Source organism: Methylobacterium sp. WL12 (assembly GCF_008039475.1).
Lineage (GTDB): Bacteria > Pseudomonadota > Alphaproteobacteria > Rhizobiales > Beijerinckiaceae > Methylobacterium > Methylobacterium cerastii.
Window position 1 is genome coordinate 1 of record NZ_VRUW01000024.1, and the last position, 54,817, is coordinate 54,817.

Consider the following 54,817-nt stretch of genomic DNA (forward strand, 5'->3'; position numbering starts at 1 on the left):
CTTCTTCATCGTGGCGATCCTCAGTGTCCGGGGCGGCCGAGGGGCGGGAGATTGCCCATCAGGGCCAGCATGGCATCGACGTCGGGCTCCTCCTCCGCCTCCTCCGGGATCGGCTTGTCGTAGACGTAGGCCAGCTGGGGGGCGGCCTTCGATTGGGCAGCCGCCGCAACCCAGGTCGACCGCATGGCCGTTCTGAAGAACGGCGCCCCGTCGCGCAGGACGTACCAGCCCGACGCGATCATCAACAGCTGCGCGTTGGTCTCGGTCCTTCTGCGGGCTTGCTCGTCTTCCGTGACGAGATCGATCGACTCCTCCCTCAGGCCGATCAGCATCGCCTTGATGATCTTTCGGCGCGTCCTCTCGCTCATGTCCTGCCCGGCGGTGGTCGTCAGCAGGGCCTTCTTCATCACGTCAGCGGGACGCTTGGCGACGTACGGCTTCTCGGGCGTGCCCTTGATCCGCACGTCAGGGTCGAGGTGACGGAAGTCGGGGTGCCCCGCGACCGAGATCCGGGCGTCCTCGACGAGTTCGTCGATGTCCTCGTCGAGGCCGAGCAGCTCCTCGGTCTCCCAGTCTGTGACGTCCAGGATCGGGTCGGGGGCGCGCTTGGGCATCGGGGTGTCCTTCAGGTTCAGGTGTTGGCGGGAATGAACGAGGCGGCGCTCGCGGGGGCGGCCGCCCGTTCGGTTTCGTCGGCGGCGATCTCGGCCGTCACCCAGCGCAGGTCGGCTGCCCAATCGCGCAAGTAGTCGGCTTCCGTGGCGAGGTCCTGGAACTGCGTCACCGTCCAGGCGGTGAGGCGATCCTTCTTGATCGTGGCGGCGCAGACGTCGCGGCCTTCGGTGACGTAGGCCTGGTACGCCGGGAGCGAGCCGTACTCCTCGATGACGCGCTGGCGGCGGGACTCTGACATCCGAGCGATCCTCGTGCTGCGGGTGGGAGGGGATCGCCGGGGCGCATCGGCCCCGGCGGATGCCTCAGGCCTTCCGGGCGGCCTCGGCGGCCATCCAGGCGAAGAGCGCGTCGAGGTCGGGCTCCTCCTCCGCTTCCACCGCCGCCTTCCGCGCGGCCTGCTCGGCCATCATGGCCAGCAGCGCGTCGATGTCGGGCTCCTCCTCGTGGATCTGGGTGGCGGTGATCGGGGCGTTGCGCATCGTCGGCTCCTTGTCTTGGTTGGTGTTCAACCGTGACACAAGCTCAAACGTTCCGTAAATGGAAATCGGCAAAAATTGCGAAAGAAAATCGCACCGATTTTCGCTGCGTGAAGCGACGCCCCTTTGGGTATCATTTCGATGCAGGGTGTCTCGACCGGCAAAACCATGCTCGGTTAACGGCGGCGCGGGCGGGATCGGCTCGCCTAGGGGACGGGTCGCCGGCCTACGTAGTCCGCCCCTGTATGGGCGAGGCTGCCCTGCGGGCCCGCTGGGCCTCGCGGTCGGGACGGGTCGGCGCCTCAGTCGTCGGCGGCGTCGGTCTCGGCCAGCAGCTCCGGGAACAGCGCCCCGATGGCCAGCATCGTGAACACCGACATGAAGTAGCCGGACCCCGTCGAGGGCGACGCCATGACGGACCGCGCCTCCCTCAGGGCGTCGGCGGCAAACAGCTTCGCGTCGCGCTCGTCGCGCTCCTGGACGGTCATGCGCCGAGCTCCGGACCCCAGCCACGCAGCGCGCGGTACCGGCGAACCAGGCCGACGAGGTCGGCGGCGGCCGCGCCGATGAGGGTCACCACGGGCCGGTCCCCGCAGGATTGTCCCCGCACGAGGACGAGGGCGATGCCCCGATCGCCGACGACCTGAACGATCGCGTCCGCGTCATGCGGAAGGTCGGCGGCTTCGAGCCACGCCAGCACCGTCGGCACGGAGCCGGACGGGACCAGGCCAACGAAACCCGTCTCGGGCAGCGTCGGCGGGATCGCGGCGACTAGCTCCGGGGCGGACAGGCAGCCGCCTAGGCTGGGATCGGCAGCAGGGCGGCGGCGAGGGCGAGGGCGGCGAAGCGGGTCTTGCGGCGAGCTCCCGATCCGGCCAGCGCAGGTGGCGCGTCGCGCGCGCGTCACCGGACAGGTGGGTCCGGCGGACGATCTCCTTCACGGAGCCGGGCGAACGCCGGGTCAGCAGGGCGATGTCGCGGGCTTGGACGCCATCGCACCAGCCATCGAGGATATCGTCCCGGTCGAGAGCCGGCGGCTGACCGCTACGCTTGAACGGCTTGGCCGGGCTCGGCTTGCGCCACCCGATCGGGCGCCCGGTCTTACGTGCCGGAAGCTCGATTCCTTCGAGGCGGGCCTGGCGAACGATCGCCCCGACGGCGCACGTCCGGATCCCACAAGTCTCGGCGATCCGGCTGCTTGTCCGGCCGCCGAGTCCCGATCGACCGGATCAAGGGCGATGCGCCGGATACCCGGAGCAGGCTCGACTGGCCTACGGGCCTCTCGGATTCTGGAGATCACGTAGGTGCCGACCGCGAGAACGGCGCCGCCGACGAAGGTCCCGGCGGTCTTCACGTACTCGGCCGGCAGCGCGGACAGGGTGTAGAGCTTGTCGGTCACGCCGCGGCTCTCCGAAGGCAAAGGTCACACGTTCGAATCGTGTCGGGTGCGCCAGTCTTCTCAATGACTTAGCGGTATCTAACCGCGCCGGCTCACACAGGCAGCCCATATAGCGGCCGCTGTAGAGCGTGCCTCAGATTAGCTCGTCGGATTCGCGCGACCCTGCTACCGTCGGACAACTTGTCTCGGAGCACCCGACCGATGCGCTTGTTCGCCCGTGTCCGGCCGATCGTCCTGCGCCCTGGTATCACGCGGGAGGGCGCAGCCTAGGTGTGGCGCGAATTGAGGAGAGATACCTATGCAGAGCAAGCTCGCAAAGACGATCATCGGGGCGGTCCTAGCCGTCGCCCTGGCCGTGGCTGTGTCTTACGGTCTCATCAGCCAGCAGACCGCCGATAAGGTCCAGACGCAGGCCGACCAGACACTGCAGACCGGCGCTGGCGTTCCGCCGGCGACGCCTGGACAACCGGCGCCAGCCCCGGCGCCGCAGCCTTCTGGGCAGCAGCCTTCGCAACTCGGCTCGCCGCTTCAGAACCCTACCCCGACGCAACGGCAGTGATCGCAGACCAGCCCGGGCCAAAACCCTCCCGTCCGAAGCCATCCATCGGCTTGATGGCGAAGGGCTGAAAGCGAAGAAGTCGTAGAAAGGGAAGCATGCCCAGGGGACCATCAAAGCGCAGGCTGCCAGATAGCCTGACGCAGCATCTCTCTGATCCGAAGATCGTCGCCCTAAGGCCCCGAACCACAAACCGGCGCGGCACCCACCGTGGATCAGGGTTGGCGCAGAAGATTGCCGTATCGGCCGTGACCCTCACCGTCCTCGTACTGGCGGGCGGGCACCTGTTGCGCGTGTGGTAGGGTTCCAACATGGCGTTGCGAATTGGCTCGCCGGTCAGGGCTACGCGTGCCATCGTGAAGATTCAGAGGGCACGACCTGATGGACCAACCAGCAGCCATCGACCCTGAGCAAAAGATGGAGATCTCTCCGCTCAGCGGGGACGTCGAATGTGCCATCCAGACCGTGCAGGTTCATATCTACCGCCTCGCTGGGACACGAGACGGGTGGACCCTGAAGGTCATCGATCACGAGGGTTCGCCTATCGTGTGGCCCGAGGCCTTCGCAAGCGATGAGGCTGCCTACGAGGCCTTCGAGAATGCCGTGATCAAGGACGGCCTCGGCTCATCGGTTGAGACGTCGGCACCAACCCGACGAACTGCATTTGATGTCAACCCTGCTGAGGAACACACGCTGTCCGAACATCAGAGCAAAGAGTGGAAGCAAGCGGAAGCGGCTTTTGCGAAGGAGCAGAGCCTGCCCATCTCCATGCCTGCCGAGGAACCACAGGCGAACGTGGCTGAGACCAACCTGGCCCGGCAGAAGGCAGCGCGCTTAGCGAGAGATGCCGAGCAACCGAAGGCGAAGGGCGGCCTGAAATGAAGCACAACGCCCGCAATGATATCCCAGCGACGATCATCGCTATTAGGCTTGGCGATGTGATGGCCCAGGTCGATGTCGAATTGGTTGGTACTTCCTACCGGATGTCCTCGGTTATGACGGTCGACTCGCTTGACGATTTGGGTCTGGCTGTAGGCGACACCGTCCGCGTACTCTCGAAGGCCGTGAATGTGCTCTTGGTAAAACCGTAGAAGGGGGTTCAGCGGTCATGCTGCTTTTCGGCAAGCGGTCGATGGAGCCGGGCGACGACCCTGGTTGTTCTAGGATTGCTGCGGCGCTGATGGAGCGTCGATGCCCACGGGTCACTCCATGAAACGCGTCCTCGTCGCTCTTACCATGTTGATCGGCGCCCAGACCTGTCTCGCAGCGCAGACAAAGGATGAGGAACAGGCCGAGATGGTCCAGGGGCTGGTGCGTATCGTCGGCGCGCAGGCTGGCATCACGCTCTACTGCCGGAAGGCTTACGCGATCGACGACAAGGTGTCGGAGGGCCTGCTACGAACCGTCCGCCCCACGCTCGACAAGGCAATCGGCCATCGACAAGCGCTGGCGGCGATCGACGAAGAGGGCCAGCGCCTGTCCAAGGAAATCGCCGAGATCGGCGCCGAGCGCTGGTGCGCCGATCAGCGCGAGCTCCTCAACACCGATGGCATCCGCGTCTTTTTGGACTGAACGCCTGCCGCGGATCAGCCTCTTTGATCATTCAACGACACGCTTCGATCAACCGTAAGGGTGCATGCGTGCCGAAGATCCCGACTATCGCTGTTGCCGGTCTATGGTCTGCGATTACCGTGGCCGCGCTGACCGTCGTGGCGCTGGGGCAATCGCAGCCTGCAAGGAGCACCGACCAGACTGCAGCCCCGGCCGGCATTGCAGCCGATCCCACGAGGACGGCCTCGATCATCCTCACCGACGCCACCGGAAAGCGATACCGGACGCGTCGGGATTGAGGGCTGCCTAGCTCGGCTGCTCCTCTGCTTCTTGGATCGCCGCGACACGCGAGACCGCGCCCATGTTCCGGGTACTTCTTCTGGTCGCCATCAGTCTTGCCTCGGGCGGAGCCGCCGCTGGAGCTGCGGAGGTGATCGTCGGCCGGGCTAGTGTCACCGACGGCGACACGGTCGTCATTCACGGCACGCGCATCCGTCTCCACGGCATTGACGCCCCTGAGAGCGCGCAGCTATGCCAAGACGTCGCCGGCAAGTCTTACCGGTGCGGTCAGACCGCCGCCCTGGCCCTTTCCGACCGGATCGGCGAGGCGCCAATCTCTTGCGAGCCCCGGGACACTGATCGCTATGGCCGCACCGTCGCCATCTGCCGGAAAGGCGCCGAGGATCTGAACGCCTGGATGGTCGCCCAGGGCCACGCCGTCGCCTACCGCCGCTACGCCACCGACTACGTCGAGGCCGAGGCAACCGCGAAAGCGGCCAAGCACGGCATCTGGGCCGGCTCCTTCACGACCCCGTCCGAGTGGCGCAGGGGCGAGCGCGGCATGTACATGGGCTTCGCAGCACCCGGCGGCCCGGACGGGCCGATCCCCGCGCCGGTCTCGCGCGCGGAGCCGCCGGCTGCTGGCGGCTGCACGATCAAGGGCAATATCAGCCGGAAGGGCGAGCAGGTCTACCATCTGCCGGGCTCCCGCGATTACGACCGGACCCGGATCGACGCAAAGACCGGCGAGCGGATGTTCTGCACCGAGGATGAGGCGAAGGCTGCGGGCTGGCGGGCGACGCGCAGATGAGGCGGGCGCTTCTGTTCTGTGCCGTGCTTTTAGGGGGTTGCGGTTCGTCCGAGAACGTCGAAACGCTGTACCGCAACTCGCCTCTCGACGAGAACGCTCGGATTCACGTGGCGACCTTCGACGCTACCGAGAGCCGCGCCTACAACCAGCAAAACTGTCGGCAGGCTCAAGAGCTGTTCCAGGCGCAGCCTGGCGCGCGAACCCGCTTCTGGTGCGAGGCCGGTCGGTACAAACAATAAGCAGGTTAAGGCTGCGCTGGTACGGCCATGATCCAGCTTTGAGCCATCGCGATCGGCAGTTCCAACACCTGCGTCGTATAGCGCGGCGTTCGCATCTCGAACTTCGTGCTCCACGTCCGCTTCCCCACGAGACCAGCCCGGGCGGTGGACGACGCTGCCGCGGCCGAAGCGGGCGTTGCAGGCGTCGATCGCCGCCTGAAATGAGCGAAACGCTGGGCACCGACGGCCCTGCTCGGCATGCTTGCATTCCGAGCTTTAGTAATATCTTAAATCAGCGGTTTAGCTATTTTCGACCGAAGGATGGTTTAGCACCGCGCGCATACCGTTGAGGGCTCTTTGTCGGTCCGGTACTGATTTGATCATGTACCAAAGGCGCAGACATTCTCCCGTATCCGCGATACTTTCTGGCTCAAGAGCATCAGATAACAGTCCGTTCAGAGGCACATCTAGCAAATCCGCAATTAGTCGGAGCCGCTTTTCTGCCGAGCTGACAACCTCATGCACAATCTACACCTGCTATTACCCTAATATGCGCAATGCATCAATTTGATAATTCGCAGATCAAGGACTGTGCAGACAGTCGCATAGGCGCTCAAGGATTACAAATTTATTTTCGTTTTTCCTGTATATGTCATATGTAAACCTGCAATGAGATCAATGTGTAAGATTGGTTGCAGGCACCTGAGAGGTTGGCAACCCCCTCCAATCGGACACAAATCGTTGCCCGGCTATTCGGTCGCTACATCCAGCTCCCGTCGTTGATCCGCGAACGGATTGGCGGGCGTTCGGCCAGTGAGTGCGCGTGCGAAATTCCTGCCGCGAGCGCTTGGGCTGCTGATGAGTAGGACTGTGTGGATCGGCAAGGGTGAAAGCCGGTCGTCGTCACCGACCACCGAAAGCGCTCCCTATCGCTCCGGCATGCAGAAACGGCGACGCTATGGTTGGGTAGCGTTGGGATTTGCATGTTCCACCATGCCACGGTCCCGAGCCTGATCTAAGGCCAGGAGATCGTCGAGGCGCGCTTATCTCGACCACCGCAGTGCGACAGCTATCCTCGCGGGATGCGCACAACCCTCGCCGCCCTCGCTCTTGTCGTCATGGCCGGAGGCGCCAGCGCGCAGCAGCAGATGCCGACCGTGCCAGAGCTGCTGACGGCTGAAAGGAAGGCCTCGCAGGGGTGTGAGGGCTCGGGAGATGCCGACGTCGTCCGAGAGCAATGCCGGCTCCGCGATCGTCTGAGCGGCCGCCTGGCACAAGCCGGCTACTGCTGGGGCCGCAAAGGCCAGAGCGACGAGAAGAAGCAGTGGCACGCCTGCCAGCCGGACTCGATCTACGAGGACGATATCGAGGCGGTGCAGCGCTGACGGCCGGGCTGCAGACCGATGCACAAGCTCCCACCGGGCAGCCTCTACCGCCTTCAGACCCTGGCTCAGACCGGGGCGCGCTTCTACAAGGTGAGCGCCTACATGCGGCGTCTGGAAGTGCTGGGCCTGATCGTCGCCACCGGGCGCACGGAGCCGGAAACAGACTGCGGCGAGTACAGGATCACCGATGGCGGTCGTGCCGAGCTCAGGGAGCGCTACGACCCACCACCGACCGATCCTCCCGAAGTCTGAACTCTTCCGACGCCGGCGACGCAGATGCTATGTTCAGCTGATTGCGTCTTCTGAGCGGTGGCAATGAGCACCACGATCACCAGCGACCTGCTCAAGGCCAAGAACGTCACCGACGACGAGGTGAACGCCGCGGTCGACGTGTTCATGCGCGACCCGACGGAGAGCCTGTTCCGGTTCGCTAGCGGGCGTACGTTGGATCTGGCTACCGCCGTGCGGGCGCACGATCCGGCGCGTCTGGCCGTCGCCGATCCGGATAGGACAGTGAGGCACCGGCGCCTGATGGTGCGGAACGCGATCCTGCTAGCTGGCTCGGCCAGCGGCGTGGTCAGCGGTGGCATCTCGCCCGTCCGCGGTAGAGCCTTAGAAGCTCTCCGTGCCGTCGCTCTCCACCCGCTTGGTCTCCGCACCTCCGCACATCCGAAAGCCGCGCGAGCCTTGGTGGCGCTCGGCTACGTGGCCGTCCGGCCTGCGCAGTATGTAGGACGGAAGTGGGACGAGCAGGCGTGGTTCCTGACAGATGCCGGGCACGAGCTGATAAGGGTGCTCGGGACGGGGGATCACGGGTAGGCCGGCACCCGCGGCGGCCGATCACCGCGTTGCGCCATCACGCCCACGCCCCTATCCCCGCCGGCCCACTTCCGGCGAGACCCATGGCATCACCAGCACCGATCCGCCTCGTGCTTTATCAAGGGACAGAAAGCAAATATTACTGCTTGTTTATGAGAATATCCTCAATAGGCTGGATAATTTTTTTAGCTTCGTCTTGATCCAAACAATCTGCAGCCCATACCGAACACATAGATTGCCATAGGTGAGATCCAGGCACTAATAAAGAACTGCCAGCAGAGTTTACCCATTGGTGATGATCACTTAGCGTCATCGCTGTTTGGCACGCGTCAGCTACTCGTGAATAATCCCTACCTATTCTTTGATGAAGTACGCCCCATTCCTTCGATTTAAGATCGTTGAATACAACTCGTTCTGGCGCATCATCCCCTGGCAACAGCGTGCATCCTCTCGCGGGGGCATTGTCGCCGTCAATGAAAACCCAGGTCGGCCGCGAGAACCGCTTTGCGGCAACCATTTCGCCTAAAGCCCGTCCCAAATTAGCCGCGCCGGACGGCACGATTTTTGATCGGCGCGCATACTCAGGGCCGTGAGTAGCAATGATCTCTGAAAGCATTGTGAGAGCACGTTCATCTTCGACATACAGCTCACAATCAGGATACGTTTCATCATCCATATCCGTCATAGCGAAATTAGCACTGACACCAGATACAATTTCTCTATTTTCGCCCTTGCCCAAGATGTACATCCGTGCCTCCAAGGGCAATTCATCAAGTATGTAGGGCGAATGAGTCGTCATGATGATCTGAGCTTGTCTTTCCCGGCATATTTCAGCGAGAGCGCGAATTAGCCTTCGTTGCGAACGTGGATGCAGGGAGGTCTCAATTTCATCAATAATCAATAGTCCATATTCATTGATATCTGTTTGAAGAAATTCAATCATGGTGGTTTCACCGGTGCCCTGGTGAAATCCGGAGTACGACCTGCTTTCGTCAACAAGTACTGGAACCTTACGCTTTGGGTCAGTGCTACTTACGGCCATCCTCGCCGACTGGTACTTACGACCCATGATGCTCGAAAGACGCTCAACTCTTTTTTTCTCAAATTCAGTCGCAGAAACTTCAATGTGCGTCGATTTTGCAATTTTAGCGTAGCCAATCCTGGCTGAAACTGGCTGAATACGACTAAGATCGACCCATTCAACATCTCGTATCGGCCGCTCATCGTTTCCAAGCCACCTAGTTGTTGGCTTTCTCACAAGGCCATTTTTCGTTACGTCACCCTCTCTATACGTGTAGGCGATACGGGCGTTTCTATAGTCGTCCCAAGCGGTCGTAGGCAGAAAATCAGAGGCAAATTTCGTCTTTTTTCTCACTCTTCCATTGTAAACACTTGCTGCAGCTTGAATAATTGTGCTCTTGCCCGATCCGTTTTCGCCCACGATGGCGGCAATCGGGAAGCGGAAGTCCACTCTCTGATTACGCCATCCACGTACATTGTTGATCTCTAACGACTCAAGGCGTTTCGGCCAGCCGCCGCCGCTGGCCCATTTGGCCTGGAGCCTTCGCATTTCGTCGCTGATCGCCATTGCCACTTCTCCGCTGGCATAACAATTTTACAGCTGGAAAATTAATCAAGCCATGGTGGCGTCGGCAACCGGCGCCGCAACGATAGTTTGGTCGTAGAGAAGGCTTTCAACAGCGTTCCACCCCTGAACATCCGCGGCCAGAGCACGAAAAAGCCCGCCGCGGCCGGAGCCGGGCGAGCTGAAGGTTGCCTTGGGAATATAGGTTAGACGCTTCCGCGTCGGGTTTATTCCTCGGAAGGAGGTTCGAGCAGGAGGCTGCCTGCGAGAAGCGATAGCTCAGCACGAGGCCGGGTCCTGACCGGCACGTGCTACGGGTAGGTTCAGGCCGCGTCGCGGCCGTTGTCGCCTGCGGAGCATAACGACCATGTTTGGTTCGCTCATGGCCTGGCTACGTCGACTTGGGAAATCCCGAGGATCGGGACACAGCATGCGGAAGGGCGCCGCTGAACGGGAAGCCGGCACGTTCGAAGGGCCGACCCCTGGAAAAGCGCGCTCGTTCGAGACCGACTACCACGTGGCTACGCAGATCCTGAAAACTAGGATGAACAAGCGATACCCGGATAATTACCACGCGCGGCTGAGCGCCGGCAGCAACCAGTCCTATGATTATGGCGAGGAACGCGCGGGCGCGGTCGATGCCGCCTCGACGGCCATAGCGATGTCACTTCGGAAAGGGGCGACGGTCGAGCAAGCTGCAGAGGCGGGCGCAAAGAGCGTCGGCATCTGAGACGAGAGGGGCGCAACGCTACGAGCGCTTGGCTCGGCACCGCCGCCATCTAACGAACCTACGCATCCTCCAAGGCGTCCAGGATCTGCGCGCCGCCGAGCCACTCCGCCGCCGCTTCCAGCGTCGGGAAACGATGCTCGACGCAGTCGAAGGGGCGAGGGCGCGTCCCCTCTGGCAAATCGTCGAACAGCTCGGCGCACCAGCCTCGGACGGAGCCACTCGCCGTCACTTCGCGAACCACGCCGCCGACGATGGCACCGTTGAGCACCAGATCGTAGCTACCGGGCGCGAGGTGATGAAGCGAGTAAGTCATGCGATCCCCCTGCCGCAGCGCTACCTGGCGCGCCCCGCGGCAGGAGCTTGTAACGCCATCCGCATGAACGCATCGGCGAATGGCGTCTCGGCGCCCCGTGCCGCGATGGCGCGGATCTGCTGAACGCTATCAGGCGCCGACAGGATGTCCGCCAAGGCCGCGTTGTTGCGCCCGAGGTAGGCGCGCTTCGAGGCGTCGCCGACGCTCGCCAGCAGAGACCGACCCTGCGTCTTCGGCGCCGTCAGCCCCTGCTGCGCCAGCGTCTCACCACCGATCTCCGCCCGGTACTGCGCATTGAAGTCGGTCGGCGATCCCTGCGGCTTCCGGGTGCCCGTAGCGCGTAGGATCTGCATGAGGTCGTCGACGGCCGTCGGCGCCGCCGGGCTGTCCGGCAGGGCACGCAGCACCGCGTCGAGGTTCGTCGCCTGCTGACGCGTTCCGGCGATGTCCTTGGCGAACTTCGCCCCGCCGCCCTGTGCCTCGCCACCGACAGGCCGGCCCATGCTGGTGTCGGCCTGATCGGCGAGGCGCTGGCGCACGAGCTGCGCCGTCCCCTGCAGCTCCTCACGCGCCGTCCGCATGATGAGGTCGACGAGCTCGCGTTCACCACCGACCCGGGGCTTGGACGGCAACACCATGCCGCCGGCGGCCTCGGTCGTCGCGGCGCGCGACAGCTCACCGATCGCGCCCTGGCGCTGTGGCGCGAGCGCCTCGTCGGCCGCGCGTACACCCTGCAGGCGTCGCTGCAGGCCCGGCACCGTATCGAGAACGTCGGACCGGTCGCGGATGCCGAGAGCTAACGCATCGCCCGAGACCGTGCCGCGGGCGTCCGTCGCCGCGTCCAGCAGCTTCGTGCCGAGGTAGTTCTCGAACCCGGCGCGCGCCTCCGGCGGCGCCACGGTGTTGAAGGTCCGCACCGCCGTCGGCCCGCCGGCCTCGATCGTCGGCGCCGAGCGCTCCGGTGGAAGGGTGAACGAGCGACCGAACTCGTCGCGCTCGATGACCTTGGCAAGCGCAGGGGTCTCAAAGGGGCGCAGCGGTACGCTCGCCGTCGCGAAGTTGCGCGTGGCCTCGGCGTGCTCCGGCACTGCGGCGAGCGCCTGGTCGAGGCGGTCGCGCACGCCGATCAGCACGCGCTGCGTCGTGGGCTCCGCCTGGGAGATTAGGTCGCCCATCGCAGCGCGGGCGCCCTGCAGGCCTTCCACGGACAGGTCGAGTTCCCGCGGCTGGCCCGGCCCCGAGCGGGTCCACAGCGTGTTGCGCGCCGCATTCAGCGCCTTCGCCACCGGCCCCTTCGCCGTGCGCAGGGCGTAGTCGATGTGCTCCACGACTGCGGAGGGATTCGCTTGGCCGAACCGGACGTCCGGGATCTCCTCCCGCACCGTCGTCGACTTCACGTAGGGCTGCAGCGGCCCCTGCATCGCACCGACTGTGCGCTCGTAGGCATCGAGCGGATCGGCGTGCTCGCCGCGGACGAGGGCGCCGAGGACGCGCGAGCTGATATCCGGGTGGACCGTGTCGTAGTCGATGCCGGCCCGGCCGAGATCCTCCCGGAAGCGGCTGTCGGCGAGCGAGACGGCGGTCGCATGCTCGTCGGCCATTCGCCCGTGCACTGAGCGCCCCACCGCCACCGGCTCGGCGCCGATCGGATAGGTCTGCACCACGATGTCGTTCCCCTCGCGGTCGGGGGGCGATTCGCGGCCGGAGGCATCCCCAAGCCCCTTCATGCGGCCTGCCCGAGGATCAGCGTGACGGACCGTGGGAAATCCCGAAAAAAAGTCGGACCTCGCCGAAACGCCGCTGAGCCGTTCCGATGGGTGCTTGGTGTGATTTCACATTCCGGCGGAGACGGGCCACCGCATGGACACGGCAGGGGGCTTCTAGTGCCACGAGTATAGCCTTACCTATGGGCAAGCTTTCATGGTAGTTTACTCTACGGAATGGAGTAAACCGGCCGGATCAGAGGCCTGGACATAAGCAAGGCTCTGGCGAACGCTGGCTGTCGGACGTCGTCGAAGTGGTGCTCGACGATGAACCGTCACCGGATGACGCTTCATGCTCGACACAGGACCGGCGCGAGACCGCGCCCTCGATTTCCACTGGCGCGTCCCCGAGAATATCCTCTCGGCCGCCGGCATCCCCGACATCGCCGACCGCAAGCAGGACCTCGCCCGTCGCAGCGTCCTCGCGGCCGCATGCATCGCCGCAGACATCGAGCCCGGCGCGGGCAGGTGGGTGAGCTACAGCCGTCGGAAGGCGTTCTACGCCGGTCAGTCGCGGTACCAGGGCCTGCCCTACACCTACGACCGCGTCCTTGCCGCCGTCGCCGAACTCGTCGAGCTCGGCCTCATCGAGGAGGTCAGGGCGAGCGCCGGGGACCACCTCACCACCGGGATGCAGAGCCGCCTGCGCGCGACGCCCGACCTCGTCCACGCCTACCGCGACTCGCCCTTCGAGTACGAGACGCGCCGCTGCCGCCTCATCCTCAAGGACGACGCCGGCGACGTCATCGGCTACGACCCCACCCGGCAGACGCGACGCCTGGAGGCCGAGCTCGACCGCATCAACGCCTACCTCGGGCAGGTCAGCGTCACGATGCCGACGGGCGACGGATGGGAGCACGCCACGCGCGTCGTCCGGGCCCGCAACGACAAGCGCGGCACTTGGGCCTGCGTGGTGCCAACCCCGAGCCCCGAGGTGTACCGCGTGTTCGGCCGGGGCCGGTGGGACCGGCACGGGCGCCTGTACGGGTGGTGGCAGTCCCTACCCAAGGGCGCCCGCAAGGACCTCTTCATCAACGGCGAGGTCTGCGTCGAACCGGATTTCGCAACGCTCCACCCCAGGATTCTGTACGCGGCCCGGGGACATGCCCTGCGCCACGATCCCTACGAGACCGGCGTGTTCCCGAGGTCCGAGGGGAAGCTGGCCTTGAACGTGGCCCTCAACGCCCGGACGATGAACTCGGCGGCCGCGGCCCTCATGGACAAGGACGGGTGGGGGCACGGATGGGACTATACCCGCGGCCTGCTGAAGGCGGTGGTGAAGAGGAACGCGCCCATCGCGAAAGACATCGGCGCCGACCGTGGGATCCGCTGCATGGCCGTGGACGCCGCCATGGCGGTGGACGTCCTGAAGGCGTGCGAGAAGGCGTCCGTCCCCTGCCTGCCCGTCCACGACAGCTTCATCGTACCGGCTTCCAAGGGTGCGTGGATGGAGGCCAAGATGGACGAAATCCTGGTTGGCGTTCTCGGCGCTGTAACCCGTTCTCCTGCAACGATAATCGGGTGATTGGTTCCACATATGGGCCCCCGGGCCCGGCGCGCCCCTCTTGGGGCTCGCCTCGTCGCCTCCTTCTCTTCCCCTTCCCGACCCGCCGCCCGTCGTGGTCTATACCTCGTTTCTGGACCGTTCCGGGACTGGTTTACCTTGTGGCGTTCGACCCCCTCCGGTATATTCGAGGGGCTCATCCGGGCGCGATGCACCACATCGATGCAGACCGCTCGCCACCGTGGCGGGGGGTTCTGTGTTTCTAGGCCATCCCCCGTGACCTCGAACGCGTGACGTACCGTCGGGTACCGTCCTGGCATGGCCCTCTCCCTCGACGTCCTCTCAGATATTTGCGATGCCGTCGGGGCCTGGCAGGACGCCTACATCTCCGAAGTCGGGCTCGACAAATACCGACGCGCGTGCGCGTGGGCCATGTCCGAGACGGCCAAGGCGGCGAGCATCGGCGTCGGCGAGGCCATCGAGGACACGTTCGACAACGCCACGCCATGGATGCGAAAGGCGATGGGCTACACCCGGGCCCTCACGAGGACCGGCGACCTCGTCCAGGCCGAGCTTTTCGTCAAGCCGTCCCAGAGCATCGTCCTGAAGTATTCGATTGGCTCGGGCCCGCAGGTGCGCCGCCCCGGCGACGTTGGCCTGGCCAAGGGCCGTATCCTGATCCCATACTGTCAGAATCTGTACAGGACTTCTGTCTCGATGTATTAGCCCTCGAGCGCCGGAGAATGCGATAGGCTTCGTTCGATTTGTTTCGCTTGTCTGCTCAGGCAGCAATGTCTATACGCTGAAAATTACAACGATTTGTATTAACGACACGAAGGTCGCCGGCGTGTCTAAGCCAACGCTTTGATCCGGGCTCCCAACCGAATTGAATCTCGTCTGGACGCGCATACCAACGCAGATCAGCTTTCAATCCTCTTCTATAGCGCCCCACTAACTCAATACTCACGACGGTCCCGTCCCACATCAGTCCTTCTACTAAAAACGAATTTTCTCTACGCTCGATATTATTAATAATTGAAACAATTGCCGGAGCTTTTTCCGGCAAAACAGTTTGAAGTATTGAACGAAATTCCCGCTCATCGTCAGACGGTGCAGGACGGGGAAAAAGCTCTGCTTGCGTGATGTAGTTGATCATAGGCAAGCGTACGGTAGGTGCGCCTTCGGCTCTTACTTCGGCACGCTCTTGTACATTGATTGTACATTCAAGTGATGCGTCTAAAAGATCGATGCTCTGGTTTCTTTGCACATCGAGGCCGACAGAGGCCCTTGAAGCACTCGTAGAGGTACACAAGCTGATCCCACCAGACATGCTAGACTCCAGAAATTATTGACTGTGCGTAAATACATATACCGATAATCTTAAAGATCAATCACTGAATATCGATGCTTAATCTGCTGCCTATACTAAGGATTATGGGCTGCGCATATTCCGTATCTGTGAACGCTCTGCATGGGGGCTACAGGCTTTCCTGAGATGCCTGCGGTAGGGCTATGCCACTCGCCCTATTTTTCTGCTCGTTGCCGCTTTAAGGCGTTCGCCGGAGGCAGTCGCGAGAGCGAATGTCTAAAATGTCGCACCTTAAAGAGCGGACATTCCGCGATGCCCCTTCTGGCAGGGCGTACGCTTGGCCGACGTTGCCCGGCTGATCGTCCTGTCACTGCGGGCGATGGCGAGCAGCCGGCCCAACGTCGTCCGTCAGACCGTCGAGCACCCGTTCGGCACGCTGAAGGCCTGGATGGGAGCGACCCACTTCCTGACCCGGACCTTGGCGAAGGTCAGAACCGAGATGAGCCTGCAGGTTCTGGCCTACAACATGAAGCGGATAATCCAGATCTTCGGGGTCGGTCCGTTCATGGCGGCCATCCGGGCTTGTTGGCCACCGCTTCGCTCTGCGACACTCTCATCAGGACATTCGCCTTGAACCTGAGGGATCTGCGTTCCCACACGGCCTCGGTCGGGACCCGTCCGTCCGCCCTACGGCAAGGCTTCGTGCGAAAGCGTCATTTCCGCCCGTGGGACGATGCCTGCTTCCGAGAGGAAAGGCCGGAGGGCGGGGTTGAGGTTCCCCGGCCTCCATACAACGACGTGCTCGATGGTCGGGGCCTCCTGCAGGTCGCGGAAGACCACGTCGGCAACCCCCATCTTACGCAGCGATTGCGGTACGAGCGCTATGCCGAGGCCTTCCGCCACGAGGCTCACGATGGTCTGTTGGAGTTGCGCCTCAAGGCAGACGGTCGGTTCGAAGCCGCCCGAGCGACAGAACCCGACGACCGCCTCGCGCAATGTCGGCGCAACATCGGCCGGCGCCGCGATCAGGCGTTCGTCGACGAGGTCGTGAGCCTGGATGCCTTCCCGTCCGGCGAGGGGATGGCGGGCATGCACCGCGAGGCACAGCGGCTCACGGAAGATCGCGTGTGCGTCCAGTCCTCGCACGGGTCCGGGATTGAACATGATGGCGGCGTCGAACCGCCCGGTCAGCACCGCATCGGCCAGTGCGTTGGGAACGACCTCCCGCAGCTCGACCTGGACCTGGGGGTGGCTGGCCATGAACCGCCGCGCGAGCCCTGGCAGGACCGTGTGGGCGGCGTGCATCATGAAGCCGACGGACAGCTCGCCGAGTTCGCCCCCGTCGGCGAGCCGTGCATTACGGCAGGCTTGGTCGAACGAGGCCAGGACGGCGCGCGAATCCTCTAGGAACCGCCGACCCGCGTAGGTCAATGCCGCCTGCCGCGTGTGACGCTCAAGCAGGCGCACACCGAGCTCCTTCTCCAGGTTGGCGATCTGCCGGCTCAGGGGAGGCTGGCTGATACGCAGTCGCTCGGCCGCCCGGCCGAAGTGAAGCGTCTCGGCCAGCGCCACGAAGTAGCGCATCTGTCGGATGTCGATCATGATACCGAAAGGGTATGAATGACGGCGTCAATCAGCATTGGATGATATGGGGCTTCGAGGATAGGCCTGCCCCATCACTTCGGGGGACCCCCTGTCATGCTGTCCACGCTCACCGTCGTCCTGCCGATCTTCGCGCTCATTTTCGCCGGATGGCTCGCCCGTCGGATCGGCGTGTTAGGCCCTCACGCGACGACGGAACTCAACCGGTTCGTGGTCTACCTCGCGCTTCCGGCGCTGCTGTTCGACATCGTCGCGCATGCGCGATGGATCGATGTGTGGCAGCCGGGCTTCGTCGCTGCCTTCGGCCTCGGCGCCGCCCTCGTGTTCTGCCTCACGCTCGTCGTCCGCTTGCAACGCCCGAGGCATCTGGCCGACGCCGCCATCGACGGCCTGAATGCGGGCTACGCCAACACGGGCTTCATCGGGTTCCCGCTGGCGTTAGTAGCACTCGGCCGGGAGGCTCTCGCCCCGACGCTCGTCGCTACGATCATAACGGTCTGCATCCTGTTCGCCATCGCCATCGTGCTGATCGAGATCGGGTTGCAGACCGAGAGTCGGCGCAGGGATCTCGTCATGAAGGTCGGCGGCTCGTTGATGCGCAATCCGTTGCTTGTCGCACCGGTCCTAGGCGCTTTCATTCCGCTCGCCGGATTGGACGTCCCTGCCCCTGCGGAGACCTTCCTGAAGCTGCTTGGTGGGGCAGCCTCGCCCTGCGCGCTGGTGGCGCTCGGTCTTTTCCTGGCAGCGGAACGGGCAGCGACGGATCGCGACCCAGGTTCGGCAGCGCTCTTGGTGGGGTTCAAGCTGATCCTTCAGCCAGCCGTGACCTGGATCCTGGCAACGGTCGTGTTCGGGCTCTCGCCGATTCTGACGCACGCCGCCGTCCTGCTCGCTGCGCTTCCGACCGGAACGGGCCCGTTCATGCTGGCCGAGTTCTACGGCAGGGAGGCAGCCATCACCTCGAACGTCGTCCTGACCTCAACCATCCTGTCCGTCATGACCATCAGCGGATACCTCGCATTCGTGGCGTGAACCCACCGACCTGCTGGGGGACTGCGGGCATCAGGTCTGACGACGCTGGCTGCGTTCAACTTGCCGATGTGGCCTGAGCGCCAGGCTGGCAAGCCGCTCAAATGTAGGACGACGCAAGCGCCGGCGAGCCTTCCAGCGCGTGGGCGAGCACTTCCAGGCCCTGGGTGATCTGCTGCCGGGTGGAGGGGCCGCCGAGGCAGAGGCGTACCGCCTCGGGCGGCGTCCCGGCGACGCAGAACGGGTCGCTGGCGACGACGCCGAGCCCGGCGGAACGTCCCTGACTGGCGAAGGCCGAGCGGGTCCAGCCTTCCGGCAGCGTGATCCAAACGTGGAAGCCGTGCGGGTCCGCGGTGTAGGTCCCACTGGGAAGCAGCGAGGTCGCGATGCGCTGGCGCGCCGCGGATTCCTCGCGCACGAACTGGACGACGGCATCCGCCGTCCCGTCCAGGATCCAGCGCGTCGCCAGCGCTGTCGAGATCGGCGAGGCCATGACGGTGGCGGCCCGCAGGGCGCCGGCGAGCGGAAGGGCGGATCGGGCACTCGGGGCCACCAGGAAAGCCAGGCGCAACCCGGCGCCGAGGCATTTGGCGAGGCCGGCCACGTAGTAGGTGATCTCGGGGGCGAGCTCGGCGAAGCTCGGGGGCGGCGCCGGGCAGATGCGCGCGTAGGCATCGTCCTCGATGATGGTGACGGCGTACCGGCGCGCGACCGCGATGATGGCCTCCCGCCGCGTCCGGGACAGGGTCGTGGTGGTCGGGTTTTGCAGGAGCGGGTTCAGGTAGATCGCCTTCGGCGCGACCTTTGTGCAGACGGCCGCGAACCCATCGGGGTCGACGCCGTGCCGGTCCATGGGCAGGTCGACGAGGCGCAGGCCCAGATGCGCCGCCAGCGACCGGATGCCCGGGTAGGTGATGCGTTCTGCGCAGATGGCGTCACCGGGGCGGGCTATCTGGCCTAGCACGCTGAATAGGGCGCTGTGGGCGCCGGGGCAGATGAGCAAGCGCTCCCGCGGCGTGTCGATGCTCCGGCCCTTCAGCCAGCGCAGGGCGGCTTCCTTGTCCTCGTCCGTTCCGCCGAAACCCTGGTAGCGCAGCAGGTTGGACAGGTCGCTGGACAACTCGGCGAACGAGGCCTGCATCCGCGCCTGCAAAGCCGGCGCGTCGGGCTCGGGAGGCAGGTTCATCGTGAAGTCGACCGGCCCGATCCGTGAGCCGTCCTTCGAAGGCGTGGCCCGGCCCGGGCGCACGGGATCGATCACGAAGGTGCCTTGGCCGACGCGTCCTTCGATCAGGCCGCGCTTGTGGGCCTCGACATAGCCGCGCGAGACGGTCGTGAAGTTCAGGTCGAGGGCCTCGGCCAGGGCACGCTGGGTCGGGAGCCGCGTGCCGACCGTCAGGCGTCCGGTCCGGATGTCGTCCGCCAAGGCCTCGGCGATGGCGAGGTAGTGGGGCTTCCCCCAACGCTTCAGATCGGGCGTCCACGTCCCGCTCACGACATCCGAAGGCGTCGGTCGCCCGTCTCGCGCTGCTAAGGTCATCCGTTCTCCAAGCACACCATCAAGATGCGATCAATACTTGATTGTATGGGTAGCAAGCTCCATACCGTATCGGACGCCCAAACGGCATACAGAACTTATACATACAATACCATCAATCCATGCAGTCAGAGTAGGCATAGCGTGATGCTCTGTTGTGCATATGCCGATCTGACTGCCAGTGGAGAACATGCATCCGGAACTAAGGCGTGATGATGATTGAATGCAATATTGTATGCATTCAACCTGGGGCTATTGATGGTCTTGTTGATCGGCCTTTGTTGGCACGTCGCTTGCCATGACGGGCTGTGACCACCCGAGGCTTCGGTCGACGCGGTCCAACCCATCACGGAGTGAGATCCATGCCCGCAGTGAATCGCGAACCCCATAAGAAGGGCGACTTCCTGGTCGACTACGAGGAGAAGGTCTTCGAGGACGTGAAGGCCGAGCCAGGCCAGAAGGCGCTGGTCACCTTCCACACCGTCGCCTTCGAGGGCTCCATCGGCCTCGTGAACCTGCTCCAGGCCACCCGCCTGCAGCGCAAGGGCTTCGAGACCTCGATCCTGCTCTACGGCCCCGGCATCACCCTCGGTGTCCAGCGCGGCTTTCCGCGGCTCGGCGACGAGGCCTTCCCGGGCCACCTGAACTTCAACAACCAGCTTGAGAAGTTCATGGCCGAGGGCGGCAAGGTCTACGCCTGCCGGTTCTCGACCCAGGCCCTCTACGGCCACGGCGAGGCCGCCTTCATCGAGGGCATCCGCATGATCAACCCCCTCGACGTCCTCGACTGCATGCTCCTGCACAAGCGCGACAACGCGGTGATCATCGACACCTGGACCGTCTGAACGGGCCCTCGGCCCATCGACCGGGACGTCGCATCCGGCGGCCGCGCGCGACGCGGCCGCCGTCACCGCCGGAGGATCATCCATGTCAGAGAACCGGATCGTGCGGGCCGCCGCCGTCCAGATCGCGCCCGATCTCGACCGGCCGGAGGGCACCCTGGAACGGGTGCTGAACGCCATCGACGAGGCCGCCGCCAAGGGTGCGCGCTTCATGGTCTTCCCCGAGACCTTCGTGCCGTACTACCCGTACTTCTCGTTCGTGCTGCCGCCGGCCCTGCAGGGCGCGGAGCACCTGCGCCTCTACGAGCGTGCCGTGGCGGTGCCGGGCCCCGTCACCCAGGCGGTCTCGGCCGCCGCGCGCCGGCACGGCGTCGTCATCGTGCTCGGCGTCAACGAGCGCGACCACGGCTCGCTCTACAACGCGCAGCTCGTCTTCGACGCCGATGGCACCCTGAAGCTCAAGCGCCGCAAGATCACCCCGACCTACCACGAGCGCATGATCTGGGGTCAAGGCGATGGCGCCGGCCTCACGGTGGTCGACACCGCGGTCGGGCGCGTCGGGGCGCTGGCCTGCTGGGAGCACTACAACCCGCTTGCCCGCTACGCCCTGATGGCCCGGCACGAAGAGATCCACGCCGCGCAGTTCCCGGGCTCGCTGGTCGGTCAGATCTTCGCCGACCAGATGGAGGTGACGATCCGCCATCACGCCCTGGAGGCGGCCTGCTTCGTCGTCAACGCCACGGGCTGGCTCACCGACGAGCAGGTGGCGCAGGTCTGCCCGGATGAGCGCCTCCGCGGGGCCTGCCGGGGTGGCAACTGCACCGCCATCGTCTCGCCCGAGGGCAAGCACCTCGCCGACCCGCTCGGCACCGGAGAGGGCATCCTCGTCGCCGACATGGACCTCGCGCTGGTGACCAAGCGCAAGCGGATGATGGACTCGGTCGGCCACTACGCCCGTCCGGAACTCCTCAGCCTTCTCCACGACGACCGCCCGGCCTCGTTCGTGCACCAGCCGATCCGTTCGCAACATCAATATCGGAGCCTCGACCATGAGCAGTTCCCCGCTTCCGACGAGCCTTCCCACGCTTCCGCCGGGCATGGCGGGCCTGGTCGGGATGCCGACGGAACGCCTGATCAACGCGTTGCAGTCCTACGGCGTTAGGCTCGCCGACAGCCGCGCCGGTGCCCCGAGCCGGCGCGGCGGCGCCGGTCCCTCCGACCATAAGGCGATGACCATCGCGGGCCGCACCGTGATGGTGCCGGTCCACACCGAGACCGCGTTCGACTCGCCCTTCCTGGTACGCCGACCGGACCTCGACGGGGTCTCGGTCATCGAGCACGAAGGCGCGGTGATCGGCCGGGCGACCTTCCCGGGCAAGCCGCGCTTCTACGCCCTCTCGACCTTCGACGGGGTGCCGTACTCGAAGATCGCGGTGATGCACGGACGCGACGTGCTCGCGACAACAGTGCTGCAGACCTGCATCCGCTACGCCAGCCGAACCAAGACCTGCCAGTTCTGCTCCATCGGCCAGTCCCTCGCCGCCGGCCGCACCGTAGCCCGCAAGACCCCTGAGCAGCTCGCCGAGGTCGCCCGCGCCGCCGTTCTGCTGGACGGCGTCAAGCACATGGTGATGACCACGGGCACCCCGAACGCCACCGACCGCGGCGCCGCCATCCTCTGCGAGAGTGCGTTTGCGGTGAAGGCCGCGGTGGACCTGCCGATCCAGGCGCAGTGCGAGCCGCCGGACGACGACCGCTGGTTCGAACGCATGAAGGCGTCGGGCGTCGACGCGCTCGGCATGCACCTGGAGGCCGTCACCCCCGAGGTCCGTGACCGGATCATGCCCGGCAAGGCGAGCGTGCCGCTGGAGCGCTACTACGACGCCTTCGCGGCGGCCGTGCCGGTCTTCGGGCGGGGCCAGGTCTCGACCTACATCCTCGCCGGTCTCGGCGATGCGCCGGAGGCGATCCTCGCCATGGCCGAGCGTCTAGTCGGGATGGGCGTCTACCCCTTCGTCGTGCCCTTCGTGCCGATCTCCGGCACGCCGCTGGAGAGCCACCCGGCCCCGTCGCCGGATTTCATGCACGCGATCCTGCAGCCCCTGTCCGAGATGCTGGGTCGGGCGAACCTGCGCTCCACCGACATCAAGGCCGGCTGCGGTCGCTGCGGCGCCTGTTCGGCCCTCTCCACTTACGAGCGTACGGGGGTGGCGGCATGATCCTCGAACCCGTCGCGCCGTACCGCCCAAGCCATTTCCGGGTGAAGTTCGCCACTTCCGCCTGGGAGCGGCGCGCCTGCGGCGCCCTGCGCCGACAGGTGTTCTGCACGGAGCAAGCCATCTTCGCGGATGACGACCGTGATGCCATCGACGGGCACGCGATCCCGATCTGCGCCCTCTCCACCCTCGGCGGGGATGCCGATGCCGTCGTCGGCACCGTGCGCATCCATGAGGTAGCGGAACGTCCTGGCGAGTGGTGGGGCTCGCGACTGGCCGTTGCCAAAGCCTTCCGCGGCACGGCGGCGCTCGGGGCCGGGCTGATCCAGGTCGCGGTCGCGTCGGCCCATGCACGGGGATGCACGCGCTTCCTGGCGCACGTGCAGGACCGGAACGTGCCGCTGTTCGAGGCCCTGCACTGGGCGAGCCTCGATGCGGTGGAACTCCATGGTCGCCTTCACCACCTGATGCAGGCCGATCTCGCCGCCTACCCGCCGATGCACGACCCTGAGCACGGGCTCGTCACGTTCCGCAGGGCGGCGTGATGACCGCGGCCGTCGACATCAAGACCCTGGCCGGCCAGATCCGGGATGCACGGGGCGTCGCCCACAAGCGCGACATCGATGCCGTCGTCACGCGCCTCGGACTGGGCTCACGGCATGATGCGGTGCCGGTCGGAGACGATTGCGCCGCCATCCCCGATGGGGATGGACACCTGCTCTTCGCCATCGAGGGCTTCATCGACAGCTTCGTCTCGGCCGATCCCTACTTCGCCGGTTATTGCGGGATCATGGTGAACCTCAGCGACGTGGCGGCCATGGGCGGGCGCCCGCTCGCGGTCGTCGACGCCCTGTGGAGCCGGGACGCGGCGGCGGCGGACCCGATCCTGGCCGGCCTGTCTGACGCCGCCGCGCTCTACGGCGTGCCGGTCGTCGGCGGCCACACGAACACGCGTTCGGAGACCGAGAACCTGGCGGTCGCCGTGCTCGGCCGCGCCGGTCCCCGCCTGCTGACGAGCTTCGATGCGGCACCGGGCGACGACCTCGTCGCCGCCATCGACCTGCGCGGTCGCTTCCGCGATCCGCATCCCTACTGGGACGCCTCGACCGGGTCGCCAGGCGAGCGCCTGCGCGGCGACCTCGCCCTGCTGCCAGGGCTCGCGGAGGACGGCCTTTGCCGCGCGGCCAAGGATATCAGCATGGCGGGCGTCGTCGGCACGGCACTGATGCTGCTCGAATGCTCGAAGGTCGGCGCCGTCATCGACCTCGACGCGATCCCACGGCCCGACGACGTTCCGATGGCGCGCTGGCTCACCGCCTTCCCAAGCTACGGCTACCTCCTCAGCATCCGCCCCGCCGACACCCCGGCCGTGCTCGACCGTTTCGCCGCGCGGGGCATCACGGCCGCGACCATCGGAACCGTCGATGCGAGCCGGGTCGCGCGCATCCGCGATGCCGGAGGCGAGGAGGCCGTGGTCTGGGATTTCGTCGCCAGCCCCCTCATCGGCTGCGGCCGGGATGAAGCGGAGGCCTCGGCATGACCGGTCTGCGCATCGCCCTGCTTACCCACTCCACCAACCCGCGGGGCGGCGTCGCCCATTGCCTCGCCCTGGCCGAAGCTCTGTGCGCCCTCGGGCACGAGGCGGTGGTCCACGCGCCTGACCCGTCCGGCCGTGGTTTCTTCCGGGCCGCCGCTTGCCCCACGGTTTCCGTCTCCGCCCGCACGGTTGCCGGTGACACGGTCGAGCTCGTGCGGACGCGCATCAACGACTACCTCGTTCATTTTGGGTCGCCGGCGGCCTGTGACTTCGATGTCTTCCACGCCCACGACGGCATCGGCGGCAACGCGCTCGCCACCCTGAAGCATCGGCGTCTGATTCCGGGTTTCGTTCGGACGGTCCACCACTTGGATACATTCGCCGACCCGCAGCTTGCCGATTGGCAGGATCGCTCGATCCAGGAGGCTCGGCGCATCCTCTGCGTCAGTCAGGGCTGGACCGACCAGGTCCGTTCGGACTTCGGTGGGATGCCTGAGGTCGTCGGCAACGGCGTCGACATGGCGGCCTACCAACCCACGCCTGACCTGCAGGATGCCGCCGTACGGCGGCGCTGGGGGTTGAGCGACGGTCCCATTGTCCTAGCCATCGGCGGCTTCGAGGCGCGCAAGAACACCCTCGGCATCATCGAGGCGTTCGCGCGCTTGCGTGAGCGCCATCCCGGGGCCCAGCTCGTCATCGCCGGGGGAGCCTCGCTTTTCGATCACGCCGCCTACCGCGCGCGATGCCATGCGGCCCTAACCGCCAATGGCCTGGCGGCTGGGGCAAGCGGTACCGTGATCGAGACCGGTCCGGTTCCGCAGGCCGATATACCGGCCCTCTACCGTATCGCCGACGTGCTGGCGTTTCCTTCGCTGAAGGAAGGGTTCGGCCTGTGCGTGCTGGAGGCGATGGCCTGCGGCACCCCGGTCGTCGTCTCGCACCGACCGCCCTTCACCGAATACCTCGCCGAGGGTGACGCACTGTTCGTCGATCCGGCCGCCCCCGACGACATCGCCCGAGCCATGGCAATCGCACTCGTGCCGGAGACGCACGACCGCCTGAGGCTCGCGGGCTTCGCACGGGCCGCCGCCCATTCCTGGCGGGCCTGCGCCGAGCGCCACCTCGATGCCTACGCGGGCTGCGCCCGCATGCGACAGGAGCCGACCCATGCCTGAGATGCACTTCCACGTCCGCTGGCCCGACGGTCGGCGCGAGGCCTGCTACTCGCCGTCCCTCGTCGTGAAGGACTTCCTCGTGCCGGGCGAGAGCTACGCCGTCGACGAGTTTGTCGAGAAGACCCGCACCGCCCTCAACATCGCGAGCGAGCGCGTACGCGAGAAGTACGGCTTCGCCTGCTCGTCCGCCCTGGACCAACTCGCCCGGATCGAGGCCGCCGCGAAGCTCCAACCTTCCGATGGTCGGGTCATGGTCGAGACCTTCGAGCCCTGAACCGCCCCCCTTTCTGCGAACTCACGGAGTGAGAGCCATGACGTCCACCCCCCGTCACGTTCCCGTTGCCGTCGTCGGCGGCGGCCAGGCCGGCCTCTCGGTCAGCTACCACCTCAAGCAGCGCGGAATCGAGCACCTTGTCTTCGAGAAGAACACGGCGGCCCACACCTGGTCGACGCAGCGCTGGGACACGTTCTGCCTCGTCACGCCGAACTGGCAGTGCGACCTGCCAGGCCATCCCTACGATGGGCCGGAGCCGGACGGGTTCATGCGAAAGGACGAGATCGTCGCGTATCTCAAGGCCTTTGTCGCCAAGGTGAACCCGCCGATACGCGAGGGCGTCTCGGTTACCCGTGTCGAGCGGCAGGAAGACGGCATCTTCTCGGTCCAGACCTCGGAGGGCGACTACACCGCCGACGAGATCGTCGTGGCCTCGGGCGGCTACCACACGCCGATCATCCCGCGCATGGCCGAGAAGCTGCCGGGCTCCGTCACGCAGATCCACTCGAACCAGTACCGCAACGCAGCCCAATTGCCCGAGGGCGAAGTCCTGGTCGTCGGCTCCGGACAGTCCGGCGCGCAGATCGCCGAGGATCTGCATCTGGCAGGTCGCAAGGTGCACCTCGCGGTCGGCGACGCACCCCGCTGCGCCCGGTTCTACCGCGGCCGCGACGTCGTCACCTGGCTTGCCGACATGGGCTACTACGAGATGACCGTCGACAACCATCCGCTGCGAGACGGCGTCCGCGACAACACCAACCACTACGTCACCGGCCGTGACGGCGGCCGCGACATCGACCTGCGCCGCTTCGCCACCGAGGGCATGAAGCTCTACGGCCTGATGGAGGACTACCGGGACGGCAGCCTGCGCTTCCGCGACGACCTCAAGCGTTCGCTCGACAGCGCCGACCGGACCTACAACGGCATCAACGCGGCTATCGACAAGTACATTGCCGAGAAGGGCATTGAGGCCCCGGAGCAGGAACACTACGCGCCGGTCTGGGAGCCGGGCGAGTCGATCACCAGCCTCGCCCTTGAAGGGTCCGGCATCACGTCGGTGGTCTGGTGCATCGGCTTTTCGCCGGACTTCCGCTGGCTCGACGCCTCCGTGTTCAACGGTTCGGGCAGCCCGAAGCACAGGCGCGGCGTCACGAACGAGGAGGGGATCTACTTCATCGGGCTGCCGTGGCTGAACACCTGGGGGTCCGGGCGTTTCGGCGCGGTCGGCCGCGATGCCGAACACGTCGTCCATGCGATCCAGCAGCGCCTCGGCACCGAGCGGTTCGCCCTGAAGTTCGCGGTCTGAGGCTGGCCTCGACGATAGCCCGGATGGCACCGGCCAGCATGTCGGGTGCAACGGCTCCGATCTCGCTCAACCTCGAAGCCCATGGGACTTCTCCGACGACGGTGTGCCTGTGCTATCCCTGCAACAAGGCGTCAATCCAAGCATCTGCCAAGCAAAATTGAGTAGACTACGAAGACTGAAGACTTAGAATATAATAATTGTTGGATATGCATACAAATTGAGTGCAGATCCGATCAATCAAAATAAACAACTACTAAAATTGCCGATACGCCGCCATCGCCGATGCTTCCGGCGGACGGGTGCGGCTGCCCGATGAAGTTCCGAGCAGGGGATTGATGATGTTGAAGAAGTTCGCAGCCGCGGCAGGAGCGTTCGCCGCAATCACCCTCAGCGCGACCGCCTCGTTCGCGCAATCCACCACCATTCCGGGTGAGCAGGTCGGCCTCGCCGTCGGTGCGCCGCTCCCCGAGGGCATCTACGCCATCGACACCTTCATCTACCGCCGGAACGACACCCGGTTCTCGACCGATACCGCGATCAACGTGCCTGTCCTGGTCTGGTCGACAGGCTTCAAGTTGTTCGGCGCCAACGTCGAGCCATTGCTCGCACAGCCCACGGTGTTCGGCTTCCTCAATAATCCGGCTGGCGTGCCGAACCGAGACTTCTCGGTCAATGTCGGAACCCTTGTCGGATCGATCTTCGCATGGGACCTGGGAAACAACTTCGGCGTCAGCTACTTGGCGGCGGTTCACCTGAACGATCTTGATGCCGGTCGTGGCCTGACGCAATTTTCGTCGAACACCTACCGCCAAGGCTTCGCGGCAAGCTACACGGGCGATGGCTGGAACCTCACGGCCAACCTGACCCATAACTTCTACGACTCGCCCGGTCGGTTCGAGGGGCCGGTCGGTCGTGCCATCGGTCCCCTATACCTTGCCGACGCCCTCCTGCTCGACCTCACGGCCACCAAGAAGTTCGGCAAGTTCGAAGTCGGCGCGGTCGCCTACGGGGTGACGGACCTGCCTCTCGGCGGTCGCGACTTCGCGCGGGCCACCGCGCAGGGCTACACCCGGGCAGGGCGCTTCGCGGTCGGCGGCCTGGTCGGCTATGATTTCGGGCCCTTCACGGCGCAATTGATGGTCGCCCGCGACGTCGCAGTCCGGACCCGCGGCACCGAATCCACCGACGGCTTCATCCGTCTCATCGCCCCGCTATACAGCGCGCCGAAGGCAGCCGAACCGATGCCCGTCAGTCTCGTCCGCAAGTATTGATTCCGGCATTCGCGCCCCCAATCACCCTCACCTGAGGTAGGGGGGACGTGACCGTAATCGAAGTGAAAATCCTTCCCAAGGACTCCGCTTCGATAGGGGCCGGGTGGTTCAGTCTCAACAGCTACCGCCACCCGGCCCCGCCTTCCGCAACGGAGAAGGTCGATGACTTTGCACATGCGGTTGGCCGGTGCCGGCTCGCCCCTCTCGGAAGCGTCCAGCTACGTCCTGGGCATGCCGCACCTAAGCCCGAACGGCCTCTCGGAAAATTGGCTCTGGAAGGAGCTCGGACATCGTCACTGGAACTTGATCGCCAAGGCCTACGGCAGGGCGGCGACCGGGTTCGGTTCCGTGGGCGACCAGCCCATCTACGCCGCGTTCCGAAACATCTCGCTGCATGGTGGCGACCTTGGCGGCGTTCGGGAGAACGACAGCTTGGATGTACGCTCGACGATCACGCACCTCTCGGAGACCCGGGTCGTCAGTCGCCACTTCGCCGCGTGTCGGGACCGGTTGATCGCGGATGTGGAGATGACGTCCGTGTTCGTCAGGCGTCAGGCCGAAGGCATGAACCGCTCCATCACCCGTGTCAGGATCGAGGGTACCGGAAGCGCGGAACCCTCCCTGGGGACCGTGTCATCGCAGCCAGCGTATCGTTGTCATGAGACGTTGGCCCACGATGTGTGGGTCGATGAGAATGAGTTGGGCACAACACCAATCACGATGTGCCCACATTTGGACTTCAACGGTGCCGGCCTTCTATATTTCAGCAGCTTCATCGCCGCGGTGGATAGGGCTGAGTGGCGTTTCATCGGCAAACGGTCGGGCCAGTTCTCGACCAAAAGGCGTCAAGCGCGGTTCAACGCGAACATCGAGGTAGGTGACGACATCACCGTGCGGTTGTTCGCAGCACAGGATGATGCGGGATGCCGGCATCGTGCGCTTCTGAGCGCCTCGGTGGATGGTAAGCTCTTGGCCGATGTGGTGACGCACCGCACGATGTCCTGATCTAGCTTCCTACCTACCAACGACAATTTATTATATGTCCACTTAATCCTACGGCGTGTTGCTGGCAGTTTTCATCCAATCAGCATTCCAAGAAACTTACGCCGTTCATTGGACATTGATTTCGCTCCCAATGTATTCTGCTTCCATGTTCATCGAGGACCAAGGGGCTGGACGTCCGCTATTGTGAACGATCTGGATTACCTGATTTGGAGAGGTTGGGTCGTAAGCAGCCTCCCGCTGCGGGTGCCCAGCGTCGGATTCCGAACTCTAGCCATAGGTGAAATCACGGGTTGTGATTATGCCGAGGGCATTCTCGTTCGCCGTCAGAGCTCGGTCGTACTCGATCAGTCGTGCTACGTCCTCGCAGGCATTCCGGCCGTAGATCTTCCCGATCAGGTACAGGGTGGTGTCGATGGCGAGCGAGACACCGCCACCAGTGACCACCACATCGTCGACGATTGCGGCGACTCGGGCGGTGACGCCCTCGGCTTTCGCGGACAGCAGGTCGAGGGGGGCGACGGTTTCGGCCCCGACGGCCGCGCGGCGGGTCGTAGCCATGCGCTTGTCGAGGCTGCCGGCCGCCGCAAGAATCAGGGCGCCCGTGCAGACGGAGGCGAGTGTCTCGGGCCGCCGGCCGCGCAGGAAGGCGAGGAGGCGGGCATCTTCCGACGCCTGCGGCCAGCCGGGACCACCGCAGACCACGAACACGTCGCAATCCGGGGCGTCAGTCACGCCGAAGGGCACCGTGACGGCTAGGCCACCCGCCATTTGGACCGGTCCCGGCTCGGCCGCGATCACGGCGTCGGCGAGGTTCGGCAGGATGCGCCGGGCCATGGACAGGACGCCGACTGTCCCGCCGAGATCGATGGGCTCGATGCCCGGATAAACGATGATGCCGATGCGCGCGGGTGCGTCCCGGTCTCGCATGGTATTCTCCTCTAGATCGTCGGACGGGTCTTAGCGCAGGACCTTCGACCTTCAGGCTGGACAGGACGGAATGACAGTTCGAACGACGGTGCGGCGGGAGCAGATCGAGAGCGAGGCGCGCTCCCAACTTTCGATCCTGGCGGACGAAGTGCGCCTCCACCGCAGGCAGCGCGACCTGTCCCTTGAGGCGCTCGCGTCCCTGTCCGGCGTCAGCCGCTCGATGATCTCGAAGATCGAGCGGGGCGAGGCGGTGCCCTCGACGGCCGTGCTGTCCCGCCTCGCCGAGGCCCTAGGCGTAACCTTCTCACGCTTGATGGCGCCGGAAACCGAGCGCGAGGTCCTGTTGATCCCCGCCTCGCGCCAGCCGGTCCTACGCGACGACGCCTCCGGCTTCCTGCGCCGGTGTCTGTCGCCGGTCCTGCCGGGGCGCGGTATCGACTGGGTGCTCAACACCCTCCCGCCAAGGGCGAGCACGGGCGAGTTCGTAGCGCACCGTAGGGGCGTGTCCGAATACATCTACGTCCTCAAGGGACGGCTGCAGGCGGTCATTGGCGATCGGATCCTCGTGGCGAACGCGGGTGACAGCCTGTATTTCGAGGCCGACGCCGGCCACGCCTTCACCAACATTGGCTCCGGACCCTGCGAATACTTTTTGGTCATCGACGCGTCCCGGCTTCGCTGAGGCGCTCACTGCCCCGAATAGGTCTCGGGTCGTTCCACCCTATTCAGAGCGAAGGCTTGCACCAGCCGCGCCAAGCATCGGGCGCAGTCAGCATGGCACACCTCTTGCCTCCCCGATAGTGGAATTCATTCCACTCTGAAGAGAGAGGCGGGCTACGTCATGACCAGCACTCCAGCAGTCGCCGCGTTGAACGTCCGAGCCGCGTCCGCCGACGACCGGCAGATGCGCCAGATCATCCTGGCCAGCATGCTCGGCACCATCATCGAGTGGTACGATTTTCTGATCTACGGCACCGCCGCCGCCCTGGTGTTCAACAAGCTGTTCTTCCCAAGCCTCGACCCCGTCGCCGGCACGCTGGCGGCCTTCGCGTCCTACGCGGTCGGCTTCGTGGCACGCCCGCTCGGCGGCGCGATCTTCGGTCATTACGGCGACCGGCTCGGCCGCAAGGCGATGCTGACCCTGACTATGCTGATCATGGGCGTCGGCACCTTCCTGATCGGGTGCCTGCCCACCTACGCGCAGATCGGCCTGTGGGCACCAGTCCTCCTCGTCGCCCTCCGGCTGCTGCAGGGCATCGGCATCGGCGGCGAGTGGGGCGGCGCCGTCCTGATGGTGATCGAGCACGCTCCCGAGCACCGGCGAGGCCTATACGGCAGCCTTGTTCAGGTCGGCTTCCCCATCGGGATCGCTGCTTCGACCGCTACCTTCCTGTGGCTGACGAGCCTGCCCGAGGCAGACTTCCTGTCCTGGGGCTGGCGGCTGCCATTCCTGGCCAGCGCGTTCCTGATCGGCATTGGTCTGTTCGTGCGACTGCGCCTCGTCGAAACCCCCGCTTTTGCCCGGGTCAAGGAGGAGGCCGCGGTCGCGCACATGCCCCTCCTGGACGTCATTATGAAGCAGCCGCACACCTTCCTTGTCGCGGTCGGCCTCAAGGTCTCGGAGGTCGCCTGGGTCTACATCCTAACCGTGTTCTCGATCGTCTACGCGACCAAGACCCTTGAGCTACCCCGCTCACTGATCCTCAACGCGATCCTGCTGGCGGCAGCCCTCGAACTCGTCACCATGCCGCTGTTCGGATGGCTCTCGGACAAGGTCGGGCGGCGGCCGATGTACTTCGTGGGCTCGGCCGTCAGCGCTTGCTGCGCGCTCGTGCTCTTCAGCCTCCTCGACACCCGCGACCCGACCACCGTAGTGCTCACCATCGCGGTGATCATGAGCCTGACCCACGCAATGATGTTCGGGCCGCAGGCGGCCTTCATGCCGGAGCTGTTCGGGACGCGCACCCGCTACAGCGGCGCCTCCCTGGGCTGCCAGGTCGCGGCGGCCATCTCGGGAGGCTTCGCGCCCATCATTGCCACCGGGCTACTCGCCTGGGCGGGCGCGACCTGGCCGATTGCCCTCTACCTCATCGCCCTCGCTGTCGTGAGCTTCGTCGCCACGATGGTTGCCGCCGAGACCCGGCATCTCGACATCACGAGAGCCTGACAAAACAGCATCCTCGCCCACGAAGGTTCCATTATGATGGAATTTCGTCCACGATAGATGGCGATCTGAGACTCACACCTAAAATGGCAGAGCAAAAATCGATGACTGACAGGGCGGTACTCAGCACCGATGGGGCTGCGAAGGCGGTTGGGCCCTATGCGCAGGGCACGCGGGTCGGAGACTTGGTCTTCGCCTCTGGCCAGCTACCCATTGATCCGGCGACCGGCGCCATCCCCGACAGTGTCGAGGACCAAACCCGGCAATCGCTCGCCAACCTCGCGGCGGTGCTAGCAGCGGGCGGTGCGAGCCTTGCCTCTATAGCCAAGACGACCGTGTTCCTCAAGAACATGGACGACTTCGCCGCGATGAACGGCGTCTACGCCGAGCACTTTCCCGAGGCACCGCCCGCCCGCTCGACCGTCGAGGTCGCACGGCTACCACGCGACGTCCTCGTTGAGATTGAGGCCATCGCCCTCGCGACGGGTGCCTCGGCATGAACTCTGACGCCGCTCTCGACGCTAGACCTGCCATGGTCGACGCCTTCGCGCATCCCGCCGGATCGGTAGCCGTAGAGGTGCCGGGGGGCGCCATGGCGTGGAGCGGCACGTTGCTCCACATCCACATCGCCCCCGCGGCGAGCTATGAGATGGAGGAGTTGCACGAGGCGACCTGCGTAGCCGGCAGGGGCATCGTCGGCGACCGCTACTTCTTCGGGACCGGCACCTACTCGCCGAAGCCCGACGTGCGCGAGGTGACGCTTATCGAGCAGGAGGCCCTCGATGCCCTCGTGCGCAACGACCCGCCGCTCCAAGGCGGGCCGATTCAGCTTCTCCCGGTCGACCACCGCCGCAACCTGACAGTCCGGGGCGTACCGCTGAACCACCTCGTCGGCCGCCGCTTCCGGGTTGGGGAGGTAATCCTCCGGGGTGGCCGACTGAACTTCCCCTGCAAGTACCTTGAGGAACTGCTCGGGTCCCCGGTGTTTCTGCCGCTGTACAACCGCTCCGGACTGAACTGCAGCATCGAACGCGGCGGCATGATCCGCCCCGGCGATCCAATCGGCCTCCTCGACGGGACCGCGGACTGAACACCATGACTGCTCGTATGATCATGAAGCTAAAGGTGGCGTCGGCCCGGCCGACAACGCCCGCGGTTCTTCACCTTCGTCTGGTTCACCCGCAACGCCCGGAGCTTCCGGCCTGGGATCCCGGTGCCCACGTTGATCTCCGGCTCCCGGACGGGCGCGTGCGCCAATACTCGCTCTGTGGTGATCCGGCCGACCGCACGGCGTACGAGATTGCAGTCAAGCGCGAGGATGCGGGCAGGGGCGGTTCAGCCTGGGCGCATGAGAACCTCTTGCCCGGCGCCGTCGCCCACGTCTCGGCGCCTCGCAACAACTTCCCCCTCGTGGACGTGGCTAGCGAGCACATCTTCGTCGCCGGCGGCATCGGGGTAACGCCCTTCGTAGCCATGGCGCGCCAACTTGCGACTGATGGCCGACGCTTCGTCCTTCACGATTGCGCGCCATCGCCCGAGCAAGCACCGCTCCTCAACGAGCTCCGCGCTGTCTGCGGCAGACACCTGCGCGAATGGTTTACTTCGGAGGGCCGCCGGTTCGAACCGGCCGAGATCGGCCCGCCCCGGGACGGCACCCACGTCTACGCCTGCGGCCCCCAGCGCCTGCTCGACGTCGTTCGGGCAGCCTTGAGCGCCGCGGGCTGGCCGGACGCGCAAATCCACAGCGAGGTGTTCCAGGCGACCCTAGACGAGAACTTCAAACCGGAGCCTTTCGACGCGACCATTGCCTCGACCGGCGCGGTGCTACACGTGCCGGCCGACCGCTCGCTGCTTCAGGTGCTGCGCGACCACGGACTGGCGACCGCCTCTTCCTGCGAGCTTGGCGTGTGCGGGACCTGCACCTGCGGCTACCGAGACGGCGTGGTGATCCACCGCGACGTCGTGCTGCCGGTGGCGAGCCGACAGGACCGGATGACCCCATGCGTCTCCCGAGCTCGCGTCAGCGTCACGCTCGATCTTTGACGCATTGCCGACTTCCACCCGCTTTTAGGAGTAGGAGTCCGCCACCCTCTTCGGAAGAGACACAAGCTCATCGCTTCGAAGCCCAAGCGGACCGAATCTGCCTCGATCAGGGCTTCGACAAACGAGCTCCCAGAGCGTCCTGGCGGGGTGAGATAGCCGATGGGCTCCCGAAGTCGGTCAGTTCGACGATCATCGCATCGACGAACGCCCGGGCTCTCGTCGACAGCGAATGGCCGGACGCGAACAGGGCGTAGACCGGCGATGGCGCGCTCGCATAGTCCGGGAGCACCCGCTCCAACCGGTTCGCAGCGAGGTCAGAGGCGAGGTCCAAAGCGGACTTCAGCATGATGCCTGCTCCTGCAAGAGCCCAATCGTGAACCGCGTCGCCACTGTCCGAGCGAAGACGTATCCTGAGGCGGATGTCCGTCTCGACGCCATTTAATCCGAGCAAGCGCCACGGAAGCGTCGCATCGCCGTAGCTCAAGCCTTCCAAGCCCACGAGGTCTTCGGGCTTCGAGGGGCGTCCATGCCTATCCAGGTAGGCAGGCGCCGCGACCAGGATACGTCGGTTTTCGGCTAGCCGACGCATGATCATCGTGCTGTCGCGCGGCGGGCCGATGCGGATGGCCACCTCGATGCGCTCGCCGATGAGGTCGGTAACGCGGTCGTCGAGCCTCAGGTCGACATCAAGGCGGGGGTGGCGTGCTGCGAGGCGGCCCAGGATCGGCGCCACGTGCCGCCGACCGAACGAGACCGGTGCGCCGACCCGCAGTAATCCCATCGGCTCGTCGCGCCCGGTCGCAATGCGCTCCTCGGCGGCTTCGATGGCGTCCAGTGCCTGCTCAACCTGCACGAGGAGGGCTTGGCCCTCGTCGGTCATCGAGAGTCTGCGCGTGGTGCGCTGGATCAACCTCACGCCGGCCCTGCGTTCGAGCGTCGTCAGGCGCTTGCTCACCACCGCGAGACCGACCCCGAGATCGCGTGCGGCCGCCGTCAAGCTGCCGAGCGACGCGATCCGACGAAAGGTGCGCAGTTCGTTCAGATCGTCGAGCATCGATACTCAACCTACGTTCAACAGTGCCTCAATCATAACCCGGCTTATCTGCCCGAGCGCAACGGTTATTTCGTGGTGACGAACGGGGACGCTCCCCCGGGATGGCTAAGTGGAGACCAACGCGATGCCCTCGAACCTGAGTGGAAGAACAGTCCTCGTCGTCGGCGCCGCCGGCGGGATCGGCTTGGCCACCGCGCGGCTCTTCACGCGGAACGGTGCGCGCGTCGTCGCTGCGGGCCGTCAGGGCGCGAAGCTCGACGAGGCTGCTCGGACCGCAGTGGCGGAGGCGGCCGCGCTCGATTTCACTGACGAGGCTGCGGTCGAAGCCTTTTTCGGCGGTCGGGGGCCTTTCGATCATGTGGTGGTCGCCGCGGCCACCACGAGGACCGGATCGGTCGCCGAGCTCCCGTTGGCGGACGCCAGGTCGGCGATGGATTCAAAGTTCTGGGGCGCCTATCGCATCGCCCGGTCCGCAAAGATCGTCGAGGGCGGCTCGCTGACCTTCGTGTCCGGCTACCTCAGCCAACGTCCCGGTCCCGCCGCCGTGCTGCAGGGGGCGATCAATGCCGCGCTCGATGCCCTCGCCCGCGGCCTTGCTCTTGAGCGGGCGCCGGTCCGAGTCAACACGGTGTCGCCGGGGCTGGTGGACACGCCGCTCTACGCGCGGATGGATGCGGCCGACCGGCAGGCGATGTTCGAGCGTCGTGCGGCGCAGCTGCCGGCCCGCCGGATCGGGCAGCCCGACGACATCGCCCAGGCCATCCTGTTCGTGGCCACGAACCCCTTCGCCACCGGCTCGACCGTCACCGTGGACGGCGGCGGCACCATCGCGTGAAGGACCCTCCATGCGCCTCGACCACGCCACGCTGCGCACCCGCGACCTGAAAGGCCACCGTCGCTTCTTCGCGAACGTCTTCGACCTGCGCGACGGCTTCCGCCCGGCTTTCGATTTTCCCGGCCACTGGCTCTACGCTGACGGGGAACCGGTCGTGCACCTCATCCCGGCACGCGCCCGCACGCACGATCCGGTCGCGTCGGCCGAGGGCATCGACCATGTCGCCTTCCTGCGCGACGACCATGACGCCTTCCGCCGGCGCCTCGACGACCACGGCATCCCCTACAGCCGGATGGAGCTTCCCGAGATCGGCGAGCGCCGCGTCTTCCTGCACGCCCCGGGCGGCATGTTGATCGAGGTCGCCTTCCGCGATCGGGGACCGACGGCACGGATTCAGGAGACCACCCGATGAGCCCATCGCTTCGTTTCGCCGTCTTGGCAGTCGTCCTGGCGGCCAGCCCCGTCGCCGCGGAGACGCTCGTCTCGCCCGGCGTGTTGGTCGTCGATCCCGGCCAGGCACCGCGGCAGCGCGAGGCCGTGGTGCTGGCGGCCCGGCGCTACGCCACCTTCTGGAACACCGGCGACCCGGCCTATGCGCGGGCGGCGCTGTCCGACGACTTCATCGACGAGACGCTGCCGCCCGGCCGTGTGCAAGGTCCGGCCGGACCACTCCTCGCCTCGGAGGGTTTTCGCAAGGCGGTCCCGGACCTCACCTGCGATGTCGAGCAGATGATCGTGGCGGGCGACCGGGCCGTGCTGCACCTGCGCCTGCGCGGCCATTTCACCGGCACGTTCGAGGGACGCCAGGGCCGGGGGGAGCCGGTCGTGTTCATAGCCACCGACATCTACCGCGTCGTCGACGGGCGCATCGCCGCCAACTGGCACATCGAGGACAACCTCACCCTTCTGCGCCAACTCGGCACCGTCCCGTCCCCGTAGGCCCTCGGTTTACCGCGACAGCACCGCCCGCCATCCGGAAACCCGCCATGCCCGTCTCCCGCCGTGCCGTCGTCACGAGCCTCGCCCTCTGCGTCACAGCTGGGGCATTCTCGCTGCAAGGCCGCAGTCATGCCATCGCAGGCGAGGATCCCCGCCTGATGACGGCGATGACCCTCGACACCCCCTCGACCGGGGTCAGCATCGCCCCCGACGGGCGCCGCTTCCTGGTGCTGGCGCGCCTGGACGGTTCGACCGGTCCGCAGGTCGTGGAGTGGAGGGACGGCATCCTCGTCCCCTATCCGGATGCGGCCTGGAACGGCTGGACCAAGGGCCGGGACCCGGCAAAGGCCTTCGTGCGCGTCAACGCCCAGCGGATCGGTCCCGACGGGGCCCTGTGGTTGGTCGATACCGGCGCCCCCGGCATCGGAAACCCCGTCCTGCCCGGTGGCCCGAAGCTCATCCGCATCGACCTCGCGACGAACCAAACCACACGCGTCTATCCGCTGGGCCCGGTGACGAAGACGGACAGCTTCGTCGACGATGTCCGTTTCAACGCCGGCCATGCCTATCTCACCGATGCCGGCGCGCCCGGTCTGATCGTACTGGACCTCGCATTGGGCCAGGCACGACGCGTCCTAGACGGCGATCCATCGACCGTGAGCGACCGGGCGGTCTCGGCTGAAGGTCGACAGATGCACGGCCCGGACGGCAAGCCGCTCCACATCCATGCCGATCAGATCGAGGTCTCCCCCGACGGGCGCTGGGTCTACTACCAGCCGAGTTCCGGCCGGATGTCGCGCATCGAAGCCCGCCACCTAGACGACCCGGGGATGGACGCGGCGAGCCTCGCTGCCCACGTCGTGCGCTTCGCCGACACACCCTCGACCGGCGGCACCGCCATCGATGCCGAGGGCAACATCTACGTCAGCGACACCGACCAACTCTCCGTGCTGAGGCTCACGCCCGACGGAACCCGCACGACCGTGGTGCGGGACCCGCGCCTCGTCTGGGTCGATGCGATGTGGATCGACGGGGGCGGTCGCCTGTGGATGCCGGCGGCGCAGCTGAATCGTATGGCCCCCTTCAACGACGGAGCCGACAGGGTGGAGAGGCCACTCGCGGTGTTCACCCTCGACATCGGTGCCAAGCCTGCCCCCAACGACCATCGCTGATCCGCTGCCGCGACCGGGCCTGGCACGACGCTATCGGCGCAGCAGGACGCGTCGTCGGTGCCACTGCACATCCTTCGGGCGCGGGCGAAGCACCGAACCCCTCCTTTCCGACCACATGGAGTTATCGATGATAGATGTTTCGGGCACGCGCGGTGCGGTCCTCGAAGATCCCCGGACCAACAGGGGGACGGCGTTCACCCTTGAGGAGCGTCGCCACTTGGGGATCGAGGGCCTACTACCGCCGGCCGTCGAGACCCTCGACCGTCAGTTGGAGCGCGTGCTCGGGCACCTCGACGCGAAGCCGACGGACCTTGAGCGATACGTCTACCTGATCGGCCTGGCCGACCGGAACGAGACCCTGTTCTACAAGACCCTGATGTCGGACCCCGCTCGGTTCGTGCCCGTCGTCTATGACCCCACGGTCGCGGATGCTTGCCTCGCTTTCGGTCACATCTACCGCCGGTCCCGGGGGCTCTACGTCTCCCTCGAACACAAGGGGCGGGTCGCCGAGGTTCTGCGCAACTGGCCGGTGAGGGACGTCACCTTCCTGTGCGTGTCCACCGGGCAACGCATCCTCGGGCTCGGCGACATCGGCGCCAACGGCATGGGCATCCCCATCGGGAAGCTGCAACTCTATACCGCCTGCGCCGCCGTCCCGCCGGAAGGTCTCCTGCCGGTCCTCCTCGACGTCGGCACGACCAACGCCGCGCTTCGGGCCGACCCGCTCTATCTCGGCCTGCGCCGCGAGCCGCCCCCGACCGAAGAACTCGACGCCTTCGTCGAGGAGTTCGTCCAGGCGGTCCAGGAAGTGTTTCCCGGCTGTTGCATCCACTTCGAGGACTGGAAGGGGACTGACGCCATCCGGCTGTTGGCGCGGTACCGCGATAAGGTGCTCTGCTACAACGACGACATCCAGGGCACCGCCAGCGTCACCATCGCCGGCCTGACGACCGCGCTGCAGATTAAGGACGAACGCCTGAAGGACCAGAGGCTGCTCTTCCTGGGGGCAGGCTCGGCCGGCATCGGCATCGCCGACATGATCGTGTCGGCCATGCGCCTGGAGGGCCTGTCGGAGGAGGAAGCGCGCGCCCGCATCTCGCTGTTCGATGTCGACGGCCTCATCGAACCATCACGCAAGGACCTATCGGCGGAGCAGGCCGCCTATGCCCACGATGCCGGGCCGTCCGACGATCTCGTCTCCACCATCCGATGCCTGAAGCCGACGGTCCTGATCGGGGTGTCGACGACGGGAGGGGCCTTCACCCGCGAGGTCGTCGAGGCGATGAGCGCGCTGAACGAACGGCCCATCATCTTCCCGCTCTCGAACCCGACCGACAAGTGCGAGGTTTCTGCCACCGACGCCTATGCCTGGTCGAAGGGCAAGGTGCTCTACGCGGCCGGCGTCCAATTCCCGGACGTCGAGCTCGACGGGCAGACCTACCATCCAGGTCAGGCGAATAACTTCTACATCTTCCCGGCCATCGGCCTCGCGGTCTACGCGACGAAGCCGAAGCGCATCACGGACGCGATGTTCATCGCCGCGGCGAGGGCCAGCGCCGATCAGGTCGGTCCGGACCTCAGGGGCAAGGGCATGCTGTTCCCGAGCCAGGCCAATATCCTGGAGACCGAGATCACGACGGCTGCGCGGGTCGCTGAGCACATCTTCGACCACGGCGAGGCCGGGGTGGAACGGCCGGACGACATCCGCGCATGGCTGGAAGCCCTGACCTACGCACCGGCCTACCCGGCCCCGTCGCGATGAGCGCGCCGTATACGGGGCGGGATCGCACCGGTCCCGTGACCGCTTCCTCAGGCCAAACGGGAGGTCAAGCGTGAAGATCGAAACAGTGCAAACCGGCGAGCATGCCGGATGCCCGACCATTCGCGAGCTTCCCATCGGGATCGACGCTACGGGCGAGCGCCACGAGACGGATTCGATGGGCGGCGTCGATGTCCCGGCGGACCGCTACTGGGGCGCCCAAACCCAGCGGTCGCTGCAACATTTCGCCATCGGCGACGACCGCATGCCCAAGAGGGTCTACCACGCCTACGGAACGGTGAAGAAAGCGGCGGCCTTGGTCAACGCGGCCGCCGGACGCCTGGCGTCGTGGAAGGCGGAGGCCATCGTACGGGCCGCCGACGAGACGGCATCCGGGGCGCTGGACGGTCATTACCCGCTCTACGTCTGGCAGACGGGGTCCGGGACGCAGTCCAACATGAACGTCAACGAGGTGCTCTCGAATCGTGCCATCCAGCTTCTCGGAGGCCGCCTCGGCTCGAAGGCTCCGGTGCATCCCAACGACGACGTCAACATGGGGCAGTCGTCGAACGACACCTTCCCGACCGCGATGCACATCGCGACGGTCCTGGAGCTCGACGAAGTCCTGCTGCCGGCGGCGGACCGGCTCGCCGCGGCCATCGAGGCCAAGGCGAGCGGCTGGATGGACGTGGTCAAGACCGGCCGGACCCACCTTCAGGACGCCACGCCCCTGACCGTCGGCCAGGAATGGTCGGGCTACGCCCATCAGATCCGTCGGGCTATCGACGGCGTGGTGGCGTCCCGCGCCGGCCTCTACGAGCTCGCGGCGGGCGGGACCGCGGTCGGGACGGGCCTCAACGCACCAACCGGGTTCGGCCGCGACATCGCCGCCAAGATCGCCGAACTCACGGGCAAGCCCTTCGTGACCGCGCCCAACAAGTTCGCCGCGCAGGGCGGGCTGGATGCGATGGTGGCGGCCATGGCGAGCGTGCGTGGCCTCGCGGTCGTCCTGATGAAGGTCGCCAACGACATGCGCTGGCTTGCCTCCGGACCGCGCTGCGGCCTCGGGGAGCTGATCCTACCGGCCAACGAGCCCGGTTCGTCGATCATGCCGGGGAAGGTCAATCCAACTCAGTGCGAGGCCATGGTGATGGTCTGCATCCAGGTGGTCGGCGAGGACAACGCGGTGGCCTTTGCCGGCAGCCAGGGCAACTTCGAGCTGAACGCGATGCGGCCGATCATCATCAACAACACGCTTCACTCGATACGGGTTCTTGGCGACGCCTGCGAGAAGTTCAGGACCTACTCGGTCGAGGGAACCACACTCGACCGGAAGCGCATCGACGCCATGGTCGAACGTTCGTTGATGCTGGTGACCGCCCTGGCGCCGGTCGTTGGCTACGACCGAGCCTCGAAGATCGCACATAGGGCCAACGACGAGGGCACCACCTTGCGTCAGGCCGCGATCAAGGAAGGGGTCGCCGAGGGCGAATTCGACCGGATCGTGGTTCCCCGAGCCATGACCGGTTCCGGTTTAAGCGGCAGCTGAGGCTTCGAACCTGTACATCCGGATCATACCCCACGGCACTACCTCGGCCCTGGTCGCCGGCCTACGGATGCTCAGAGACAATGCGATGTGAACCGATTTCAGCGGAAGGCTCCGAATGTTGGCCGCGCAGATCGACCGCCGCGTCTTTTTCCAAGGACGTACGTACGTCCCGCGTTTAACATCCGGTCGAAGTCTTCACCCTACTCGCATGTGCCGAACCACCCCGAGCAATCATTGCTAAGGAGGGATCATGTCAGACTCGACAAAGACCGGACGTTTCGACCTAAGGGCTATCGCGGCCGCGCTCCCCGAGACGGCGCAGACGCTTCTCGTCGACACCTATCTGACTGACCACGAGGCGGCGAGCGCTCGGGTTTTCCGCGTCTATCGCCCCACGCCGCCGCATTACCATGCGACCTGCGACGAATACCTTTACGTGCTGTCGGGGCGCGGCACGTTTTGGATGCGGGATGCCGCAACGGAGGCAGAGTTCGGGCCGGGAGAACTCCTGTTCTTCGAACGCGGTACCGTTCACGCCCTGCCGACGATCATCAAGGAACCTGTGGTTTTCCTCTCGGTCGATACGCCGCGTCGCGCACCGTCCGATATCGTCTTCGTCGATCCGGCCGACGGGTCGCCCGAGACCTTCATGGCCCGCAACGCTCCGACGTTATGAGCGCCCTTTCATATCCGGTGAGCGGCTTCAGGCGCGCGATCCGATAAACAGTATGCGGCCCATATCGAACGTCCGCAGATATCGGCGGTCATGTCTTCGGTGGATCGTGAGCGGTCTCAGAGGCTATGTCTGCTTGATAAATCTGCTGCCCGGAAGCGGACTGGCAGAATTCCGCCCATTCCGGTCGTAGAGCGGACGGACAGCTCCCGACCCAACTTCGCCGTTGAACGTATTCTACCGGGAGCCTGAAAGCGGACGTCACGCCCTGGCAATGCCAGGCAGGGTCGCCAAGGAATCCGCGAGCGTATCGACCAGCATGCGGATGCCTTTGATGCGGGTGCGACCGGGCACGACCAAAAGCGAAAGGGGGAGCCGACGGCAGCGGCGGGAACGGCAAGGATGGTCATGGGATGGCTCCACTCGGATGAAGGGAGCCAAGATCGTCCGCCCAGGCCGGGCGACGCTCAATCAGCGCAGGGCGCTCGTCTCAATCCGCAAACCTAGAAGCTGCCACCCATCCCGCGAAAGCGGGTTCGTTCATCCACCCATATCGGCCGTCGGTTTTTGATTCACTAGGCGACCCGCAATTGGAGATTCTCAGCTTCCGCAAAGGGGCGTGTCCATGCTGTTCATTACATCCGCTCGAGGCAGAGCCTAGTCAGAAAGAACACACGGACCACGATCTGCCGGAGCATCAGCGGCGACGCCATCGAACCTTGTTCCAGCGTCGAGCTATAGGCAAATTTCTCGGCTGTCCATAATCCTGACAACGTACTCCGCGGTGACAGCGCAAGATATAGTGCTATCTGATAATATATATAAATAATTACATCTGTTATTAGTCAATTTCAATATCAACCCTAACAACATTTCTCATATAGGAAAGAAAAATTGCCGAATTATCCCGACTGTTGACGGGCACGCAGAAATATTACACTCTGAAGAACTTGCGAGATCTCCGAAGTTTGCCGAGGCAATCTATGGAGCAGAACACCTTAGAACAAAGAAAAAACGGCGAGAGCCTTTCGGCCTCGCCGTTGGAGTTGGAGTGGTCAAGAAGCTCGCGAGCGGTCGACCCAAGAGCTAAACGACCCCTGTCGCGAGATGAAAGATAGGTATTCAGATGAAAGAGTCAATCAGAATCGAATAATTTAAGTTCATAGCGAAAATATTTGTTCGATACGTGCGATTGCGTATATTATTCTTGAGCCGAATTAACCGGGCCTGAGAGCGCTTATCTATTGATATTAAGCTATTTTTATGGTGATATGTTTTCTTGTTGCACTTATGAAAAACTTATTGTGCTTGATTTAAAATATGTCTACTGATGATAACTCCTGTTGTGGCCTGCATCAATGTAGGTGCGTAGCAGGGTTGGTGGTTTGCGGTCCGCGCAGCCGATCACTGGCAACGACCAGACCTAAACCAGAGACGTGATTTAGGACGGCGTGACCCTGCGCGGTGTCTTGATCCAGGTTCGGAGGAACCCATGAAAGCGGTACATCTTCTCGCACTCGGCGCGAGTGTCGCGACGTTTGCCATGCCGGCATCGGCGAACGACGATCTGATGAAGCACCTGGCGAACCCCGCCGAGCAGGTTCTTCAGACGGTCGACTACGCCAACACGCGCTATTCCAAGCTCGACCAGATCAACGCCGGAAACGTCAAGAACCTCCAGGTCGCCTGGACCTTCTCGACCGGCGTGCTGCGCGGCCACGAGGGCTCGCCGCTCGTGGTGGGCAACATGATGTACGTCCACACCCCGTTCCCGAACATCGTCTACGCGCTCGACCTCGACCACGAGGCCAAGATCGTGTGGAAGTACGAGCCCAAGCAGGACCCGTCGGTGATCCCGGTGATGTGCTGTGACACGGTCAACCGGGGCCTGGCCTACTCCGACAACGCCATCATCCTGCACCAGGCCGACACCACGGTCGTGTCGCTCGACGCCAAGACCGGCAAGGTCAACTGGTCGGTGGTGAACGGCGACCCGAAGAAGGGCGAGACCAACACCGCCACGGTTCTGCCGGTGAAGGACAAGATCATCGTCGGCGTCTCCGGCGGTGAGTTCGGTGTGCAGGCCCACGTCACGGCTTACGACGCCAAGACCGGCAAGAAGGTCTGGCGCGGCTACTCGGTTGGCCCGGACGACCAGATCCTGGTCGACCCGGAGAAGACCACCTACCTCGGAAAGCCGGTCGGCAAGGATTCTTCGCTGAAGACCTGGGAAGGCGACCAGTGGAAGACCGGCGGTGGCAGCACCTGGGGCTGGTACTCCTACGACCCGAAGCTCGACCTGATGTACTACGGCTCGGGCAACCCCTCGACCTGGAACCCCAAGCAGCGTCCGGGCGACAACCGCTGGTCGATGACCATCTGGGCGCGTAACCCCGACACGGGTATGGCCAAGTGGGTGTACCAGATGACCCCGCATGACGAGTGGGACTTCGACGGCATCAACGAGATGATCCTCACGGATCAGAAGGTCGGCGGCAAGGAGACCCCGCTGCTGACCCACTTCGACCGCAACGGCTTCGGCTACACCCTGAACCGCGCCACCGGCGAACTCCTCGTCGCCGAGAAGTTCGACCCGGTCGTCAACTGGGCCTCCAAGGTCGATATGGACAAGGGGTCCAAGACCTACGGCCGGCCCCTGGTCGTGTCGAAGTACTCCACCGAGCAGAACGGTGAAGATACTAACTCCAAGGGTATCTGCCCGGCGGCCCTCGGCACCAAGGACCAGCAGCCTGCTGCGTTCTCGCCGAAGACCAACCTATTCTACGTGCCCACCAACCACGTCTGCATGGACTACGAGCCGTTCCGGGTGACCTACACCCCGGGCCAGCCCTACGTCGGTGCGACCCTATCGATGTACCCCGCGCCGAACAGCCATGGCGGCATGGGTAACTTCATCGCCTGGGACAACATCGAGGGTAAGATCAAGTGGTCGAACGCCGAGCAGTTCTCGGTCTGGTCGGGCGCTCTCGCTACCGCCGGCGACGTGGTCTTCTACGGCACGCTGGAAGGCTACCTGAAGGCCGTCGACGCCAAATCGGGTAAGGAACTGTACAAGTTCAAGACCCCGTCGGGCATCATCGGCAACGTGATGACCTACCAGCACAAGGGCAAGCAGTACGTCGGCATCCTGTCGGGTGTCGGTGGCTGGGCCGGCATCGGCCTCGCGGCCGGCCTGACCGACCCGAACGCCGGCCTCGGCGCGGTGGGTGGTTACGCCGCCCTGTCGAGCTACACCAACCTCGGTGGCCAGCTCACCGTATTCGCCCTGCCGAACTAATCGGTCGCACGAAGCGGCTTGAAATGAGTGCCGGCGCGGATTTCCGCGCCGGCATTCTGCGCTTATGGCTCGGGTTCTCATGATAAAATCAGCGTTCTGCCTGTGCGCTACACTTTGGACAATAAATGGTCCGGCCTCTGCAGCACAAATCAATCAGGAGGCCTTTGGCTGTAAAGCGTTGCATTATGCTCAGGATCTGACGGCGTTACAGCACGGTGGCGATAAGAGTGTGTTGCGAACGCGGCTCGGGAAGTATCTGCGCGCCGGAGAGTGCCGCATGTGGGCAACGGGTGAGGAGGTCACCATCGAGGATGAGAATGATGGCCTCGTATGCATCGCGGTTAAGGGCGCCAGCCATACTTGTTATTGGTCAAAATATATAATCTTAAATAAATTATAATCTAGAGTTGCATTGTCGTTTATCTCTTCGAGAATGAATGTGGTCCGAGATCGCTGTCGGATAGAATTTATCATTACTTATTATCCGCTCTCAATTAATAGCTCGCTGACTATATCGAATTTGAAGTTCCCGCCGCACTTCTTCCTTTACTTCTTCTCGGACAGCATTGCTTTCGATCTTTTGAAGCAGGCTTTCTCTTGTGTGACCCTTGAAGGGCCGGGCAGACTGCCACCGGCGCCGTACCATTCCGCTGATTGACTCAGTCAACATATCGCCCCCCTTGTGGGCGAGCCTGATCTAGATCGAGGAAGGCGACCCCGCCTGAGGGGAGCGGAACCGCCTCCGCGGATTGATCAGGCCCCACGCGTTGGTACAATGGTAAAATTACTGCACGATTGGCCGCCCGGCCTACCGAAGAAGGCTAGCACGAACACGTAAGTGCCGGCGGCCGGTATGCCAGCGATGCATGTGGGCGCATGCGGTTCACGCGGTAGTAGTGACGCCTCCACCTTTCGATCACTTCTCGTGCGAACCTCGTTTCGCGTTAGCAGCAGGCCCCGCAGCCGCGCCGGCACACATCCACTGCCTCACTGGCATACCGTGCTCCATAAAAAACCGACAGACCGGCTTGCCAGATTTTCCCGGGTAGATTAGGCAATAGCCTGCGTAAGCGTGACTCGACTCGGCACGACTCTCCGTTTCGAAGGCTCAGGCGCGACGACGTCTTGAACTCGCAGACTGTGACTCAATCTGACCTAAGGATATCTCTCGATGACCTATCGCCTACCTTCCGCCCTGTTTGCCACCGTCCTCGCCATCGGTGTCGTCGCCCCGGCGTTCGCCGCACCCGCCACCGTTGCGGCGTTCGATCCCGACAAGGACGGCACCATCGACCTCAAGGAGGCCCAGGCCGCCGCGTCCATGAAGTTCGACATGCTCGACCCCGACAAGGACGGCACCCTCGACGCCAAGGAGCTTACCGGCTTGATGACGGCCGCCGAGATGAAGGCCGCCGACCCAGATAGCGACGGCACCCTGGACAAGAAGGAATACCTCGCCGTGGTGGCCGCGCGCTTCAAGGCCGCAGACCCGGATGCCGAGGGCACCATCGACGCCAAGGAGCTCTCCTCGCCCGCCGGCGCTTCCCTCGCGATGTTGCTGAAGTAGGGTCGCCTCACGGGGCGGCCGCCACTCAAGGAGATCCGTATGCGGATCAACCTTGTTCTGCCGGCCACCTCGTGATGTTGACAAGCACCGGGCCTGACCAGGCTACACCGAGATCGGGCGGATCCCGACGCTGAGGTATCGCAGAGTCGTCGGCACGTTTTCCGCGATGCGGGTCAAGCTCGGCGCGGGCAGTCGCGCCGACCTCATCCAAATCGTGATGAAGCAGCCCGGTGCCGGGTGAGGATCAGCGCGGGACGAAGATTCCGGGGATGATCCGACCCCTTTGACCAAACAGCTCCTGGGCCTTCGTGCAACTCGCCGGCACGTCCTTCGCATAGGCCGCGAGGTAACCGCGCGCTTGCAACATCAGAGCGTCCCGGTCGATCTCGGCGGGATCGACCCCCATCGACTGGACCGCCCCCTTAAAGCGCTCCACGTCCGTTTTCAGCATGCTGCAGTTGACATTTACGAAGCCGACGAGGCCTGCGAGCTTGGCCGCGTTGCGCTTCTTGGCCGGGATGTCGGCCGACTCCTGACCATATGCAGACGGACCAGCTGCAGCGAGCAGCGCCGCCAAGCAGAGAGCGCAATACCGCATAGATATGTCCTTTTGTCGAATTACTAATCGATGCAATGCGCAGCGAATAGGGCCCTAGTACGCTCCATCGAACGATACTCCGCTATGCTCGCCGGATTGCGCAGTTCAGGCCCTTCTGGAAGTCGCCCTACTACGCCCGTCCCAGGCTCGAAGACGAAGGGGCGCGGACCGGTAAAGGTGCCCATACGGTTGCGGACATCGACGCTTCCGCACATTATACCGCCGCGGCCCGTCCGCAGGCTGCTCACCCGTGCGTCGGCGCTGCCGAGCCGCCGCCCGATCGCCGCGGTGGCGGCGCGGCTGGTTTCAAGGTCGGGCGCCTCGCCGTCTGCCACGGCGCCTTGCGCTTGAGCAACCCCGGCGGCAAGCGCTAGCACGGCCAAAAGCCGGGTTGAAACGCGCGCAAGCCGCATCGCAGACGGCGCGATCGCGCTCACGCGCTGAGCCGGCAACGGCCGCCCAGGTTCTTATAGCGGACGCTGCGGAGGCCCGCCTCGAACCAGTGAGTGCCCCGCCGATTGGCTTTGTAACCATAGAGCTTGATCCGCATCCCGTCCTCCGGGGCCCGAATCACGGCCGGCTCTTCCGTGCCGTCGAACGCCCTTTCCGGCGACGGCACGCCTTGGTCACCGAACTCGGCCTGTGAACCGTCCTGCTCCCGCTGGAAGACCAGCGCGTAACTGGGTGGGCTACGCTCACCTATGATCCTATAGTGGAAGCCCACCAGAGGCGTGCGGTCAGCAAAGTTGGTGAAGGCGCAGAAGAGTGTTGGTCCCGCAACCCGCGGAGCCCCAACCGCCTCCGGCGGGGGCGCTGCCGCGATCCGGGGCGCGCTCAGCTGCATGAACATGACGCCTCCCAGGACTACAAGCGTTGCAGCACCCGCGAATAGGCCGGTTATGATCCGCGCCAACGGGAATAATGCCCAACGGCGACTGTTATGGTTAATCGCTGGATGGTTGCGCATGCAGCGACAAGCAGGTGCGAACCATATCGCTCAAGGTTAAGCTTCGAGTGTCGCCTGTATTGGCCGTCTCCTCAAGGCAACGCATAAAATACTCGCGGGTCAGCTCTGGCGAGAGCGTCGTCATCGCCTTTCCCATGCGGTTGGTGAAGTCGATCTTGTCGGTCATCGTGGCCCGCGGCCACAGCGAGGCGAGATCGTCCATCTTCAAGCGTGCCCAAGCAAGGTCAGTCGCAAAGACAAAAAAAGTTAATAAGGCAATCATAAACCTGAGCATCGACGGCTTATCTCCATGTAAAATCTGATTTACGGTAAGTCGATATGGATGTCCAGAATCCATTGGTATTTACCTTGGAAATTTCTATATGCGATCTACGATAAAGGATTTAGTTCCTGCGGAAAAATTAAGCTAGACATGCTAATATTTTGGATATAGGGCAAGACTGCGTTATGCAAATCAATAGCGTACCAATCAAAAGATCTTAATCTGACATAAAAGTAAATCTTTACTTTCGAATTTGCGTTATATTCGTCCGAGCATCAGTAGTAGGTGCGCCCCCCGTCGCCATCCCGCCGAACGTCCGATTTCTAGGCATTGCTTCTGTTGGGCAGACCGGTGGCAAACCACCCACCTCGGTCGAAGAGCGGACGGGCGGATCCCGAACAACCTCGTCATAACCAACAAACAGAATCATCCCCAAAAGCAGAACTTCACCGATTTCGTTGAGAAATTTGGGATGCGGTCGGAGCAGCATTTGCAGGAACGTCGAGAAGATCTGCAGTCGTTCCCCATTGTTTCGGGCGGCGGCTAGCCAAGTCCCGGCGCGGTATCGCTTCCGGTAGTAGGCGAACTGCAGTACCCTTATCAGCGGAGGTCCGTCACGCCCTGCGCGATCGCGACCCGGAGAAGTTCCGCGAGCGATCGGACGCCGAGCTTGCGCCGGAGGTTGGAGCAGGCGCCGATCACCGTACGGTAGCTCACCGACAGCGTGTCGGCGACATCCTGATACGAACGGCCCCGGCTCAGGAGCGACAGGATCTGTAATTCACGGGCGTTGAGATCGGCCAAGGGCGAGCGTCGCGCGGCCGTCGTCAGCATCGCCACCGCCGTGGCGAGGTCGTGTTCGAGATAGCCATAGCCCGCGTGGACCGCCGCGAAGGCGTCGAGGAAGGTGGCGCTCGGCACGTCCTTGCGCACGTATCCGAGCGCCCCACTCTCCAGGGCGCGGGCGACGATCACCGGATCGGCATGCATGCTGAACGCAAGGATGCGCGCGTGATGTTCCAGCGCACGGATCCGCCGGATCAGCGACAGGCCGGCGAGCCCGCTCTCGCGAAAGGTGAGGTCGCAGACCACGGTCGCCGGCCTGTGACGGTGGAAGAACCGATAGGCGCTGACCACGTCGGACGCCTCGTGCACCGTGCCGATGCAGGCCGACTCCATCAGCGTGCGGAACCCCCGAAGCACCACGGGATGGTCGTCGACGACGAGAACCTCGTTCGTCATTGCGGCGACCCGGCCGGTTCCGCCCGCGCCGCGCCACCCTGTGCGCCGTAGCTTTCCGTCAGCCGCGCCAACGCGGTCGGCGCATCCAGGCCTTGCTGCCGGGTGTTGAAATAGTGCTGGCACATCTCGCCGTAGAGCTGCCGGCGATGGCTCGCGCCGGCGATGCCGGAAAAACCATCGACCAGATCGGCATAGTCCTGGGGCATTTCCGCCGCGGCGAGCATCTGGCCGAGCTGCACGGTGCGATTCGCGATCATGCGCGGATCCTCGATAAAGGCGCTTCTCGCACGGGCGAGGCTCGCGCGCAGCCGGGCGCTGCGCGGGTCGGCCTCGGGCAGCAGCGTCCCGGCCTCGCGGCTTGCGATCCAGCGGGCCGGATCCATCGCCTCGGTCTGCGAGAGCCAGATCGGCACGTCGACCGCGTTGGTCCGCGCGACCACGGCCGGCTCCGCGCCGGACCCGTCCACCCCATCGCCGCAGGCCGAGAGCGCGAGCGCCACGGAAAGGGCGGCGAAGGCCGCGTGCGTGGGATGCCTCAATGCCCGGCGCCCGGCTCGACCTTCGCTTTCAGGCCTTTCAGGCCGGCGGCGAAGAAGGCATCCATCGCCGTGCGGCCGGCCGCGTCCGAGAGGTCGTCGGGCGGCTCGTTGCCGGTGTCGCCGCGGTAGAACCGGCCGCTCCACGTCACCTTCGCGCCTTCACCCTCGGGCGCGACGCTCAGCGTCGCCGAGTAGGACGAGACCGGGAGCGCTTTCACCTCGGGATCGGACATCCGGTAGGAATACTTGAAGGCGCTGCCGTTCCATTCGTCCAGCGACTCGACCAACCTGGCGCCGTTGGGAAAGGTCAGCGTCCGCTTGCCCTCGGCCTCGCCGGGCTTGCCGCCGGCGACGCCCTCGCTCGCCTTCAGAGCCGGGTTCCAACCGGCGATCTTCCCGAAATCGCCGGCCACCTTCCAAACCGCCTCGGGCTTGGCCGCGATGGTGATCGACTGGTTGACCTTCTGCGGCGTCGGGCCGTGGGCGAGCGCCTGCGTCGCAACGAGTGCAAGCAGGGCGGGGGCGAGGGCGTGATGCATCATGATGTCGTGTTCCAGTGGGGACGAAGCCGGGCGGGCCGGACGAGGGCTCGGCGGAGGGTGGGACCTGCGAAGGCCGCGAGCAGCAAAGCGAGGGCGCCGGCCCCGAGGAGCGGTTTCGGATCGAGCCGGCCCGGCAACGGGCGCGGGGTCGCGACCGCCATGAGCGGGGCGGCGAGGCTGGCCGGCCCGTCGAGATGGGCGTAGGCGAGCCCGGTCTCGCCCGCGAGGCGCTTGAGATACGGTTCGCGCACGGAGGAGAGGTGCTCCTCGCCGGTGGCCGCGTTGGCGCCGAAGGGGGCGTTGCGCGGGTTGTAGCCCTCGCGGCTCTCGGCATCGGCCGGCGGCGGACCGAAGCGGTTCTCCTGCTGCACGTCGCCGGCACCGTAGAAGCCGATCTCGCGCCCGCGGTCGTTGAACTTCGGGATCGGAGATAGGCCATAGCCGCCGACGCCGGCGATCAGGCCGCGCACGGCGCCCGGCTTGCCCTCGAAGGCCGGGCCGCCGCCGGCGGGCAGCGGCGGCGCCTCCTGCCCGTCGGTGAGGAAGACGAGGTCGGTGCCGAGATCGGCAGCGGTCGCGATCGCCCGGTGCAGCCCCGCCGCGATGCGGCTGTCGGCCTCCCAGGCCATGCGCCAGTCGATGGCCGCGATCGCCCCGTCGAGCGGCGCGAAATCGGCGCAGACCTCGATCGGCTCGAACAGCAGGAAGGTCCGCCGCTCGGTGAACAAGCCGAGCGCCACCCGCGAGCCGCAGGGCAGGCCGGCGATTGCTGAGCGGAGCGACGCCTTGGCAGTGTCGAGGCGGCTCGCGGGCGACCCGTCGGCGGCCTTGTCATCGCGGACCGTCATGCTGCCGGTGATGTCGAGGACGGCGAGCATCGCCACGCCGTCTCGGGTGAGCGCCAGCGGCGGGACGACGAGGGTCAGCACCGTGAGTACGAGGGCTCCGGCAAACGCGGAGAAGCGCGGATCGCGCAGGTTCCGGGCCAGATGCGCGTTCACGGGGCACCTCGCGGCTGGCCGGGAATCTCGGTCCAGATCTTCTTCGGCTCGGCCTTCAGATCGTCGCCGCCCTGGCGCTCGATCTCCGGGAAGTCGCGCAGCAGCCGCGAGGCGACGTCGAGATTGTACTTGGCGTCCCAGAAGCCGAACTGCGCCGTCAGCGCCCGGCGGTAATCGGCTCGTGCGAGGGTGACGAGGGGGCCGGCCGGATCCAGATCGCCGCGGGCCAGTCGCGCGAAGGCTTGGCGTAGGCGCGCGTTGGCGAGCCAATAGCGCCCACGCGCCGCCTCCAGGCTGCCGGCGCGTTCCAGAGCCTCGACCAAGGCCTCGGCCTCCTCGGTACGGTCGCGGGTGGCGAAGAACCGCGCCTTGGCCAGGATCAGCCGCGGCGGCGCATCAGGCCCGACGGCGACCTCACGGCCAGCTTCCAGCGCGACGCGGTCGCGGTCGGCCGAGGCGGCGCGCCACGCGGCCCAGGCGAACCCCGAAGCCGCAAGCCCCAGCACTACCGGCAGGGCGACGAGCAGGCCCGGCCGGAGGCGGCGCCAGAGGCCGGACAGGGCGTCGGTCCAACGGGCGGGACGGACGGCCTGCAACGCGACACTTCTCATGCGGCGAGCCTCCGAAGTGCCTCGACCGCGGCAGCGGCCGGAGGCGCGGGTGCCCGGCGCAGGTCTGCCTCCGCGAGCTTGGCGAGCACCAGCAGCGCGATGCCGAGGCCGGCGGCAGTGTAGGCGAACCCCGAAAGATCCTTGCGCGGGCGGGTCTCGGCATAGGGGATCGCTTCGCGCTCGAGGCCCTCGATCTGTCGGATCGCCTCGGCCACGGCTTCCGGCCCCTCCGCCTCGAAGGCGCGGTAGGGCACGCCGAGGCTCTTGAAGAACAGGTCGAGGTGGCGCTCGGGGGCCGCCTGCGGCGTGTCCTCCCCGGCCGGCCGGTCGAGGATCGACGGAGAGTCCTCGGTGCGCAGGAACAGCCAGTAGAGATTCGGGCGGATGCGGGCGAATTCGGCGCGGAGCTGCGCCTGGATCTTCGGGTCGATCACCGCCGCCCCGTCCGAGACCAGCAGGACCACGCGCGAGATCGTGCCGGATTCCGGCCCGAACTGCGACAGCGCCATGCCGAGCCCGCGCGCGACGTTGGTGTAGTCGAGGCCCGGTCGGTCGATAGCGCGGATCGCGGCGCGCACGGCGTCGTGCCGGTCGGTCATCGGCAGCACCAGCATCGGCGCGGTGGAGAAGGCAGCCACCGCGAACTGGTCGTGAGCGCGGGAGCCGACGAATTCGCCGAGCAGGCGCCGCGAGGCCGCGGCCTTGGATTCCTCCCCGCCCGAAGGCTGCCGACCGGCGAAAGTCTCGTTCATGCTGCCCGAGCGGTCGATCAGCATCGAGACCTGTGCGCCGATGCCGATGCGGGTCACCGTCTCCCCACGGCGATACGGGCCGGCGAGCGCCGTCACGAGTCCGGCAAGCGCAAGGATGCCGGCGAGCGTCAGGGCGGTGGCGATCATGCGGGACGGGCCGTCGAGGGGCGCCGCCGACAGGGCCGGGACCGCGCTGCGGCGCTGGCCCGAGACCATGAGAGGCAGTAGCGCCAGCGGCAGCAGCCACAGCACGAGGGGCATCGCGAAACCGTAGCGGGCGGCGGTGTCGACGAGTGACTGGTGCATGTCAGGCCCTCCGCTCGTCGGCCGCGAGCCGGCACAGGGTGTCGTCGAGGGCCGCGAAGGACACGAGCGTGCGGGCACCCGCGGTGTCGCGACCGAAGAAGGCGAGGCGCGAGGCGGCGAAGAACGCCTCCAGCCGGGCGGCCTGGGGGGCGAGTGCCGGATGGCGGGCGAGGAAGGCCGACAGGTCGTCGGCGAGCACCCGGCGCCCGTCGGTGGTATCAATGCCGCGATGGAGCGCGAGCAGGCCGTCGCGATAGGCGGCATCCGCGGCCGCGCCCGTGCCGACGCCCGCCTTCAGGCGGCGCAGCTTCCGCCGCGCCACCGCGAAGCTGCGCACGCGGCGCGGTCGGAATGGCGGCCACGCCCGGTCGCGGGCGAGGATGGCTAGCGTCGCCAAGGTCGCCGCCGCGAAGCCGCCGGAGGCCAGCAGCATCGGCCGGGCGTCGATGGCTCCGCTCGCGCCGTCCGGGCGCATGTAGTCGGCGGGATCGTCCTGGCGGGTGGGCTGCACCTCGCGCAGGGGCGAGATTGTGAAGGACCATCCCGGCACCACGGCCTGCGCGGTGGTGAGGCCTTGCGCGGTCTCGTTCGCCAGCGTGACGGCGAATCCCGGGATCTCCAGCGGGCGCGCATCAAGGGCGGCGTAGAAGTTCTGGTAGGTCAGATTGAGGCGGATGCGCTTGCCCCCGTCCGCGAGCGCGGTCTCGTTCAGGGCGACGCGGCGGAGGTCGAGCCAGTAGGCCAGCGGGCCAGGCTGGGGAAGCGAAGCCGGCTGCACCGAGAATCCGGCATCGACCACGAGATCGACCTGCGCCTGCACGAGGTCGCCGAGGAAGTAGCCGAAGGCGCG

Annotated in this window: 59 protein-coding genes and 3 pseudogenes (1 of these 62 cut by a window edge); 37 read left to right on the forward strand and 25 right to left on the reverse strand. The window is 65.2% G+C overall.

Annotation, left to right across the window (positions count from 1 at the left end; genetic code table 11):
- Positions 1-20: 20 nt before the first annotated feature.
- The 5 genes from FV226_RS11475 to FV226_RS11490 form a co-directional block, all read right to left on the reverse strand.
- Complete coding sequence (locus tag FV226_RS11475) at positions 21-614, reverse strand: hypothetical protein (protein WP_147763011.1); 594 nt, start codon at positions 612-614, stop codon at positions 21-23.
- 17 nt (positions 615-631) lie between these two features.
- Positions 632-913 carry a hypothetical protein gene (locus tag FV226_RS11480; RefSeq protein WP_147763012.1) on the reverse strand — a complete coding sequence of 94 codons (282 nt, stop codon included), beginning with the start codon at positions 911-913 and terminating at the stop codon, positions 632-634.
- Positions 914-977: 64 nt separating this feature from the next.
- Positions 978-1,154 carry a hypothetical protein gene (locus FV226_RS27940; protein ID WP_187278738.1) on the reverse strand — a complete coding sequence of 59 codons (177 nt, stop codon included), beginning with the start codon at positions 1,152-1,154 and terminating at the stop codon, positions 978-980.
- Between the two features lie 299 nt (positions 1,155-1,453).
- Positions 1,454-1,639, reverse strand: a complete 186-nt coding sequence (locus tag FV226_RS11485) for a hypothetical protein (protein ID WP_147763013.1) — start codon at positions 1,637-1,639, stop codon at positions 1,454-1,456.
- Positions 1,636-1,860 (reverse strand): hypothetical protein, encoded by a 225-nt coding sequence (locus FV226_RS11490; RefSeq protein WP_147763014.1) that lies wholly within the window; start codon positions 1,858-1,860, stop codon positions 1,636-1,638. The genes FV226_RS11485 and FV226_RS11490 overlap by 4 nt, the downstream gene beginning before the upstream one ends.
- A 988-nt stretch (positions 1,861-2,848) precedes the next feature.
- On the opposite strand from FV226_RS11490, the gene FV226_RS11495 reads away from it, so the two are divergent.
- The 5 genes from FV226_RS11495 to FV226_RS11515 all read left to right on the forward strand — a co-directional run bounded on the left by FV226_RS11495 (position 2,849) and on the right by FV226_RS11515 (position 5,747).
- Positions 2,849-3,109: a hypothetical protein gene (locus tag FV226_RS11495; RefSeq protein ID WP_147763015.1), complete on the forward strand. Its 261-nt coding sequence runs from the start codon at positions 2,849-2,851 to the stop codon at positions 3,107-3,109.
- A 378-nt stretch (positions 3,110-3,487) separates the two neighbouring features.
- A complete protein-coding gene (locus FV226_RS28590) occupies positions 3,488-3,988 on the forward strand; it encodes a hypothetical protein (RefSeq protein ID WP_246691567.1) in 501 nt (166 codons plus the stop codon).
- Positions 3,985-4,197 carry a TOBE domain-containing protein gene (locus FV226_RS11505; RefSeq protein ID WP_147763016.1) on the forward strand — a complete coding sequence of 71 codons (213 nt, stop codon included), beginning with the start codon at positions 3,985-3,987 and terminating at the stop codon, positions 4,195-4,197. Before FV226_RS28590 ends, FV226_RS11505 begins: the two co-directional genes overlap by 4 nt.
- 118 nt (positions 4,198-4,315) lie before the next feature.
- Positions 4,316-4,678, forward strand: a complete 363-nt coding sequence (locus FV226_RS11510) for a hypothetical protein (protein ID WP_147763017.1) — start codon at positions 4,316-4,318, stop codon at positions 4,676-4,678.
- 409 nt (positions 4,679-5,087) lie between these two features.
- Positions 5,088-5,747, forward strand: a complete 660-nt coding sequence (locus tag FV226_RS11515; RefSeq protein ID WP_246691568.1) for a thermonuclease family protein — start codon at positions 5,088-5,090, stop codon at positions 5,745-5,747.
- Positions 5,748-5,991: 244 nt separating this feature from the next.
- On the opposite strand, the pseudogene FV226_RS11520 reads toward FV226_RS11515, so the two are convergent.
- A pseudogene (locus FV226_RS11520) lies at positions 5,992-6,181 on the reverse strand (DUF4113 domain-containing protein); the annotation flags it as partial.
- A gap of 866 nt (positions 6,182-7,047) precedes the next feature.
- On the opposite strand from FV226_RS11520, the gene FV226_RS11525 reads away from it, so the two are divergent.
- The 3 genes from FV226_RS11525 (at position 7,048) to FV226_RS28595 (ending at position 8,169) form a co-directional block, all read left to right on the forward strand.
- Positions 7,048-7,350, forward strand: a complete 303-nt coding sequence (locus FV226_RS11525; RefSeq protein WP_147763019.1) for a hypothetical protein — start codon at positions 7,048-7,050, stop codon at positions 7,348-7,350.
- Positions 7,351-7,368: 18 nt separating this feature from the next.
- On the forward strand, positions 7,369-7,602 hold the full coding sequence (locus FV226_RS11530; RefSeq protein WP_147763020.1) for a hypothetical protein: 234 nt from the start codon (positions 7,369-7,371) through the stop codon (positions 7,600-7,602).
- Between the two features lie 63 nt (positions 7,603-7,665).
- Positions 7,666-8,169, forward strand: coding sequence for a hypothetical protein (locus FV226_RS28595; RefSeq protein WP_246691569.1), 504 nt, complete (start codon positions 7,666-7,668; stop codon positions 8,167-8,169).
- Positions 8,170-8,308: 139 nt separating this feature from the next.
- Here FV226_RS28595 and FV226_RS11540 read toward each other — a convergent pair whose 3' ends face one another.
- Positions 8,309-9,757 (reverse strand): AAA family ATPase, encoded by a 1,449-nt coding sequence (locus FV226_RS11540; RefSeq protein WP_210246510.1) that lies wholly within the window; start codon positions 9,755-9,757, stop codon positions 8,309-8,311.
- 427 nt (positions 9,758-10,184) lie between these two features.
- Here FV226_RS11540 and FV226_RS11545 point away from each other — a divergent pair, with 427 nt between their 5' ends.
- Positions 10,185-10,484, forward strand: a complete 300-nt coding sequence (locus tag FV226_RS11545) for a hypothetical protein (protein WP_147763021.1) — start codon at positions 10,185-10,187, stop codon at positions 10,482-10,484.
- 58 nt (positions 10,485-10,542) lie between these two features.
- Here the strand turns inward: FV226_RS11545 and FV226_RS11550 are convergent, their stop codons facing one another.
- The gene (locus FV226_RS11550) at positions 10,543-10,797 is read right to left on the reverse strand and encodes a hypothetical protein (RefSeq protein WP_147763022.1); all 255 of its coding nucleotides are present in this window, start codon (positions 10,795-10,797) and stop codon (positions 10,543-10,545) included.
- Positions 10,798-10,817: 20 nt separating this feature from the next.
- Positions 10,818-12,524, reverse strand: coding sequence for a hypothetical protein (locus tag FV226_RS11555; protein WP_147763023.1), 1,707 nt, complete (start codon positions 12,522-12,524; stop codon positions 10,818-10,820).
- Between the two features lie 328 nt (positions 12,525-12,852).
- Between FV226_RS11555 and FV226_RS11560 the strand changes: the two genes are divergently transcribed.
- Together FV226_RS11560 and FV226_RS11565 are read left to right on the forward strand one after the other, a co-directional pair.
- Positions 12,853-14,085 carry a hypothetical protein gene (locus tag FV226_RS11560; protein ID WP_147763024.1) on the forward strand — a complete coding sequence of 411 codons (1,233 nt, stop codon included), beginning with the start codon at positions 12,853-12,855 and terminating at the stop codon, positions 14,083-14,085.
- A gap of 297 nt (positions 14,086-14,382) precedes the next feature.
- Positions 14,383-14,790 carry a hypothetical protein gene (locus tag FV226_RS11565; RefSeq protein ID WP_147763025.1) on the forward strand — a complete coding sequence of 136 codons (408 nt, stop codon included), beginning with the start codon at positions 14,383-14,385 and terminating at the stop codon, positions 14,788-14,790.
- Between the two features lie 55 nt (positions 14,791-14,845).
- Here the strand turns inward: FV226_RS11565 and FV226_RS11570 are convergent, their stop codons facing one another.
- Positions 14,846-15,394, reverse strand: a complete 549-nt coding sequence (locus FV226_RS11570) for a hypothetical protein (protein ID WP_147750244.1) — start codon at positions 15,392-15,394, stop codon at positions 14,846-14,848.
- Between the two features lie 385 nt (positions 15,395-15,779).
- Here FV226_RS11570 and FV226_RS11575 point away from each other — a divergent pair.
- A pseudogene (locus FV226_RS11575) lies at positions 15,780-16,007 on the forward strand (transposase); the annotation flags it as partial.
- 53 nt (positions 16,008-16,060) lie between these two features.
- On the opposite strand, the gene FV226_RS11580 reads toward FV226_RS11575, so the two are convergent.
- Positions 16,061-16,957, reverse strand: coding sequence for a LysR family transcriptional regulator (locus FV226_RS11580; RefSeq protein WP_246691570.1), 897 nt, complete (start codon positions 16,955-16,957; stop codon positions 16,061-16,063).
- 114 nt (positions 16,958-17,071) lie between these two features.
- On the opposite strand from FV226_RS11580, the gene FV226_RS11585 reads away from it, so the two are divergent.
- Positions 17,072-18,007: an AEC family transporter gene (locus tag FV226_RS11585; RefSeq protein WP_147763027.1), complete on the forward strand. Its 936-nt coding sequence runs from the start codon at positions 17,072-17,074 to the stop codon at positions 18,005-18,007.
- Between the two features lie 97 nt (positions 18,008-18,104).
- Here the strand turns inward: FV226_RS11585 and FV226_RS11590 are convergent, their stop codons facing one another.
- The gene (locus FV226_RS11590) at positions 18,105-19,544 is read right to left on the reverse strand and encodes a PLP-dependent aminotransferase family protein (protein WP_147763028.1); all 1,440 of its coding nucleotides are present in this window, start codon (positions 19,542-19,544) and stop codon (positions 18,105-18,107) included.
- A gap of 359 nt (positions 19,545-19,903) precedes the next feature.
- On the opposite strand from FV226_RS11590, the gene FV226_RS11595 reads away from it, so the two are divergent.
- From FV226_RS11595 to FV226_RS11640, 10 genes are all read left to right on the forward strand, one after another.
- Positions 19,904-20,386 (forward strand): MSMEG_0572/Sll0783 family nitrogen starvation response protein, encoded by a 483-nt coding sequence (locus tag FV226_RS11595; protein ID WP_056167628.1) that lies wholly within the window; start codon positions 19,904-19,906, stop codon positions 20,384-20,386.
- 82 nt (positions 20,387-20,468) lie between these two features.
- Positions 20,469-21,545, forward strand: a complete 1,077-nt coding sequence (locus tag FV226_RS11600; protein WP_147750248.1) for a Nit6803 family nitrilase — start codon at positions 20,469-20,471, stop codon at positions 21,543-21,545.
- A complete protein-coding gene (locus tag FV226_RS11605; protein WP_147763062.1) occupies positions 21,499-22,602 on the forward strand; it encodes an MSMEG_0568 family radical SAM protein in 1,104 nt (367 codons plus the stop codon). Before FV226_RS11600 ends, FV226_RS11605 begins: the two co-directional genes overlap by 47 nt.
- On the forward strand, positions 22,599-23,144 hold the full coding sequence (locus FV226_RS11610; RefSeq protein WP_147763029.1) for an MSMEG_0567/Sll0786 family nitrogen starvation N-acetyltransferase: 546 nt from the start codon (positions 22,599-22,601) through the stop codon (positions 23,142-23,144). The genes FV226_RS11605 and FV226_RS11610 overlap by 4 nt, the downstream gene beginning before the upstream one ends.
- Positions 23,144-24,139, forward strand: coding sequence for a sll0787 family AIR synthase-like protein (locus FV226_RS11615; protein WP_147763030.1), 996 nt, complete (start codon positions 23,144-23,146; stop codon positions 24,137-24,139). The genes FV226_RS11610 and FV226_RS11615 overlap by 1 nt, the downstream gene beginning before the upstream one ends.
- Positions 24,136-25,311, forward strand: a complete 1,176-nt coding sequence (locus FV226_RS11620) for an MSMEG_0565 family glycosyltransferase (RefSeq protein ID WP_147763031.1) — start codon at positions 24,136-24,138, stop codon at positions 25,309-25,311. The genes FV226_RS11615 and FV226_RS11620 overlap by 4 nt, the downstream gene beginning before the upstream one ends.
- On the forward strand, positions 25,304-25,585 hold the full coding sequence (locus tag FV226_RS11625) for an MSMEG_0570 family nitrogen starvation response protein (protein ID WP_147763032.1): 282 nt from the start codon (positions 25,304-25,306) through the stop codon (positions 25,583-25,585). The genes FV226_RS11620 and FV226_RS11625 overlap by 8 nt, the downstream gene beginning before the upstream one ends.
- A 37-nt stretch (positions 25,586-25,622) precedes the next feature.
- Positions 25,623-26,891, forward strand: a complete 1,269-nt coding sequence (locus FV226_RS11630) for an MSMEG_0569 family flavin-dependent oxidoreductase (protein WP_147763033.1) — start codon at positions 25,623-25,625, stop codon at positions 26,889-26,891.
- 335 nt (positions 26,892-27,226) lie between these two features.
- Positions 27,227-28,162, forward strand: coding sequence for a transporter (locus FV226_RS11635; protein ID WP_187278739.1), 936 nt, complete (start codon positions 27,227-27,229; stop codon positions 28,160-28,162).
- Positions 28,163-28,324: 162 nt separating this feature from the next.
- Positions 28,325-29,167 (forward strand): Pnap_2097 family protein, encoded by an 843-nt coding sequence (locus FV226_RS11640; protein ID WP_147763034.1) that lies wholly within the window; start codon positions 28,325-28,327, stop codon positions 29,165-29,167.
- Between the two features lie 267 nt (positions 29,168-29,434).
- Here FV226_RS11640 and FV226_RS11645 read toward each other — a convergent pair whose 3' ends face one another.
- Positions 29,435-30,094, reverse strand: a complete 660-nt coding sequence (locus tag FV226_RS11645; protein WP_147763035.1) for a DJ-1/PfpI family protein — start codon at positions 30,092-30,094, stop codon at positions 29,435-29,437.
- Between the two features lie 88 nt (positions 30,095-30,182).
- Here FV226_RS11645 and FV226_RS11650 point away from each other — a divergent pair, with 88 nt between their 5' ends.
- From FV226_RS11650 to FV226_RS11670, 5 genes are all read left to right on the forward strand, one after another.
- Positions 30,183-30,776 carry an XRE family transcriptional regulator gene (locus FV226_RS11650; RefSeq protein ID WP_246691571.1) on the forward strand — a complete coding sequence of 198 codons (594 nt, stop codon included), beginning with the start codon at positions 30,183-30,185 and terminating at the stop codon, positions 30,774-30,776.
- Between the two features lie 222 nt (positions 30,777-30,998).
- Positions 30,999-32,261: an MFS transporter gene (locus tag FV226_RS11655; protein WP_246691574.1), complete on the forward strand. Its 1,263-nt coding sequence runs from the start codon at positions 30,999-31,001 to the stop codon at positions 32,259-32,261.
- Positions 32,262-32,362: 101 nt separating this feature from the next.
- On the forward strand, positions 32,363-32,758 hold the full coding sequence (locus tag FV226_RS11660) for a Rid family detoxifying hydrolase (RefSeq protein WP_147763037.1): 396 nt from the start codon (positions 32,363-32,365) through the stop codon (positions 32,756-32,758).
- Positions 32,759-32,790: 32 nt separating this feature from the next.
- Entirely contained in the window at positions 32,791-33,348 is a 558-nt protein-coding gene (locus FV226_RS11665; protein ID WP_147763038.1) for an MOSC domain-containing protein, read from the forward strand.
- A gap of 17 nt (positions 33,349-33,365) precedes the next feature.
- On the forward strand, positions 33,366-34,301 hold the full coding sequence (locus FV226_RS11670) for a PDR/VanB family oxidoreductase (RefSeq protein WP_348644100.1): 936 nt from the start codon (positions 33,366-33,368) through the stop codon (positions 34,299-34,301).
- A 106-nt stretch (positions 34,302-34,407) separates the two neighbouring features.
- Here the strand turns inward: FV226_RS11670 and FV226_RS11675 are convergent, their stop codons facing one another.
- Positions 34,408-35,355 (reverse strand): LysR family transcriptional regulator, encoded by a 948-nt coding sequence (locus FV226_RS11675; protein ID WP_147763040.1) that lies wholly within the window; start codon positions 35,353-35,355, stop codon positions 34,408-34,410.
- A 124-nt stretch (positions 35,356-35,479) separates the two neighbouring features.
- Between FV226_RS11675 and FV226_RS11680 the strand changes: the two genes are divergently transcribed.
- The 8 genes from FV226_RS11680 to xoxF5 all read left to right on the forward strand — a co-directional run bounded on the left by FV226_RS11680 (position 35,480) and on the right by xoxF5 (position 45,580).
- Positions 35,480-36,190, forward strand: coding sequence for an SDR family oxidoreductase (locus FV226_RS11680; protein WP_147763064.1), 711 nt, complete (start codon positions 35,480-35,482; stop codon positions 36,188-36,190).
- Between the two features lie 10 nt (positions 36,191-36,200).
- Entirely contained in the window at positions 36,201-36,602 is a 402-nt protein-coding gene (locus FV226_RS11685) for a VOC family protein (RefSeq protein ID WP_147763041.1), read from the forward strand.
- Positions 36,599-37,129 (forward strand): ester cyclase, encoded by a 531-nt coding sequence (locus FV226_RS11690; protein ID WP_147763042.1) that lies wholly within the window; start codon positions 36,599-36,601, stop codon positions 37,127-37,129. Before FV226_RS11685 ends, FV226_RS11690 begins: the two co-directional genes overlap by 4 nt.
- Before the next feature lie 47 nt (positions 37,130-37,176).
- Positions 37,177-38,301, forward strand: a complete 1,125-nt coding sequence (locus FV226_RS11695) for a major royal jelly family protein (protein WP_246691572.1) — start codon at positions 37,177-37,179, stop codon at positions 38,299-38,301.
- A gap of 127 nt (positions 38,302-38,428) precedes the next feature.
- Entirely contained in the window at positions 38,429-40,063 is a 1,635-nt protein-coding gene (locus FV226_RS11700) for an NAD-dependent malic enzyme (RefSeq protein WP_147763043.1), read from the forward strand.
- 70 nt (positions 40,064-40,133) lie between these two features.
- The gene (fumC, locus tag FV226_RS11705; RefSeq protein WP_281406037.1) at positions 40,134-41,609 is read left to right on the forward strand and encodes a class II fumarate hydratase; all 1,476 of its coding nucleotides are present in this window, start codon (positions 40,134-40,136) and stop codon (positions 41,607-41,609) included.
- A gap of 250 nt (positions 41,610-41,859) precedes the next feature.
- Positions 41,860-42,285, forward strand: a complete 426-nt coding sequence (locus FV226_RS11710; RefSeq protein ID WP_147751223.1) for a cupin domain-containing protein — start codon at positions 41,860-41,862, stop codon at positions 42,283-42,285.
- 1,489 nt (positions 42,286-43,774) lie between these two features.
- Positions 43,775-45,580 carry a lanthanide-dependent methanol dehydrogenase XoxF5 gene (gene xoxF5, locus FV226_RS11715; protein WP_147763044.1) on the forward strand — a complete coding sequence of 602 codons (1,806 nt, stop codon included), beginning with the start codon at positions 43,775-43,777 and terminating at the stop codon, positions 45,578-45,580.
- A gap of 821 nt (positions 45,581-46,401) precedes the next feature.
- Here xoxF5 and FV226_RS11720 read toward each other — a convergent pair.
- A pseudogene (locus tag FV226_RS11720) lies at positions 46,402-46,509 on the reverse strand (hypothetical protein); the annotation flags it as partial.
- Between the two features lie 242 nt (positions 46,510-46,751).
- On the opposite strand from FV226_RS11720, the gene FV226_RS11725 reads away from it, so the two are divergent.
- Positions 46,752-47,147 carry an EF-hand domain-containing protein gene (locus FV226_RS11725; protein WP_147763045.1) on the forward strand — a complete coding sequence of 132 codons (396 nt, stop codon included), beginning with the start codon at positions 46,752-46,754 and terminating at the stop codon, positions 47,145-47,147.
- A 244-nt stretch (positions 47,148-47,391) separates the two neighbouring features.
- On the opposite strand, the gene FV226_RS11730 is transcribed toward FV226_RS11725, so the two are convergent.
- The 10 genes from FV226_RS11730 to FV226_RS11780 form a co-directional block, all read right to left on the reverse strand.
- Positions 47,392-47,724, reverse strand: a complete 333-nt coding sequence (locus tag FV226_RS11730) for a hypothetical protein (RefSeq protein ID WP_246691573.1) — start codon at positions 47,722-47,724, stop codon at positions 47,392-47,394.
- Positions 47,725-48,178: 454 nt separating this feature from the next.
- On the reverse strand, positions 48,179-48,595 hold the full coding sequence (locus FV226_RS11740; RefSeq protein WP_147763047.1) for a hypothetical protein: 417 nt from the start codon (positions 48,593-48,595) through the stop codon (positions 48,179-48,181).
- Between the two features lie 94 nt (positions 48,596-48,689).
- Positions 48,690-48,986: a hypothetical protein gene (locus FV226_RS11745; RefSeq protein ID WP_238273129.1), complete on the reverse strand. Its 297-nt coding sequence runs from the start codon at positions 48,984-48,986 to the stop codon at positions 48,690-48,692.
- Between the two features lie 588 nt (positions 48,987-49,574).
- The gene (locus tag FV226_RS11750; RefSeq protein ID WP_147763048.1) at positions 49,575-50,216 is read right to left on the reverse strand and encodes a response regulator transcription factor; all 642 of its coding nucleotides are present in this window, start codon (positions 50,214-50,216) and stop codon (positions 49,575-49,577) included.
- Positions 50,213-50,716, reverse strand: coding sequence for a hypothetical protein (locus FV226_RS11755; RefSeq protein ID WP_238273128.1), 504 nt, complete (start codon positions 50,714-50,716; stop codon positions 50,213-50,215). Before FV226_RS11755 ends, FV226_RS11750 begins: the two co-directional genes overlap by 4 nt.
- 35 nt (positions 50,717-50,751) lie before the next feature.
- A complete protein-coding gene (locus FV226_RS11760; protein WP_147763070.1) occupies positions 50,752-51,294 on the reverse strand; it encodes an SRPBCC family protein in 543 nt (180 codons plus the stop codon).
- Positions 51,294-52,298 carry a vWA domain-containing protein gene (locus FV226_RS11765; RefSeq protein ID WP_147763049.1) on the reverse strand — a complete coding sequence of 335 codons (1,005 nt, stop codon included), beginning with the start codon at positions 52,296-52,298 and terminating at the stop codon, positions 51,294-51,296. The genes FV226_RS11760 and FV226_RS11765 overlap by 1 nt, the downstream gene beginning before the upstream one ends.
- Positions 52,295-52,909 (reverse strand): MxaK protein, encoded by a 615-nt coding sequence (locus tag FV226_RS11770; protein WP_147763050.1) that lies wholly within the window; start codon positions 52,907-52,909, stop codon positions 52,295-52,297. Before FV226_RS11770 ends, FV226_RS11765 begins: the two co-directional genes overlap by 4 nt.
- Entirely contained in the window at positions 52,906-53,967 is a 1,062-nt protein-coding gene (locus FV226_RS11775) for a vWA domain-containing protein (RefSeq protein ID WP_147763051.1), read from the reverse strand. Before FV226_RS11775 ends, FV226_RS11770 begins: the two co-directional genes overlap by 4 nt.
- A gap of 1 nt (position 53,968) precedes the next feature.
- Positions 53,969-54,817, reverse strand: the 3' portion of a protein-coding gene (locus FV226_RS11780) for a nonribosomal peptide synthetase MxaA (RefSeq protein WP_147763052.1). 99 nt of this gene lie beyond the right edge of the window; 849 of the gene's 948 nt are visible here — the last part of the coding sequence; its start codon lies off the right edge, out of view; it ends in the stop codon at positions 53,969-53,971.

What these genes read in the sequence shown, in the direction of transcription:
- FV226_RS11475 (WP_147763011.1), bottom strand. Translation starts at nt 614, where the DNA reads ATGCCCAAGCGCGCCCCCGACCCGATCCTGGACGTCACAGACTGGGAG.
- FV226_RS11480 (WP_147763012.1), bottom strand. Translation starts at nt 913, where the DNA reads ATGTCAGAGTCCCGCCGCCAGCGCGTCATCGAGGAGTACGGCTCGCTC.
- FV226_RS27940 (WP_187278738.1), bottom strand. Translation starts at nt 1,154, where the DNA reads ATGCGCAACGCCCCGATCACCGCCACCCAGATCCACGAGGAGGAGCCC.
- FV226_RS11485 (WP_147763013.1), bottom strand. Translation starts at nt 1,639, where the DNA reads ATGACCGTCCAGGAGCGCGACGAGCGCGACGCGAAGCTGTTTGCCGCC.
- FV226_RS11495 (WP_147763015.1), top strand. Translation starts at nt 2,849, where the DNA reads ATGCAGAGCAAGCTCGCAAAGACGATCATCGGGGCGGTCCTAGCCGTC.
- FV226_RS28590 (WP_246691567.1), top strand. Translation starts at nt 3,488, where the DNA reads ATGGACCAACCAGCAGCCATCGACCCTGAGCAAAAGATGGAGATCTCT.
- FV226_RS11505 (WP_147763016.1), top strand. Translation starts at nt 3,985, where the DNA reads ATGAAGCACAACGCCCGCAATGATATCCCAGCGACGATCATCGCTATT.
- FV226_RS11510 (WP_147763017.1), top strand. Translation starts at nt 4,316, where the DNA reads ATGAAACGCGTCCTCGTCGCTCTTACCATGTTGATCGGCGCCCAGACC.
- FV226_RS11525 (WP_147763019.1), top strand. Translation starts at nt 7,048, where the DNA reads ATGCGCACAACCCTCGCCGCCCTCGCTCTTGTCGTCATGGCCGGAGGC.
- FV226_RS11530 (WP_147763020.1), top strand. Translation starts at nt 7,369, where the DNA reads ATGCACAAGCTCCCACCGGGCAGCCTCTACCGCCTTCAGACCCTGGCT.
- FV226_RS28595 (WP_246691569.1), top strand. Translation starts at nt 7,666, where the DNA reads ATGAGCACCACGATCACCAGCGACCTGCTCAAGGCCAAGAACGTCACC.
- FV226_RS11540 (WP_210246510.1), bottom strand. Translation starts at nt 9,757, where the DNA reads ATGGCGATCAGCGACGAAATGCGAAGGCTCCAGGCCAAATGGGCCAGC.
- FV226_RS11545 (WP_147763021.1), top strand. Translation starts at nt 10,185, where the DNA reads ATGCGGAAGGGCGCCGCTGAACGGGAAGCCGGCACGTTCGAAGGGCCG.
- FV226_RS11550 (WP_147763022.1), bottom strand. Translation starts at nt 10,797, where the DNA reads ATGACTTACTCGCTTCATCACCTCGCGCCCGGTAGCTACGATCTGGTG.
- FV226_RS11555 (WP_147763023.1), bottom strand. Translation starts at nt 12,524, where the DNA reads ATGAAGGGGCTTGGGGATGCCTCCGGCCGCGAATCGCCCCCCGACCGC.
- FV226_RS11560 (WP_147763024.1), top strand. Translation starts at nt 12,853, where the DNA reads ATGCTCGACACAGGACCGGCGCGAGACCGCGCCCTCGATTTCCACTGG.
- FV226_RS11565 (WP_147763025.1), top strand. Translation starts at nt 14,383, where the DNA reads ATGGCCCTCTCCCTCGACGTCCTCTCAGATATTTGCGATGCCGTCGGG.
- FV226_RS11570 (WP_147750244.1), bottom strand. Translation starts at nt 15,394, where the DNA reads ATGTCTGGTGGGATCAGCTTGTGTACCTCTACGAGTGCTTCAAGGGCC.
- FV226_RS11580 (WP_246691570.1), bottom strand. Translation starts at nt 16,957, where the DNA reads ATGCGCTACTTCGTGGCGCTGGCCGAGACGCTTCACTTCGGCCGGGCG.
- FV226_RS11585 (WP_147763027.1), top strand. Translation starts at nt 17,072, where the DNA reads ATGCTGTCCACGCTCACCGTCGTCCTGCCGATCTTCGCGCTCATTTTC.
- FV226_RS11590 (WP_147763028.1), bottom strand. Translation starts at nt 19,544, where the DNA reads ATGACCTTAGCAGCGCGAGACGGGCGACCGACGCCTTCGGATGTCGTG.
- FV226_RS11595 (WP_056167628.1), top strand. Translation starts at nt 19,904, where the DNA reads ATGCCCGCAGTGAATCGCGAACCCCATAAGAAGGGCGACTTCCTGGTC.
- FV226_RS11600 (WP_147750248.1), top strand. Translation starts at nt 20,469, where the DNA reads ATGTCAGAGAACCGGATCGTGCGGGCCGCCGCCGTCCAGATCGCGCCC.
- FV226_RS11605 (WP_147763062.1), top strand. Translation starts at nt 21,499, where the DNA reads ATGCCGACGGAACGCCTGATCAACGCGTTGCAGTCCTACGGCGTTAGG.
- FV226_RS11610 (WP_147763029.1), top strand. Translation starts at nt 22,599, where the DNA reads ATGATCCTCGAACCCGTCGCGCCGTACCGCCCAAGCCATTTCCGGGTG.
- FV226_RS11615 (WP_147763030.1), top strand. Translation starts at nt 23,144, where the DNA reads ATGACCGCGGCCGTCGACATCAAGACCCTGGCCGGCCAGATCCGGGAT.
- FV226_RS11620 (WP_147763031.1), top strand. Translation starts at nt 24,136, where the DNA reads ATGACCGGTCTGCGCATCGCCCTGCTTACCCACTCCACCAACCCGCGG.
- FV226_RS11625 (WP_147763032.1), top strand. Translation starts at nt 25,304, where the DNA reads ATGCCTGAGATGCACTTCCACGTCCGCTGGCCCGACGGTCGGCGCGAG.
- FV226_RS11630 (WP_147763033.1), top strand. Translation starts at nt 25,623, where the DNA reads ATGACGTCCACCCCCCGTCACGTTCCCGTTGCCGTCGTCGGCGGCGGC.
- FV226_RS11635 (WP_187278739.1), top strand. Translation starts at nt 27,227, where the DNA reads ATGATGTTGAAGAAGTTCGCAGCCGCGGCAGGAGCGTTCGCCGCAATC.
- FV226_RS11640 (WP_147763034.1), top strand. Translation starts at nt 28,325, where the DNA reads ATGACTTTGCACATGCGGTTGGCCGGTGCCGGCTCGCCCCTCTCGGAA.
- FV226_RS11645 (WP_147763035.1), bottom strand. Translation starts at nt 30,094, where the DNA reads ATGCGAGACCGGGACGCACCCGCGCGCATCGGCATCATCGTTTATCCG.
- FV226_RS11655 (WP_246691574.1), top strand. Translation starts at nt 30,999, where the DNA reads ATGCGCCAGATCATCCTGGCCAGCATGCTCGGCACCATCATCGAGTGG.
- FV226_RS11660 (WP_147763037.1), top strand. Translation starts at nt 32,363, where the DNA reads ATGACTGACAGGGCGGTACTCAGCACCGATGGGGCTGCGAAGGCGGTT.
- FV226_RS11665 (WP_147763038.1), top strand. Translation starts at nt 32,791, where the DNA reads ATGGTCGACGCCTTCGCGCATCCCGCCGGATCGGTAGCCGTAGAGGTG.
- FV226_RS11670 (WP_348644100.1), top strand. Translation starts at nt 33,366, where the DNA reads ATGATCATGAAGCTAAAGGTGGCGTCGGCCCGGCCGACAACGCCCGCG.
- FV226_RS11675 (WP_147763040.1), bottom strand. Translation starts at nt 35,355, where the DNA reads ATGCTCGACGATCTGAACGAACTGCGCACCTTTCGTCGGATCGCGTCG.
- FV226_RS11680 (WP_147763064.1), top strand. Translation starts at nt 35,480, where the DNA reads ATGCCCTCGAACCTGAGTGGAAGAACAGTCCTCGTCGTCGGCGCCGCC.
- FV226_RS11685 (WP_147763041.1), top strand. Translation starts at nt 36,201, where the DNA reads ATGCGCCTCGACCACGCCACGCTGCGCACCCGCGACCTGAAAGGCCAC.
- FV226_RS11690 (WP_147763042.1), top strand. Translation starts at nt 36,599, where the DNA reads ATGAGCCCATCGCTTCGTTTCGCCGTCTTGGCAGTCGTCCTGGCGGCC.
- FV226_RS11695 (WP_246691572.1), top strand. Translation starts at nt 37,177, where the DNA reads ATGCCCGTCTCCCGCCGTGCCGTCGTCACGAGCCTCGCCCTCTGCGTC.
- FV226_RS11700 (WP_147763043.1), top strand. Translation starts at nt 38,429, where the DNA reads ATGATAGATGTTTCGGGCACGCGCGGTGCGGTCCTCGAAGATCCCCGG.
- FV226_RS11710 (WP_147751223.1), top strand. Translation starts at nt 41,860, where the DNA reads ATGTCAGACTCGACAAAGACCGGACGTTTCGACCTAAGGGCTATCGCG.
- xoxF5 (WP_147763044.1), top strand. Translation starts at nt 43,775, where the DNA reads ATGAAAGCGGTACATCTTCTCGCACTCGGCGCGAGTGTCGCGACGTTT.
- FV226_RS11725 (WP_147763045.1), top strand. Translation starts at nt 46,752, where the DNA reads ATGACCTATCGCCTACCTTCCGCCCTGTTTGCCACCGTCCTCGCCATC.
- FV226_RS11740 (WP_147763047.1), bottom strand. Translation starts at nt 48,595, where the DNA reads ATGTTCATGCAGCTGAGCGCGCCCCGGATCGCGGCAGCGCCCCCGCCG.
- FV226_RS11745 (WP_238273129.1), bottom strand. Translation starts at nt 48,986, where the DNA reads ATGCTCAGGTTTATGATTGCCTTATTAACTTTTTTTGTCTTTGCGACT.
- FV226_RS11750 (WP_147763048.1), bottom strand. Translation starts at nt 50,216, where the DNA reads ATGACGAACGAGGTTCTCGTCGTCGACGACCATCCCGTGGTGCTTCGG.
- FV226_RS11760 (WP_147763070.1), bottom strand. Translation starts at nt 51,294, where the DNA reads ATGCATCACGCCCTCGCCCCCGCCCTGCTTGCACTCGTTGCGACGCAG.
- FV226_RS11770 (WP_147763050.1), bottom strand. Translation starts at nt 52,909, where the DNA reads ATGAGAAGTGTCGCGTTGCAGGCCGTCCGTCCCGCCCGTTGGACCGAC.
- FV226_RS11775 (WP_147763051.1), bottom strand. Translation starts at nt 53,967, where the DNA reads ATGCACCAGTCACTCGTCGACACCGCCGCCCGCTACGGTTTCGCGATG.